55 protein-coding genes and 1 pseudogene (1 of these 56 cut by a window edge) are annotated in these 56773 nt (G+C 64.3%); 28 read left to right on the top strand and 28 right to left on the bottom strand.

Features of this window, described 5'->3' with window-relative positions; all coding sequences use genetic code 11:
* Together QK291_RS17125 and QK291_RS17120 are read right to left on the bottom strand one after the other, a co-directional pair.
* Positions 1-607, bottom strand: partial view of a hypothetical protein gene (locus QK291_RS17125; RefSeq protein ID WP_282383944.1) — the 5' portion only. Its footprint begins 80 nt before the window's first position; only the first 607 of its 687 coding nucleotides appear in the window; the start codon lies at positions 605-607; its stop codon lies beyond the left edge, outside the window.
* A 113-nt stretch (positions 608-720) separates the two neighbouring features.
* Positions 721-1275, bottom strand: coding sequence for a GNAT family N-acetyltransferase (locus QK291_RS17120; protein WP_282383943.1), 555 nt, complete (start codon positions 1273-1275; stop codon positions 721-723).
* A 226-nt stretch (positions 1276-1501) separates the two neighbouring features.
* Here QK291_RS17120 and QK291_RS17115 point away from each other — a divergent pair, with 226 nt between their 5' ends.
* The 4 genes from QK291_RS17115 (at position 1502) to QK291_RS17100 (ending at position 8012) form a co-directional block, all read left to right on the top strand.
* Complete coding sequence (locus tag QK291_RS17115; RefSeq protein WP_282383942.1) at positions 1502-2101, top strand: recombinase family protein; 600 nt, start codon at positions 1502-1504, stop codon at positions 2099-2101.
* Between the two features lie 179 nt (positions 2102-2280).
* A complete protein-coding gene (locus tag QK291_RS17110) occupies positions 2281-2559 on the top strand; it encodes a hypothetical protein (RefSeq protein ID WP_282383940.1) in 279 nt (92 codons plus the stop codon).
* Positions 2560-2768: 209 nt separating this feature from the next.
* On the top strand, positions 2769-7673 hold the full coding sequence (locus QK291_RS17105) for a helicase (protein ID WP_282383939.1): 4905 nt from the start codon (positions 2769-2771) through the stop codon (positions 7671-7673).
* 48 nt (positions 7674-7721) lie between these two features.
* Entirely contained in the window at positions 7722-8012 is a 291-nt protein-coding gene (locus tag QK291_RS17100; RefSeq protein ID WP_282383938.1) for a helix-turn-helix domain-containing protein, read from the top strand.
* A gap of 338 nt (positions 8013-8350) precedes the next feature.
* Here QK291_RS17100 and QK291_RS17095 read toward each other — a convergent pair whose 3' ends face one another.
* Entirely contained in the window at positions 8351-8650 is a 300-nt protein-coding gene (locus tag QK291_RS17095; RefSeq protein WP_282383936.1) for a hypothetical protein, read from the bottom strand.
* A 221-nt stretch (positions 8651-8871) separates the two neighbouring features.
* On the opposite strand from QK291_RS17095, the gene mobC reads away from it, so the two are divergent.
* From mobC to QK291_RS17075, 4 genes are all read left to right on the top strand, one after another.
* Positions 8872-9264, top strand: coding sequence for a plasmid mobilization relaxosome protein MobC (mobC, locus tag QK291_RS17090; RefSeq protein ID WP_282383934.1), 393 nt, complete (start codon positions 8872-8874; stop codon positions 9262-9264).
* Between the two features lie 2 nt (positions 9265-9266).
* Positions 9267-10883, top strand: a complete 1617-nt coding sequence (locus QK291_RS17085; RefSeq protein WP_282383932.1) for a relaxase/mobilization nuclease domain-containing protein — start codon at positions 9267-9269, stop codon at positions 10881-10883.
* A 29-nt stretch (positions 10884-10912) separates the two neighbouring features.
* Positions 10913-12145, top strand: coding sequence for a hypothetical protein (locus QK291_RS17080; RefSeq protein WP_282383931.1), 1233 nt, complete (start codon positions 10913-10915; stop codon positions 12143-12145).
* A 97-nt stretch (positions 12146-12242) separates the two neighbouring features.
* Positions 12243-12425 carry a hypothetical protein gene (locus QK291_RS17075; RefSeq protein WP_282383930.1) on the top strand — a complete coding sequence of 61 codons (183 nt, stop codon included), beginning with the start codon at positions 12243-12245 and terminating at the stop codon, positions 12423-12425.
* Between the two features lie 237 nt (positions 12426-12662).
* Here the strand turns inward: QK291_RS17075 and QK291_RS17070 are convergent, their stop codons facing one another.
* From QK291_RS17070 to QK291_RS17060, 3 genes are all read right to left on the bottom strand, one after another.
* Positions 12663-13118 carry a nucleoside deaminase gene (locus tag QK291_RS17070; RefSeq protein WP_282383929.1) on the bottom strand — a complete coding sequence of 152 codons (456 nt, stop codon included), beginning with the start codon at positions 13116-13118 and terminating at the stop codon, positions 12663-12665.
* A gap of 1029 nt (positions 13119-14147) precedes the next feature.
* The gene (locus QK291_RS17065) at positions 14148-14951 is read right to left on the bottom strand and encodes a creatininase (protein WP_282383927.1); all 804 of its coding nucleotides are present in this window, start codon (positions 14949-14951) and stop codon (positions 14148-14150) included.
* 139 nt (positions 14952-15090) lie between these two features.
* Positions 15091-16629 carry a cytosine permease gene (locus QK291_RS17060; RefSeq protein WP_282383925.1) on the bottom strand — a complete coding sequence of 513 codons (1539 nt, stop codon included), beginning with the start codon at positions 16627-16629 and terminating at the stop codon, positions 15091-15093.
* A gap of 105 nt (positions 16630-16734) precedes the next feature.
* Between QK291_RS17060 and QK291_RS17055 the strand changes: the two genes are divergently transcribed.
* Positions 16735-18288: a PucR family transcriptional regulator ligand-binding domain-containing protein gene (locus QK291_RS17055; protein WP_282383923.1), complete on the top strand. Its 1554-nt coding sequence runs from the start codon at positions 16735-16737 to the stop codon at positions 18286-18288.
* Positions 18289-18326: 38 nt separating this feature from the next.
* On the opposite strand, the gene QK291_RS17050 is transcribed toward QK291_RS17055, so the two are convergent.
* The 3 genes from QK291_RS17050 to QK291_RS17040 all read right to left on the bottom strand — a co-directional run bounded on the left by QK291_RS17050 (position 18327) and on the right by QK291_RS17040 (position 21922).
* Positions 18327-19148 carry an IclR family transcriptional regulator gene (locus QK291_RS17050; RefSeq protein WP_282383921.1) on the bottom strand — a complete coding sequence of 274 codons (822 nt, stop codon included), beginning with the start codon at positions 19146-19148 and terminating at the stop codon, positions 18327-18329.
* Positions 19149-19229: 81 nt separating this feature from the next.
* Complete coding sequence (locus tag QK291_RS17045) at positions 19230-20486, bottom strand: aminopeptidase P family protein (protein ID WP_282383920.1); 1257 nt, start codon at positions 20484-20486, stop codon at positions 19230-19232.
* Between the two features lie 56 nt (positions 20487-20542).
* Positions 20543-21922, bottom strand: coding sequence for an MFS transporter (locus QK291_RS17040; RefSeq protein WP_282383919.1), 1380 nt, complete (start codon positions 21920-21922; stop codon positions 20543-20545).
* Between the two features lie 228 nt (positions 21923-22150).
* Here QK291_RS17040 and glyA point away from each other — a divergent pair, with 228 nt between their 5' ends.
* The 11 genes and pseudogenes from glyA (at position 22151) to QK291_RS16985 (ending at position 33054) form a co-directional block, all read left to right on the top strand.
* A complete protein-coding gene (gene glyA / locus QK291_RS17035) occupies positions 22151-23458 on the top strand; it encodes a serine hydroxymethyltransferase (RefSeq protein ID WP_282383918.1) in 1308 nt (435 codons plus the stop codon).
* Positions 23458-24678, top strand: coding sequence for a sarcosine oxidase subunit beta family protein (locus QK291_RS17030; protein ID WP_282383917.1), 1221 nt, complete (start codon positions 23458-23460; stop codon positions 24676-24678). Before glyA ends, QK291_RS17030 begins: the two co-directional genes overlap by 1 nt.
* A 14-nt stretch (positions 24679-24692) precedes the next feature.
* Positions 24693-25115 (top strand): sarcosine oxidase subunit delta, encoded by a 423-nt coding sequence (locus QK291_RS17025; protein ID WP_282383916.1) that lies wholly within the window; start codon positions 24693-24695, stop codon positions 25113-25115.
* Positions 25112-28075 (top strand): 2Fe-2S iron-sulfur cluster-binding protein, encoded by a 2964-nt coding sequence (locus tag QK291_RS17020; RefSeq protein WP_282383915.1) that lies wholly within the window; start codon positions 25112-25114, stop codon positions 28073-28075. The genes QK291_RS17025 and QK291_RS17020 overlap by 4 nt, the downstream gene beginning before the upstream one ends.
* On the top strand, positions 28068-28703 hold the full coding sequence (locus QK291_RS17015) for a sarcosine oxidase subunit gamma family protein (RefSeq protein WP_282383914.1): 636 nt from the start codon (positions 28068-28070) through the stop codon (positions 28701-28703). The genes QK291_RS17020 and QK291_RS17015 overlap by 8 nt, the downstream gene beginning before the upstream one ends.
* On the top strand, positions 28703-30118 hold the full coding sequence (locus QK291_RS17010; RefSeq protein ID WP_282383913.1) for an L-serine ammonia-lyase: 1416 nt from the start codon (positions 28703-28705) through the stop codon (positions 30116-30118). The genes QK291_RS17015 and QK291_RS17010 overlap by 1 nt, the downstream gene beginning before the upstream one ends.
* 154 nt (positions 30119-30272) lie before the next feature.
* The gene (locus tag QK291_RS17005; RefSeq protein WP_282383912.1) at positions 30273-30758 is read left to right on the top strand and encodes a glutathione peroxidase; all 486 of its coding nucleotides are present in this window, start codon (positions 30273-30275) and stop codon (positions 30756-30758) included.
* Between the two features lie 19 nt (positions 30759-30777).
* A pseudogene (locus tag QK291_RS17000) lies at positions 30778-30951 on the top strand (L-serine ammonia-lyase, iron-sulfur-dependent, subunit alpha); the annotation flags it as partial.
* 3 nt (positions 30952-30954) lie between these two features.
* A complete protein-coding gene (purU, locus tag QK291_RS16995; protein ID WP_282383911.1) occupies positions 30955-31839 on the top strand; it encodes a formyltetrahydrofolate deformylase in 885 nt (294 codons plus the stop codon).
* 80 nt (positions 31840-31919) lie between these two features.
* On the top strand, positions 31920-32819 hold the full coding sequence (pdxS, locus tag QK291_RS16990; RefSeq protein ID WP_282383910.1) for a pyridoxal 5'-phosphate synthase lyase subunit PdxS: 900 nt from the start codon (positions 31920-31922) through the stop codon (positions 32817-32819).
* Positions 32820-32844: 25 nt separating this feature from the next.
* Positions 32845-33054 (top strand): hypothetical protein, encoded by a 210-nt coding sequence (locus QK291_RS16985; protein WP_282383909.1) that lies wholly within the window; start codon positions 32845-32847, stop codon positions 33052-33054.
* A 141-nt stretch (positions 33055-33195) separates the two neighbouring features.
* Here QK291_RS16985 and QK291_RS16980 read toward each other — a convergent pair whose 3' ends face one another.
* The 11 genes from QK291_RS16980 to QK291_RS16930 are packed head-to-tail and all read right to left on the bottom strand — an operon-like array spanning position 33196 to position 44593.
* Positions 33196-33630, bottom strand: coding sequence for a DUF4913 domain-containing protein (locus tag QK291_RS16980; RefSeq protein WP_282383907.1), 435 nt, complete (start codon positions 33628-33630; stop codon positions 33196-33198).
* 14 nt (positions 33631-33644) lie between these two features.
* Positions 33645-35417: a type IV secretory system conjugative DNA transfer family protein gene (locus tag QK291_RS16975; protein ID WP_282383905.1), complete on the bottom strand. Its 1773-nt coding sequence runs from the start codon at positions 35415-35417 to the stop codon at positions 33645-33647.
* Positions 35414-37012, bottom strand: coding sequence for an ATP/GTP-binding protein (locus QK291_RS16970; protein WP_282383903.1), 1599 nt, complete (start codon positions 37010-37012; stop codon positions 35414-35416). The genes QK291_RS16975 and QK291_RS16970 overlap by 4 nt, the downstream gene beginning before the upstream one ends.
* Positions 37012-38520: an SCO6880 family protein gene (locus tag QK291_RS16965; protein ID WP_282383902.1), complete on the bottom strand. Its 1509-nt coding sequence runs from the start codon at positions 38518-38520 to the stop codon at positions 37012-37014. The genes QK291_RS16970 and QK291_RS16965 overlap by 1 nt, the downstream gene beginning before the upstream one ends.
* A complete protein-coding gene (locus QK291_RS16960; RefSeq protein ID WP_282383901.1) occupies positions 38507-39802 on the bottom strand; it encodes a hypothetical protein in 1296 nt (431 codons plus the stop codon). The genes QK291_RS16965 and QK291_RS16960 overlap by 14 nt, the downstream gene beginning before the upstream one ends.
* Position 39803: 1 nt before the next feature.
* Entirely contained in the window at positions 39804-40559 is a 756-nt protein-coding gene (locus QK291_RS16955; RefSeq protein ID WP_282383900.1) for a hypothetical protein, read from the bottom strand.
* A gap of 27 nt (positions 40560-40586) precedes the next feature.
* On the bottom strand, positions 40587-40856 hold the full coding sequence (locus QK291_RS16950; protein WP_243182088.1) for a hypothetical protein: 270 nt from the start codon (positions 40854-40856) through the stop codon (positions 40587-40589).
* A gap of 13 nt (positions 40857-40869) precedes the next feature.
* Positions 40870-41484 carry a DUF6668 family protein gene (locus tag QK291_RS16945; protein WP_282383898.1) on the bottom strand — a complete coding sequence of 205 codons (615 nt, stop codon included), beginning with the start codon at positions 41482-41484 and terminating at the stop codon, positions 40870-40872.
* A gap of 33 nt (positions 41485-41517) precedes the next feature.
* Complete coding sequence (locus QK291_RS16940; protein ID WP_282383897.1) at positions 41518-42963, bottom strand: chromosome partitioning protein ParA; 1446 nt, start codon at positions 42961-42963, stop codon at positions 41518-41520.
* Positions 42964-43001: 38 nt separating this feature from the next.
* Positions 43002-43517 (bottom strand): hypothetical protein, encoded by a 516-nt coding sequence (locus QK291_RS16935; protein WP_282383896.1) that lies wholly within the window; start codon positions 43515-43517, stop codon positions 43002-43004.
* On the bottom strand, positions 43514-44593 hold the full coding sequence (locus QK291_RS16930) for a CHAP domain-containing protein (RefSeq protein WP_282383895.1): 1080 nt from the start codon (positions 44591-44593) through the stop codon (positions 43514-43516). The genes QK291_RS16935 and QK291_RS16930 overlap by 4 nt, the downstream gene beginning before the upstream one ends.
* A gap of 177 nt (positions 44594-44770) precedes the next feature.
* On the opposite strand from QK291_RS16930, the gene QK291_RS16925 reads away from it, so the two are divergent.
* A complete protein-coding gene (locus tag QK291_RS16925; RefSeq protein ID WP_282383893.1) occupies positions 44771-45922 on the top strand; it encodes an alpha/beta fold hydrolase in 1152 nt (383 codons plus the stop codon).
* Here the strand turns inward: QK291_RS16925 and QK291_RS16920 are convergent.
* Genes QK291_RS16920 through QK291_RS16910 form a run of 3 tightly spaced genes read right to left on the bottom strand, consistent with a single transcriptional unit; the run spans position 45919 to position 47745 of the window.
* Complete coding sequence (locus QK291_RS16920) at positions 45919-46833, bottom strand: hypothetical protein (protein WP_282383892.1); 915 nt, start codon at positions 46831-46833, stop codon at positions 45919-45921. The genes QK291_RS16925 and QK291_RS16920 overlap by 4 nt on opposite strands.
* A gap of 3 nt (positions 46834-46836) precedes the next feature.
* On the bottom strand, positions 46837-47286 hold the full coding sequence (locus QK291_RS16915; RefSeq protein WP_282383891.1) for a hypothetical protein: 450 nt from the start codon (positions 47284-47286) through the stop codon (positions 46837-46839).
* Entirely contained in the window at positions 47287-47745 is a 459-nt protein-coding gene (locus QK291_RS16910; protein ID WP_282383890.1) for a hypothetical protein, read from the bottom strand. It abuts the gene before it with no gap.
* A gap of 239 nt (positions 47746-47984) precedes the next feature.
* On the opposite strand from QK291_RS16910, the gene QK291_RS16905 reads away from it, so the two are divergent.
* The 5 genes from QK291_RS16905 to QK291_RS16885 all read left to right on the top strand — a co-directional run bounded on the left by QK291_RS16905 (position 47985) and on the right by QK291_RS16885 (position 51964).
* A complete protein-coding gene (locus QK291_RS16905; protein WP_282360739.1) occupies positions 47985-48188 on the top strand; it encodes a hypothetical protein in 204 nt (67 codons plus the stop codon).
* Between the two features lie 86 nt (positions 48189-48274).
* Positions 48275-48502, top strand: a complete 228-nt coding sequence (locus tag QK291_RS16900; protein ID WP_282383889.1) for a hypothetical protein — start codon at positions 48275-48277, stop codon at positions 48500-48502.
* Between the two features lie 375 nt (positions 48503-48877).
* On the top strand, positions 48878-50494 hold the full coding sequence (locus QK291_RS16895) for a hypothetical protein (RefSeq protein ID WP_282383888.1): 1617 nt from the start codon (positions 48878-48880) through the stop codon (positions 50492-50494).
* A gap of 1 nt (position 50495) precedes the next feature.
* A complete protein-coding gene (locus tag QK291_RS16890; protein ID WP_282383887.1) occupies positions 50496-51584 on the top strand; it encodes a ParA family protein in 1089 nt (362 codons plus the stop codon).
* Positions 51581-51964: a hypothetical protein gene (locus QK291_RS16885; RefSeq protein WP_282383885.1), complete on the top strand. Its 384-nt coding sequence runs from the start codon at positions 51581-51583 to the stop codon at positions 51962-51964. Before QK291_RS16890 ends, QK291_RS16885 begins: the two co-directional genes overlap by 4 nt.
* Before the next feature lie 85 nt (positions 51965-52049).
* Here QK291_RS16885 and QK291_RS16880 read toward each other — a convergent pair whose 3' ends face one another.
* From QK291_RS16880 to QK291_RS16860, 5 genes are all read right to left on the bottom strand, one after another.
* Positions 52050-52322, bottom strand: coding sequence for a hypothetical protein (locus QK291_RS16880; RefSeq protein ID WP_282383884.1), 273 nt, complete (start codon positions 52320-52322; stop codon positions 52050-52052).
* A 49-nt stretch (positions 52323-52371) separates the two neighbouring features.
* Positions 52372-52740, bottom strand: coding sequence for a hypothetical protein (locus tag QK291_RS16875; RefSeq protein WP_282383883.1), 369 nt, complete (start codon positions 52738-52740; stop codon positions 52372-52374).
* Positions 52741-52746: 6 nt separating this feature from the next.
* Positions 52747-53055, bottom strand: coding sequence for a hypothetical protein (locus QK291_RS16870; RefSeq protein ID WP_282383881.1), 309 nt, complete (start codon positions 53053-53055; stop codon positions 52747-52749).
* Positions 53036-53368 (bottom strand): hypothetical protein, encoded by a 333-nt coding sequence (locus QK291_RS16865; protein WP_282383879.1) that lies wholly within the window; start codon positions 53366-53368, stop codon positions 53036-53038. The genes QK291_RS16870 and QK291_RS16865 overlap by 20 nt, the downstream gene beginning before the upstream one ends.
* A 412-nt stretch (positions 53369-53780) precedes the next feature.
* Positions 53781-54431 (bottom strand): helicase associated domain-containing protein, encoded by a 651-nt coding sequence (locus QK291_RS16860; RefSeq protein WP_282383878.1) that lies wholly within the window; start codon positions 54429-54431, stop codon positions 53781-53783.
* A gap of 214 nt (positions 54432-54645) precedes the next feature.
* Here QK291_RS16860 and QK291_RS16855 point away from each other — a divergent pair, with 214 nt between their 5' ends.
* Together QK291_RS16855 and QK291_RS16850 are read left to right on the top strand one after the other, a co-directional pair.
* Positions 54646-55248 carry a DNA-binding protein gene (locus QK291_RS16855; protein ID WP_282383877.1) on the top strand — a complete coding sequence of 201 codons (603 nt, stop codon included), beginning with the start codon at positions 54646-54648 and terminating at the stop codon, positions 55246-55248.
* Positions 55249-55953: 705 nt separating this feature from the next.
* Positions 55954-56773 (top strand): IS110 family transposase (locus tag QK291_RS16850; RefSeq protein ID WP_282383876.1); only part of this gene is annotated, 820 nt, incomplete at its 3' end.

Genomic DNA, 56773 nt, shown 5'->3' with positions numbered 1-56773 from the left:
CCATTTGGGCTCCGATACCGTAGACGAACGGGTCCGTATCGACCTCTGCACCGGGCATATCGACTCCGTTGATGACGGTCCTGGCCTGGCTGTTGACCATCCGGCCGGTAACTGTGGGGGCGTGCTGGTCCCACGGGTTGCTGCCCGGCCAGAGCTCTTGCCGATATTGGTTCATGAGGATGTGGTTGACATGGTCAACCAACAGGCTTCGAACCGAAGAACGCTCGGATGGATCGCGGTGCCAGGTGGTTCGCACGGCCTCCTCAAGTTGCGGGTAACGCAGGCGCTCCACGTACTCGATCAGCCAAGGGGGCCGCGGCCATGGCGGAACTTCCTCGATCGATCTGCGTGTCTTCTCGTTGAGGTCCGCGAGGTTTACCGGGTCTGAGCGGTCATCCGGGTTTCGCCAGAGCGTATAGGTGATGCTCGCCGTCATCTCGTTGTACCCACGATCATCTTGGCCATAGGTCACACCAAGGCTGTCGGTGTCCTCCAACGATGGTTGAGGCGCGAGCCCCATCACCGGAATGGGCATCAGCTTCAGGCGCTCGGCCCATCCGGCCCGCGGGTCAGGAGCGTCTTCGGGGAGAATGCCAGCCAGTCTCATGCCTCGACTATGAATCAAACGAGGGTACCTGTAAATGGGAATGAGATTCAGGCCGCACGTGTCCCGGTAAAGGATCCTCTACCGGACGCGGGAAGGCGCTCTGAGTCGTGATGTCACCAGGGTGTCCCTCGAAGATCGATGTCGCCGTTGGGCCACTCACTTGCATCACGACTCGACGAGCAGATGAGCGTTGGCCCTCCCTGAGACACGATGACTGATTTCTGGTCCGCGCGGGACAAGCACCGTTCCGTGGCGTGCACCTGAACCCATCCAGCCGACTCGTAGAAGGGGACCACCTCATTCCGGCATCCGAGGAAACCGAAGTGGGCTTCGGCTTCATCGCGCATCGCCTTTTGAGCGTGCCGCATAGCTCGGCCGCCGAGACCAGTACCGCGAAAGCGTGGATCAACCAGCACGCCTCCCGTGCCAGCCACAAGGACCTCGTCGGCTCCTACTGAGATCACACGCCGCTGAAAGCCCACATGCGCCGCCAACACAGACCCTTGAAACGCCAGCACATGGAAATCCGCCGGAGAATAGCCGTAAGGCGCGTGCGGGTTCCACCGGCCGAAATCGCTTAAGTACTCGGAGTCGAAAAGCTTTTGCATTGCGGCAAGTTCCATCATGCCGAGGTCTTCATGCCTCTGCAGCCTCAGGGCTTCATTCATCGTTCGAACCTATCTCGTCACATCGAGAACATCGACACGATAGTCGTCCGGTAGCCGATCCCCAACGGGCGGCTGTGCAGGCGGCTTTGGACATTCTGTGCAGTTGACTTCGGAAACTCACATCTCAAGATCGGCTTCGACGGTGCTAGGCTGTGTCAGAACTCGACTGCGAAATCTACGGGGACGGTGTTGGTCAAAACTCCGCCGGACGACGGTTTTTGAATGAATGAAGGGGACTGATGTGGCTACGTTGCTTGGCTATGCCCGAGTAAGCACTACTGAGCAGTCGGTGGACCTGCAGTTGGATGCTTTGAACGCTGCCGGGTGCTTCCGGATCTGGACGGATTTTGCGTCGGGTGCGACGGCGGAACGGCCGCAGTGGCAGGACTGCTTGGATCATCTTCAGCCGGGGAACATTTTGGTGGTCAACGATTTGTCCCGGCTCGGGAGGAACACCGCCGACCTGGCCGGCATCGTGAAGACGCTGGCTGACAGGCAGGTTGGTCTCCGGTCGCTGACGGAGACCTGGCTGGACACGACCAACTCCCAGGGGTTGCTGATGTTCCACTTCTTCTCCGCTATCGCCGAGTATGAGCGGAACCGGCTGCGTGAACGGACGAAGGCCGGCCTTGCGGCGGCGAAGGCCCGCGGCCGCGTCGGCGGCCGGCCTACCAAAATGACGCCGGACAAAGCAGCCACCGCGCACCGGATGCGTGGTGAGAAGCGGACGATCAGCGCCATCGCCAAGACCATCGAGGTCAGTGAAGCCACCGTCGTGCGTGAACTCGCACGGCAGCGGAAGAGTCTGCAGGTACCGCAAGAGTAGGTGCGGCTGTTAATCCTCCGGTGCCTTCGCTAGCGTGGAGACAAACGGAGGGGGAGCGGCGCACATGGCACCGAGGAAATCTAAGAACCACATTGAGGGCCAGATGAGTCTGGAGTCCCTGTGGGCCGAACCGGAAGAGGTAATCAATGAACGAGCACGGCAGACACGCCATGGAAACCATGAAGAATCACGACCCGGAGAGCTTCGCGCAGATAGCGGACCCCGAGACACACTTTTGGACCTTGGGGGAGGAAATCCAGCAGGCAATCTGGGACCTCAGCGAACAGCTGACACCAACCAGGGGCTCGGAACCGCCGCTGGAGTACATCGGGCTGGCGAACATGGCCAAGCTCCGGGCACGCGGGATGGTGTATCAGGAGATGATCTACGACAGCCTTCCCGCGGAGCCGGAGGAGATGGAGCCGATCTACGGGGCCCAGGAGGACGAGGAGAGCTAGAGGCAGAACCCCAGCCGGAGCCGGCAGCGGTTGCCGCGGTTGGACGGTTCCGCCCAGCATCCCAGGCTGACCTTGCGCCATCGGGTCAGAAAGCCCGCTTCGCAGCAAACGTTGAAGCTATCCGCATCGTCCGGGAGCTGGAGGACCAGCAGAGGCCGGCCACCGAGGCAGAGCAGCGTTCCCTGGCGCGGTGGTCCAGCTGGGGGGCGGTGCCCCAGCTGTTCGACAAGGCCGAATGGGCGGCCGAGCGCGCCCAGCTGCAGGACGTCCTGAGCGAGCGCGAGTTCGCTGCAGCGTCGCGGACCACGACGAACGCCTATTACACCGACGCTGCCCTGGTGAAGGAAATCTGGTCAGCCGTTGACCGGCTCGGCTTCACCGGGGGAGAGGTTCTGGAACCCGGATCGGGTGCGGGAACGTTTATTGGTTTCGCCCCGGAAGGCGCCCGGATGACCGGCGTGGAGCTTGATCCGCTGACCGCCTCAATTTCCCGGGGCCTGTACCCCGACGCGACGATCCGCGGCGAGTCCTTTGCGGACACCCCGATCAAGACCAACTCCTTTGACCTTGCCGTCGGCAACGTCCCGTTCAGCAAGAACGCGCTCTACGACAAGACCCACAATGCCGAATCCCGGCATTCCATGCACAACCACTTCATCCTCAAGAGCCTGGCCGCGGTGAAACCCGGTGGCTACGTCGCCGTGCTGACCTCCAGCTTCACCCTGGACGCAACCAACCCCACTTCGAGGCGGGAGATGAGTGCCATGGCGGATCTGGTGGGAGCCGTGCGCCTGCCCACCGGAGCCCACCGCCGCGCCGCCGGCACCGAAGCACTCACTGACCTGCTGCTGCTGCGCAAGCGCGAGCCGGGCCGGGAGCCCGCCAACACGGACTGGGAAAAGGTCGGCCCCGTCATCATTGACGGCCGCAATGTGAAGATCAACAGCTACTTTGACCTGAACCCGCAGAATGTCCTGGGGCAGATCACCGTCGGGAACGGCATGTACGGCGAGGACACCGTCAGCGTCAAAGCCGACGATCTCGCCGCCCTCCCGCAGCTGCTCGCCCGGCGGCTCGACGCCGTGGTGCAGGAAGCACTGGACCGCGGCCTGAACCACGCCCCGGCCGAACCGGCCCCGGGCAAAACCCCGGCGGCACTGCTGCCGTCCACCGGACAGGAATGGGACGGCACCCTCACCGCCCAACAAGACGGAACCTTCACCGTTGCCCGTGCAGGGGAACAGATATCGTTCCCGGTACCCAAAGCGCATGCAGTCGAACTTCGTGACCTGCTGGGGCTGCGCGACGGTGCACGCGCCCTGTTGGAAATGGAAGCTTCCGACAGCGAAGACACCCCGGCGATGTCGGCTCAACGAACCGCCCTGGCTGAGCAGTACACGTCATATGCCGCTAAATATGGGCCGCTGAACCGTTTCACGGAATCTGTCCGCACGGACAAGGAAACGGGCGAGGACATCATCACCCGCCGTGTAGCACCCGCCGTGCGGATCCTGCGCCAGACGGACCCCTTCGGTACTCTGCCGCCGGCCCTGGAGAGGTTCAACGAGGAGACGAATACCGCGACACCGGCGGCTTTGCTTCAGCACCGGCAGGTGGTGGCCCGCAAACCGCTGATGGGCGCGGACACCGTTGACGAAGCCCTGGCCATCGCCCTGGACACCTACGGCGCCCCGGAGCTGGAACAGATCGCGGACCTGCTGGGCGTCACGGAAGAGGAAGCCCGCGAGCAGCTGGGCACGCTCGTGTTCGATGACCCGGAATCCGGCAAGCTCGTCACCGCCCCGGAATACCTGTCCGGGAACGTCCGGACCAAGCTCGACGCCGCCCGCGCTGCGGCGGCCGGGGACGAACGCCTGAGCGTGAACGTTACCGCGCTGGAGGAAGTCCAGCCGCCCCGGGTCGGTATGGAAGATGTCGAGGCGCGCATCGGTGCGGTCTGGATTTCCCCCGAGGAACACCAGCGCTTCGTCCAGGACATCCTGGCCGATCCTTATGCCAGCGTGAGCAGCGTTGGCAGCGGCATCTGGCGGGTCAAAGCCAACCGGGGGACGGTCCGTTCCACGAACGAGTGGGGGACGGGCCGCCGGCCCGCCCCGGACCTGCTGCAAAGCATCCTGGAACAAAAGAGTATCCAGGTCGAGGACAAGAACGAGGACGGTAAAGCCGTTGCCAACCTCGAAGAAACCGAAGCGGCCCAGGAAAAGGCCGAAGCCCTGCAGGAACGCTTCGCCGAGTGGGTCTGGGAAGACCCCGAGCGTGCCAGCCGGCTCATTGACGAATACAACCGCCGCTTCAACTCCCTGGCCCTGCGCGACTACACCAAGGAAGGCGGCCGCCTGACCCTGCCGGGGCTGGCTAAGGGCTACACTCCGCACCCGCACCAGCGCACCGCCGTGGCGCGCATCATCTCCGAACCGGCCGTGGGACTCTTCCACGAAGTCGGGGCCGGCAAGACCGGCGAAATAGTGATTGGAGCGATGGAACTCAAACGCCTGGGCATGGCCTCCAAGCCCATGGTTGTCGTCCCGAACCACATGCTGGAGCAGTTCACCCGCGAGTGGCTGGAAATGTACCCGCAGGCCCGCCTGCTCTCGGCAGGGTCTGATGACATCAAGACCAGGAGCGGGGACCTGGCCGCGCGCCGGCAGTTCGTCGCCCGCGCCGCGGCGAACGACTGGGACGGCATCATCATGACCCAGCAGGCTTTCAAGAGCATCGGCGTGAAAGCCGAAACCGTTGAGGCCTACCAGGAGTCGATCATCGCCGACGTCCGGCAGACCATCGTCAACGCCCAGGCCGAAGGCGAAGACCGGACCACGGTGAAGAAGCTTGAGACGAAGCTCCAGGCCGAAGAAGAGCGCATGAAGAAGCTCATGGACACCGCACCGGACCTTGGACTGACATTTGAGGACACCGGGGTGGACTACCTGTTCGTGGACGAAGCCCACGACTATAAGAACCTGCGCACGGTCACCAATATCAAGGGCGCAGAAATTGCCGGGTCCATCCGGGCGACCGACATGCACCTGAAGCTCGAGTACCTGCGCAGCACCCACGGGGAACGCGTCGTGACGATGGCGACCGGCACACCGATTGCCAACTCCATCACCGAAGCCCACGTCATGCAGCGCTACCTGCGCCCGGACCTGCTCCAGGCTTCGGGCGTGGAGAACTTCGACGTCTGGGGAGCGACGTTCGGGGAGACCGTCACCGCCATCGAGATGGACGCCGGGGGCCGGCTGAAGAACAAGCCGCGCTTCGCCAAATTCAAGAACGTCCCCGAGATGCTGCGGTCCTTCCACGTCTTCGCTGACGTGAAGCTCTCCGAAGACCTGACCTACCTCAAAAAGCCGGACCTCGCCCCCCGGCCCGGCGACGGGGAACGGCAGCCGGAACTGGTGCTGATCCCGCAGCCGCCCGAACTGGCCGACTACATGAAGGGCCTCGCGGACCGGCTGGATTCCCTCTCCGGCTGGGCTGAGAAGGGTGCGGACAACGCCCTGTCCGTCTACAACGACGGCCGCAAGGCCGCGCTGGACCTGCGCATGGTCGGCATCGAACCCGAATCCGGGACGAAGCTGGACCATGTTGTCGCCAAGACCCTGAAAGTCTGGGAAGAGAACCGGGAGAACGAGTACGAAACCAGTTTCGAATCCGGGATCCCTTCGGCGAACAAGGGTGCGCTGCAGATCATCTTCTGTGACCTCAGCACACCCTCGAGGAACACCGGGCCGGACGGTAAACCGGTCTGGACGGCGTACCAGCAGATCAAGGACCAGCTCGTTGCCGGAGGGATCCAGGCGGAGCAGGTCCGGTTCATCCAGGACGCACCCAAGCCCGAGCAGAAAGCCCAGCTCTTCGCCCAATGCCGTAACGGGGAAGTGGCCGTGCTGATCGGCTCCACCGCCATGATGGGAACCGGCGCCAACGTCCAGCTTCGCGCCAAAGCGATCCACCACGTCACCTGTCCCTGGCGGCCGGCTGACTTGACCCAGCGCGACGGGCGCATCGTCCGTCAACGCAACGCCAACGCGGAGGTCCACAACTTCCAGTACGCCACCGTCGGCAGTTACGACAGCGCCGCCTGGGACGGGATCCAGCGCAAGGCCACCATGATCCAGCAAGTCCTGCGCGGACGCCTCGATATCCGTGAGATCGAGGACGTTGGAGACCTGGCCCTCAACGCCGCGCAGATCAAGGCAGCGACCAGCGGCAACCCGCTGGTGATGGACAAGATCGAGGCCGACGCGGCCCGGACCAAACTCGAACGACTCAAACGCGCCCACGAGAAAGGACAGAGCACTCTCTCCTGGACCAGGGGCGCGGCCGAATCCAGCATCACCACAGCCGAAAGCAAGCTGCCCGCGCTGCAGGCGGCGCTCCCGCGCATCACCCCGACCGCGGGGGAGGCCTTCAGCGCGACCATCGACGGCAAGGGCTACACCAAACGTCCGGAGGCCGTCGCGGCCATCTCTGAATGGGTCCGTACCCACACACCGGAATACGGAAACTACCACCGCCAAAAACAGGGTTACGGCACGATGGCCACGCTCGGCGGCCACGAGCTGCAGGTCCGCAACGCGGCCGACGATTCCCGGCTCGGCTCTTACCAGGACCTCGCCGTCACCCTCAAAGACGTGCCCGCGCCACCGCTTGTCTTTACCCGCACGGAGCTGATCGAAGGAAGCGCCGGCATCATCACCCGGCTGGAGAATAAAGTATCCGGGCTTCCCGGCTACGAAGCCCAGCTGCGCCAGACCATCGCCGAAAAACAGGCGGTGCTTGCCGACGTCGAGAGCCAGGCCGGGAAACCGTTCAAGTACGAAGACAAACTCATGACCGCCCGTGCGAAGTGCGCGGAATTGAACGAAAAACTAAAGGCATCCATCGAACCTCCCAAGCCGGCGCCGGAAGCCGAAGCTTCCCCCTCCGCGGCGGAGGTGGATCCGGCCGTTGCACGACTGCGGAGACTGCAGGCCGCAAGCTTCCCGTCAGCTCCCAGAAGCACCCATCCAACGCCCACTCACCCGCAGCAGCAGGCATCATCCGGACCCGCACCACGTCACTCCCGAGACGGGGGATTCGGACGCTAAAGCAGAACCATGGACGATTCAGAAGAGCCGGAATGAGGTGGATTGAGAATGACGCAAAGGACAGAGCAAGTGAACGAGAATGCTGCGCCGACGACGGGACCCGTGTTCCCCAGGATGCTGACTCTTGAGCAGGTTCAGGAGATATTGAACGTCAAAAGTCCACTGGTCTATGCGCTCGTTCGCAGCGGTGCTCTTCCCGCCGGGCAATTTGGTGGACGCGGTGTGTGGCGGGTCCGGGAAAGTGACCTCGCGGCGTATATCGACGCGGCATTCGTGAAGACCGCTGAACGCATTGCAGCGGGACAGATCAGGGAAGACGACGACCCCACGGAAGACTAAACGCGCTGCAGAACGAACGAAGGCCGGCACCTCATGAAGGTGCCGGCCTTCACCGTATCCGCGTACCGGAATCTCCTTGTGTCCACGGCCGAAAAAGAGCCAGCCACATCCCACACTGACGCCGGAGCAGCGCGCCTAGGACCATGGGAAACGAAGCCGCTGGCGACCACACCCACGTCCAGGCTGTGCATGATCGCCGGCCCCCGGTGGTGAGCTTCAAATCCAAGGTGACCTGGCGGTTGTGTGCAGCCGGTCAGCTGGGTCCCGTCGTCCACGTGTGTGCGGGAAAAGCAGCGGAGCGATTGGGCTTTTGCCGTGCCCATGTGGGCGAGGGGTTATTACTCGGAGCCGCCAGCAACGGCAGCTGACTCAACCGTGGTCTTCCGGCCCCGTGGACGCCCGCCGGCCTTCTTGGCCGGTGCGTCCAGGCCGAAGCCGCGCAGGTCGGATTCGGTCCAGTCTGCGCGCAACGCGGTCTGGTAGTCCTTGGCGTACTTCTGTTCGGCTACGGCGAGCAGCTGGGCAGCTTCCTGGACTTCGACGCTGCTGGCAGCTGCCTGCTTGACGGCGTTGACTTTGGTGTCCCGGGCGGCGTCGATCTTGGCGGCGGCTTTGGCGGCGATGTCGTTGATATCCATACCCAAACCCTACCTGCCACCGCTGACGTCGGGAGGGAGGTTTTCTGACGTCCCCCGCTGGACGCGAAAAACCTGCAAAGCCAACCGTACGGAGCAAGCTATACACTTACACGGGTGTAAGTGGCATGCCGCGCTCGACACTGGCGGTCGAGTGCGGCACACTGGTCAGTGTGGTCCCCGGTTCCGGGGTCGCTGCGCTGGGCCTTGAAGGGATGGATTGAATGTCGGATGAGGGATTCACTCACCGTTTCAATCTGTCGCGCCGACGCCGGGAAAACACTCCCGCCGGCACCAAGAAGCGCCGTGACCTGTGGGTCACTGTGGAAGAGGAAGCCGCGCTTGTTGCAAGGGCCGAACGCGAGAAGGTGACCGTCCCCAACCTGCTGATTACCTCGGCATTGTCCGAGGCGCAGGAGACGACAACTGAACGACGGGCCGCTATCGCGGAACTGATGTCGCTGCACAATTTGCTGGCGCGTTCCTCCAACAACATCAACCAGCTCGCACGCCAGGCCAACGCCACGAGCGAGTTCCCCGCCGAGGCGCACGAAGCGTTGAAGCACATCCGCTCCGTTGCCATGCGCATCGACGAAGCCATAGACGGGCTGATGTAGAGATGATCCCGAACATCACCCGCGGTTCGCGCATGGGCGGGCTCATGGTTTACCTGGCTTCCACGGATGCCAACAAGACCAAGAACGCACACTCCGATCCGCACCTGGTAGCCGGTGACGCGGCGATCATGGCGTGGTACGACGACGGTGTCCTGGACCGTGACGATGCCCTGGCAATCGCCAAGCATCTGGACCGTCCACGCAAGGCTTATGGCGTATCGGTTCAGATCAAGGACATGCAGTGGGACGCGGCCAAGAAAGAGCGCGTCCATGTCGGATACAAGGACGCCAGCGTGTGGCACTGCTCGCTGAGCCTGCGCGCCGAAGAGGGCGCCCTGACGGATCAGCAATGGGGCGATATCGCCAATGACTTCGTGGACTCCATGGGCTTCACCGAAACCAGCGGAAAGGCCCGCTGCCGGTGGGTCGCGGTCAACCACGGCACGAGTGAGAGCGGCAACCACCACATCCACCTGGCCGTCTCCCTGGTCCGCGAAGACGGCACCAAGGCATCTACGCACGGCGACTACAAGAGGGCGCAGGAATCGTGCCGTGAGCTGGAAGTTAAGTACGGGCTGGAACAGCTCTCCACCGTGCACGCCACCCGAGGTTACGACCGGGCCGAGAAAGCCACCGCTGTCCGGGACGAGCGGGAAATGCACCGCTCGTCTTTGGCCCGGAAAGTCCGCGCCAGCGCCAGCTCCTCGGCGACCGAAGGTGAGTTCGTCCGGCGCGCGCGCGACACCGGAATGCTGGTTCGTCCGCGCTATGCGAAGAACACCACCGACGTCATCGTCGGGTACTCCGTGGCCGAACGCCCGAAGCAGGGTGAACGTCCTATCTGGTTCGGCGGCGGCACCCTCGCCTCCGACCTGAAGCTCGGTGCTTTGCGTGAAGAGTGGATGGATTCACCGCACCTGGCAACCGAGGCCGCAGCGGAGTGGAACGCAGCCGCCCGCAACAGGCGCACCGTGTCCAGGACCGGCCCCGAGAACGGAACACCCCCGGCGGAAATGTGGGTGGAATACACGCGGAACGCGACCGCACTGGTTGAGCAGCTGCGCACATTGCCCCGCGACGATCACGCCACCTGGGCGAAAGCAGCAAGGGAAGTATCCGGCGCGTTCGCGGCATGGTCCCACCGGCTCGAACCGACGCCGGGTCCGCTGGCGGCCACCGCCGCCGAACTGTCCCGCACCGCCCAGCTCCGGGCACGACGGCAGCACAGCAAGCCTGTCGCTCTGCCGTCCATTGCCGGCACTGCCATGTTGTTCATGGCCGCGTCCAGCAAAAACAAGACGGCCGCGCAATCGGCGCTCATGCTGCAGCTGGTGAACACTGCCTTCGCCATCCACGAAATGCACCAACAGTCCGGACGAACCCGTGAAGCGCAGCGGCTCCGGGCCGTCGTCACAGAGCAGCTGAAGCCGTTCGCGGCCACCATGCCCCGCCCGGTCTCCGTCGGTGCCCCGGAACAGGCAGCGGCAACGAACTCCGTAGAACTTGGACTGCGCGGCATGGCGCCCATCCGTCCAGGGTCGGCGGTACCGAGCACACCAACGCCGGCCAGGACCCGCCAGCACGCGGGCCGTGATTCCGGCCCCGTACTGGACCGATAACGACCACCACCAACTGCAAGGGGAGCACGATGAGTGAATCAGACGGAATGGACGAATTTCTGGACGGCGGAATGCGGCAGTCCCTGATGATCGCGTCCCGCATTGCCGAGACGCTGGCCCGTCGCCGGCAGGAATCCCAACGGCAGCAGGAACACCAGGATGCCCAGGCAGCGCACGAAGCGCAGGCCCGCCTCGCGGCAGACCGCAGCGCGGCACACGCGGCGCTGGCACCGGTAGAGAAGGACCAATGGTGGGACAAGGCCCAGCCCCACGACATCGCCACGGCACACGCCGTCGCTGAAGGCTGGAAAGACTACGACCCGACCGCCCTCGCGGCCTCGGAAAAGATCCGTCAGGAAGTCCTCACCCGCTACGGCATCGACACCCGCGATGCCGGCAAGGATGCCGGATATCTGGAATCAGATATCCAGAATGCCGCCACGGACAAGGCCCGGCAGGACGCATTGGAACGCAGCCAGGAAGAGACACGCACGGCGGCGGCGGAACACGAGAAAGCCATGGGATTGTTCGCCGCCGCCCGCGCCGAAGAACTCCGCGCCCAGGCCGCGACACTGGCCCCGGAAATGGAACGCCACCAGGTGCCAGTCGAATACCTTGCCAACCCCGAGCTGGCCCAAGCGCTGCAGACCGCCCACACTGCGAAGACCCCTGCAGCAGTGGCGGCCGCGGACGCCACCGTGCAGGAACGCCTGTTCCTCATCGGCAAGGACGGCATCAACGGTCCCGACATCGACCAGCTGCGTAAAGAGACCACCTCGAACGTCAACGGCGCCGGCGACGCGCACTTCGAGGATCCGGAGTTCGTGCAAGCAGCCAAGAGCATGCACGAGGCCAGGCTTCTGGCCGCGGCCGGTGTCAAGAGCGAACAGTGGGAGTACCTGGACCAGCGGTACGAACTAGCCGAGAAAGAACTCTTCGCTCGGATGGAAAGCGTCGGCCGCGAGGTCGAAAACTGCGTCACCGGTAACGACAGCAACCGGCTCCAAGACCAGGGCCTGAAAACGGCGACCACGTCGGCAACCGACTACGGGTCAGCGGAACGCCAAGAAGCTTTCGCCGCATCCCTTGCCGGAACAGGAGCGACCGAAACCCAAGTCCGGGGACGCGCCGCTGCCGAGCGCAGCGAAGGCACACACCCCCGCGCAGCTGTCACCATGGGTAAGGGCGCAGCCAAGGCCAAGAAGACCCGCACAGGGGCAGCAGTGGGCGCAGACAGGACCAAGAGCGGCCCCACCCGCTAACCCCGTCCCTGTCGTTGCAACGGTGGTAGAGAAGAATCGGCAGTTGAAGCCGGGCCCCGCGGGGAAGACGGCCGAGCAGGCGCACTATATTCGGCTCATGAAGCAAGGATTCAATAATTCTGAAGCCTTCCGGGTCGTCGCAGTGGGGCGGAAGGCCGGCTCGTACTGGCGCAACGGCCGCACGGCCCGGGATCCGCTGACCGGACGGGTTTGCAGCTATGCGGCCGTGACCGTGGTGCGGGCGCAGTCGGCGGTCATCTCTCCCCTGTACTTGTCCTAGGAGGAGCGGATCACCATTGCCGACTGGCTCCGCGCCGGAGAGAGCCTGCGCTCGATAGCCGCCGGGCTGGGCACGGCACGTCGATGGTGTCAGCCGGGAACTGCGCCGGAAGCGGAACCCTGCGGGACAATACCGCCCGCACTACGCACAGGAGAAGGCCCGGGCCCGGCGTCAGCGACCATGGCCTGGCACTGGCCGTATCTGACCCATTTCACCGGTGCCCACTTTGTGCGTGGGCTATTCGGCGATGTCCTCGGCCCATATTTCAGGGTGTTCGCCCTGGAAGGTGCGCATCATCTCGACGCATCGGACATCATTCAACACCACCACTTCGACGCCACGTGAGCGCAGAAGATCGAATTCGCCGGGGAAAGTCATGGCCTCGCCCACCACTACGCGCGGAATCTTGAACTGGATGATGGTCCCGGTACACATCGCACACGGTGCCAGGGTGGTATACAGGGTCGTGTCACGGTAGCTTTTCTGGCGTCCGGCGGCCCGCAGCGCAGACATCTCGCCGTGGGCTATTGGATCACCATGCTGGACGCGCTCGTTGTGGCCGCTGGCAATCACTTCCCCGCCGCGGGCCAAGGCAGCGCCGATCGGGATGCCGCCCTCTCGGAGACTCTTTTGGGCGGCCTCGTAGGCAGCTTCGAAGACCGGGTCTGTGACGGTTCGTTCAGTTTCGGACATGAGTGCAGTCTAAGTCGCGCGCGTCGAAGAATTTTTGGCGGCCTCTGACGGCTTGACATCGAGGCTATGTTGAACAAGGGCTTCCTAAATGGCTCCGATTCAGATGTCCCAGCGCATGTTACAAGCAAAAACCAACACCGTCGGCCGGCCCGTATCGGGAACGCGAACCGCCAATGTGAACGCCTGGAGCAGCGATTGTTTACTTGGCGGCGAGATAGGAGCCTGAAGAATTCACTTGCTAGGGCAAACTCGGCACGGACGAGGGCGAACACGGGGTTCCGAAACCCTCAAAAGAGGTACCGGTTGGCCATTCGCCCATATGGCTCACATAGGAACCAGTGCCGCGATGAGCACCAAGGCCACACCAAGCGCACCTACGACTCCTGCAAGTGCAAGTCTCCCCCGGCGACCGGGCAGGTCACTTCTTATGCCCTTTCGTTGTTCAAGCGTCAGCAGGAAGGCTGACGCAGGGACAAGCACCAGGCCTGTAACCATAAACGTTGCCTGGATCGTAGTCATTGGCTTTCTGCCTTCAGCACCTAAGCGGATGTTAGCTGCGACTCTATATCTGGGACGGGTCGTTTTGTGTGACCAATGGATTTCAAAAGATCCACCGCGTGGAAGTAGCTGACCACCCACAGCCGATTGCCCGAATGGGACCTAGATCTCTGCTCCGGTTCGCCTGTGGACAGTTTTTTCCTCTGGGCGCAGCATGGTCGGGGTACACCCTGCGCCAGTGTCGGGGAATTCGGGAACAGCAATGCGGCGGCGCGGGTGCAGGGCATCCAGCGGTGCCTGGTCGAAACCGGGCCGGCTGTGCCGCGCCCCCGCCGACTCTCTGTCGGTGTACATGTCATCACGCCGGAATGCGGCGGCCAGCAGATACTCGACCTGCCTGTCTCCATCCTGGCCTTTTGGTCTGTACCCTCACTTAGTCGGTGCGCGAAGTAGCCTGACACGAAGGCGCCGCGGGAAAGTCTCCCCGCGGCGCCTTCGTCTCATTGGGTGAATCGCGTGCCCTTTGGGTCCCTAGGCCGGAACAACCGCAGGCGCGGGTTCATGGAGCAGTTCACTTCCCAGATCGACGGCCAGATCCCGGACAACCTGTCCGTACAGCAGGCCGCCCTTGGCTGCGCTGGAGCCAGCAGCGGAGGAGAGGCAGCCGGTGGCGGGTGTCCGTTCCGGAACCACCGGGAGCCTGTCGAAGCGCGGGAGGACCGCAGCGGGACCGTCGACCAGGCGGTCCATGGCTACCCGAGCCGGTTCGAGGTGGAGCATGAGCGAGGTTTCCAGGACCCCGCCGTGCTCGATGTCCCAGCCCGGGAAGCCGCCGGGATAAACCTCCTTCAGCGTTTGCTCGCTAACGAAGTCCCAGTAGGAGAGCAGCAGGCCGCTCTGCTCTGCCCCCGGCTTGATGCCCAGATCCTCAAGGGCCAGGTCGATTCCCTCGTACAGGAACTGGTAGTTCTCGAAGTGGCCGTTGATGAAGACCACGTGCCGGACGCCTTGGTTGAGGAAGGACTTGACCAGGTTGCGGGCCACGCCGATCAGGGTGGCGCCATCCAGACTGACGGTGCCAGGGAGGTGGTTGCCGCCACCGGACTTCTGCTGCGACTTGTATCCGTAGGCGATCGGCTGGGCAACGAGTGCACCCAGCCGCCGGGCGACACCCTCCGCGAAGTGGGATGAAAGGATGGTGTCCGTCCCGAGCGGAAGGTGGGGGCCGTGCTGTTCCAGGGACCCGACGGGAATGAGGACGATTGCCTCTCCGGATGCCAAGGCTTCGCGGTAAGCGAAAGCATCCAGGTCTTCCAGAAATACTGACTTGTCCATGCTGGTGGTGCTCCTCGCTAAGTGCCGTGTGCAACGTGGCGGATGACGCCCTCACCGGATGTCAGGCGCTGATGATGTTGTGGGCCGGGCCGAAGGGGAATCCGGTGGTGTTTTCGGCACCACCGGGGTGAGCTCTTGGTCAGAGACCGGCGGGGCGAGCGGACACGGCGGGAAGGTTGGCCGTCCCCGTGGCGGATGCCTCGGGGGCGGATTGGGGGTCGCTGCGGAAGTGCAGGTAGCGGCGGTGGTAGCGCGGTCCGAGGATGGCGTAGGTTGCGGCGCTGGTCAGGCCGCCGGCGAGCCAGGAGAGGTCCCAGCCGCCGAGGGCGACGGCGATGGGTCCCTGCATGGCCGGTACTAGTCCGTACATGAACAGCCAGGTGGCGAAGATTCCGAGGAGCAGGGAGGCGATGCCTGCGGGGTTCACGGCCGGGAGGCGCTTGGTGCCGACGGCGTCGAACAGCCGGGTGGGGTCGCCGGGCCAGCGCTTGTCAAGCCAGAAGTAGTGGACCAGCATGACCCCGCCCCAGGCGGCAACCCAGGCCACGAGTCCGATGAGCCAGGCATCCAGGACGGAGGCGAAGTCCTCCTGGAAGATGAAGAAGACGACGGCGGCGAGTGAGAAGACGCCGACGAAGAGGTTGAGTTTGCGGCGGCTGATGGTGATGTCGAGGGCCTGCGTCGCGACGGAGAAGGTGTAGATGTTCAGGATGTTGGTGGCGATGGGGCCATGCAGGACCATCAGCAGGACCGGGAGAGCCATGACGCCGAAGTTCTGGACGATGAGTTTGCCGGGGTCGATCTCACCGCTGTTGGTGGCCAGGCTGGCGCCCAGGATGCCGAGCCAGACGACCGGGATGAACTGCCCCAGCACAGAGGCCAGGTAAAGCTTGCGCTTGGGTACTTCGGTGCTGACGAAGCGGGAGTAGTCGGCGGCGTAGGTGAACCAGGTTATGCCCCAGCCGATGCCGATGGCCGTCATGACTGCGCTCATTGCGGCGATGCGTTCGGAGCCTTCGAGGATGTTGCCGGCGGGGCCGGCGTAGGTCCAGTTGATCTTCATCCCGAACCAGGCAACGGCGGACATCACGGTGAGGATGATGATGGTGGGAGGGACTGTCCACTTTTCGAACGCCGCGATGGCCTTGTAGCCGAACCAGGCAATGGCGACCTGCGCGGCCATGATGGTGGTGGCGACGCCGATCTTCCAGGCGTAGTTCTTTGCATCCGGATCAACCCAGCCGAGGGTGCCGAACAGTGCCATCACCAGGTCCAGGATGATCCATGTATTGACAGCGCACCAGCCGATGACCAGGAGGGCCTGGATGGCTGCCGGAAGGTAGTTTCCGCGGCGGCCGAAGGCGGCCCGGGCCAGGACCATGCCGGTGGCCCCGGTTTTCTGGCCCAGCAGGACAAAGCAGCCGAAGAGCAGCATGCCGATCAAGTTCCCCAGAACCAGAACGGTGACGGTGTCGGCGAATCCGAGGCCGAGGTGGATGCCGAGGGCGCCGAGCACCCAGTTGATCGGGGCGAGGTTGGCGCCCGCCCAGATCCAGAACTGACCGGAGACCTTCCGGGTCCGCTGGGATTCGGGAATGGGCTGGAGCCAGGCCTCGTGGTCTATGTGGTCCTCGTTGACCACTGGACCGGTGGGCACCGCTGGGGATTGTTCACGCATTGGAGCCTCCGTGAGAGTTTTAGGTCCTTTAAGGTTATGTGGCGCGCACCACATAACCTACATAGAATGTGTCTAGATAATGCTTGTTCTATGCGACGGAGCGTCATGCCAATACGTCTTCAGGATGTCCTGAACCACCCGACGCTGCGCGTCGCTGACCCCGTCATCCGGGCCGCGGCCGGCACCGCGGCCGGCACCCAGCTCCGCTGGATCCACTCCAGCGAAATTTTGGACATTGCCCCCCTTCTTGACGGCGGGGAGCTGCTGCTGACGGGAGGCGAGGCGTTGGCTCACGTCTCCGAGGAACGGCAGATCATGTACGTCCGCCAGCTGGCAGAGCGGGGCGTGGCCGCGCTGGCGATCGAAACCGGCGTCACGCTCCCCTCGCTCCCGTCCGCGATGGTGTCGGCCGCCGAGGCAGCCGGTCTCCCCCTGATCGAACTCCGCAAAGTGGTGCCGTTTGTTGGTGTGATGCAGGCCATCAACTCAAAACTGGTCAGCGAGTCGGTGGCCCAGTTGCGGCGGGCGGACGAGGCGAGCCACGCGATGGCCGTCGAACTGGCGCACGGCGGCAACCTGGACCGGATTCTGGCGGTGCTCGCCGGCATCATCAATTCCGAAGTGACGTTAGTGTCCCTCGCGGGCGCAACGCTCGCCAGCGCGTCGCCGGGCGTCGCCGGCGAAGAGTCAGACGATGAAATTGCCGGCTCAGTTCCCGCCGGCCAGGTTCACGCCCGTCTGATCCACATTGACGTGCCGGTGCGCGGCATCCCTGCGGCGCATCTGGTGCTCCGGGTCCCGGCGCACGGGGACGAAAACCTTGCCCGCACTGCCGGAAAACGCTCGGTGGATATCCTGGCCCTGGCAATGCTGCAACGGATGTCGCCCGGCCTCCGTGAGGTTGCGGGAGCTGCCCTGATCCGCGCGGTTGATTCCGGCAGCCAGCCGTGGCGGCTGCAGCAGTTGGCCTCGGCAGCCGGCATCCCGGCGTCCGTTCCGCTGGTAGCCATGGTGGTCCGGTCAGATACCTCTCAGCAGTTGCGGACGTCGGTAGAGCAGTTGCTGGCCCGGGCGGCGCACGCCCACGCCACTTACGTCGACAACGCCGAGCTGCTCGCGGTGGCGAACCTTGGCGGCGGCAATCCGGACGAGAGCCGGCAAAAGCTTATAGCCGGTCTGTTGGAGCTCCCGGCCCTGGCCAGAACGCTCGCGGCTGTCGGCCCCTGGGTGGCCGGAGTTTCGGATGCTCCCTGGTCGCTGTCCGAGGCCAAACTCACCCTGGAATTGGCCGCTTCCCGGGAACAGTCCCGTTCCGAAACTGGCGGTGCGCACCATCCCGTCGTTGACGCGGAGGCGTTCGCCGTGGAGCGGCTCGCCGTTCAATCGCTGGACCCCTATCAACGACGGAATTTTGTGCGCCAGCAGCTGGGGTCGCTCCTGGACCATGATGCACGCCGCAATTCGCGGCTGCGCGAGACTCTGGAGACGTGGCTGGATTGCGGCTGCAACACCGCCCAGGCGGCGAGGGAGTTGCATCTGGAACGTCAGTCGATGCACCAGAGGCTGCGGCGGATCTTCGAGCTCTGCGGCGGGGATCCCCGGGAAACGGGACGGCTGGCGGCCTTGCATTTAGCCACCCGGCTCGCACCGCTCGTCTGAGGAGTAACCATTGAGCCTCGCCGCAGCCCGGGCTGCCCTCAGCCCTGGGTTCGGTTGGCGAGTTCCGGGTTTCCGCCCAGCCGGGTGGTGACGTGGTGCGCAGCGGCGGCGCAGGACTCGCCCAGGCTTTGCAAACGTTCGCGGGAAACGCGGAACCGCGGGGCCGGAATGAGGACCGCGGCCACGATGTCGCCGCGGTGGTCATAAACCGGCGCGGCCACGCCCACTTCGTCGATGGAAGATTCACCGTAGTTAATGGCCCAGCCCCGGCGGGCCACATCGCCGAGTTTGATCTGGTAGCCGTCCAGGCTGGCATCATCCAGCCCCGGGTAGGTGATGGTTCCGCTGCGGAGCAGGGCGCGGACACGCTCGGTCGGTTCGGCGGAGAGGAACACCTGGACGGAGGCGCTCATGGCGTCCTGGTACCGGGCTCCCAGCGGGGTGGTGTGTTTGATCTGGTGATGGCTGGCGATCTGTTCCACGCACATCGATTCCGTGCCGTTCCAGACCATCAGGGCGCTGGTTTCGCCGGTTTGTTCGGTGAGTTCGCGCAGGACCGGGTAGGCCACGCGCCGTTCCTCCAGTTCCGCCAGCAGCGGGCCGGCGACGGCGATCAGCCCCAGGCCCAATCGGAAACGGCGGGTTTCCGGGTCCCGTTCCACCAGATGTTCCTGTTCGAAGGTGGCCAGGATCCGGGAAACCGTGCTCTTGTGCAGGCCTACCCGATTGGCAATCTCAGTGACACCGAGCAGCGGTTCATCGGCGGTGAAAGACCGCAGTACGGCGATGGCGTTGACGATGACGGAGGTGCCCTTGGTGTCGCCGTTTCCGTTGGTGTCAGGGGATTCTTCTGGACTCATGGTGGTTCCCATCATTCCGTACGAGGGACGAAAGCGGCGCCACGTGGGACGTGGCGCCGCTTCTTCGTGGATCAGGGGTGGTTAGGCGCCCACGATGTTGTATTCCGGACCGAACGGGAACTTCGTGATGTTCTCCGCCCCGTCCTCGCCGACCACCAGGATGTCGTGCTCACGGTAGCCGCCGGCGCCGGGCTGCCCGTCCAGGACGGTGATCATCGGTTCCATGGAGACCACCATGCCCGGTTCCAGCACGGTGTCGATGTCCTCGCGGAGCTCCAGACCGGCTTCACGGCCGTAGTAGTGGCTGAGCACGCCGAAGGAGTGTCCGTAGCCGAACGTCCGGTTGGCCAACAGGCCGTGGCCCACGTAGATCTCGTTCAGCTCGGCGGCGATGTCCTTGCAGACCGCGCCGGGCTTGATCAGTTCGAGGCCGCGCTGGTGGACTTCGACGTTGATGTTCCAGAGCTCCAGGGAGCGGGCGTCGGGTTCGCCGTAGAAAAGGGTGCGCTCCAGGGCGGTGTAGTAGCCGGAGGTCATGGGGAAGCAGTTCAGCGACAGGATGTCGTGTTCCTGGATCTTGCGGGTGGTGGCCCAGTTGTGGGCGCCGTCGGTGTTGATGCCGGACTGGAACCAGACCCAGGTGTCCCGGATTTCCGAGTCCGGGAAGGTCCGGGCGATTTCGTGGACCATGGCTTCGGTGCCGATCAGGGCGACCTCGTATTCGGTGATCCCGGCGGTGATGGCGTTGCGGATGGCCTCGCCGCCCAGGTCGCCGATGCGGGCTCCGTGCTTGATGACCTCGATTTCCTCGGCTGATTTGATCATCCGCTGGCGCATGGCGGCCTGGGCGACGTCCACGAGGGTGGCGGAGTCGAAGGCTGCCTGGATTTTGTTGCGGTTGTCCAGCGGGAGTGAATCATCTTCGACGCCGATCCGGCGCGGGTTGATGCCGCGGGTGCGGAGCGCCTCCTGGATGGCGAAGATGTAGTTGTCGCGGCGCCAGTCCGTGTAGACCACGTTGTCACCATAGCTGCGGCGCCAGGGCATGCCGGCGTCGATGTTGGCCGTGACGGTCACGGTGTCGTCCTTGGTGACCACCATGGCGTAGGAGCGGCCGAAATAGGTGAACAGGAAGTCGGAGTAGTACTTGATGGAGTGGTAGCTGGTCAGGACGACGGCGTCCAGGTTCTTCTCGTCCATGATGCGGCGCAGGCCGGACAGCCGGCGCTCGAACTCGGCGTTGGAAAAGGTCAGCTTTTCCTTCTGTCCGTTGTGCAGGACTTTCAGTCGCTCCAGTTCGGAAATCGACGAGGCGTTCGCAGAGGTGGTGCTGGTCATGGTGGTGCCTTTCTTCGGTGCTGTTCTTTTCGTGTGGGAAGTTGGAGTGGATTGGTTTATTCGTGGGTCAGTGGTTCTTTGCTGGTTTCACGGGAGAGTGCGACGGCGATCAGGGAGATGACTGCGGCCGCGACCAGGTAGAAGGCTGGAGCCAGGTCGTTGCCTGTGGCGGCGATCAGGAGCGTGGCCATGAAGGGTGCGGTTCCGCCGAAGAGCGCGTTCGAGAGGTTGAAGCTGACCGCGAACCCGCTGTAGCGAACACGTGTGGGGAACATTTCTGCCAGGAAGCTGGGGAGCGTGCCGTCATTGAGGGTGAGCATGGCGCCCAGCAGGATCTGGACGAGGACGATGACCAGGAAGCTTCCGGTTCCCAGCAGGGCGAAGGCCGGAACGGTCAGCAGGATGAAGCTGATGGATGCGGCGATGAGCACCTTCTTGCGGCCGTAGCGGTCCGAGAGCATTCCGGTCAGGAAAATGAACCCGATGTACGTCAGCAGCGCGATGGTGGTTGCGAGGAAGGATTCGGTTGCCCCGAGGCCAAGCTCGGAGGACAGGTAGGTCGGCATGTAGCTGAGGATCACGTAGAATCCGACGGCGTTGAGCAGCACTGCTCCGACAGCCTTCAGCAGCAGCCGCCAATGGTTGCGGAAGAGGCCGAAGACGGGGGCCTTGATGGTCTGGTCCTCTGCTGCGAGCTCGCGGAATACTGGGGTGTCTTCGAGCTTGGTGCGGATGTAGCGTCCGATCAGGCCCATCGGGGCAGCGAGCAGGAACGGCAGACGCCATCCCCAGCTTTGCATTGCGTCGGCGCTGAGCAGGGTGGTCAGGAGACCCGCGAGCAGGGAGCCGAGCAGCAGGCCTGCGGCGGTACTGGCGGGCACGACTGCCGCGTACAGGCCGCGCTTGTTGGCCGGAGCGTACTCCACCAGGAACGCGGACGCGCCGGCATATTCCCCGGAGGCGGAGAAGCCCTGGGCGACGCGGATGATCAGGAGCAAGATCGGAGCCCAGATGCCGATCGTGTCGTAGCCGGGTATCAGGGCTATGCAGAAGGTCGCTCCGGACATGATCAAGATGGAAAGTGACAGAGCCGTCCGCCGCCCGACCCGGTCGCCGATGTGGCCCCACACGAAGCCTCCGAGAGGCCGAACCAGGAACGAGATCGCGAACAGGGCGAACGTCAGCAGAAGTCCGGTCTTCGGGTCGGACTCTGGGAAAAAGACTGCCGCGATTGTGACGGCCAGGTAGCCGTACACGGCGTAGTCGAACCACTCGACAAAGTTGCCGATGAAGCTGGCAGCAACCACTCGCCGTCGAGTGTCTCTGCTGACTTCAGGGCTTCCGCCCGGGCCGGATATGCCGGACACCACGGTGCGGGAATCAGCGTAGGTGCTGTGCGCGGTTGCCCCTGCCGTTGGATTTTGTTCGTTACTCATATGTCCACCAATGAAAATTTGGGGTTGCATTGAACGCAACGCTGTTGCATCAGAGTATGCGTGAGCTAAAGCACAGTCAAGGGTATTTTGTACGCAGCGACAGAAATCTGCTTACAGGAACCTACGGAAGAAAAGTGATTGACGCAACACCTCCTACGATCTAAGGTTGCATTCAACGCAACACTGTTGCATTTGTCTATCTGTTTCCTTGAACCGAAAGAGGCCGTCATGACGGGCACCCTGAATGAACCCCTGGCCAGCGTCGACGCCGACGTTGCCCGGGCCATTGACCGCGAGCTGGACCGCCAGCAGTCCACGCTCGAGATGATCGCGTCCGAGAATTTCGCCCCTGCCTCGGTCATGGAGGCGCAGGGCTCGGTCCTGACGAACAAGTACGCCGAGGGTTACCCGGGCAAGCGCTACTATGGCGGCTGCGAGCACGTTGACGTGATCGAACAGCTCGCGATCGACCGGATCAAGGCCCTGTTCGGCGCGGAGGCTGCGAACGTTCAGCCCCATTCGGGTGCGCAGGCCAACGCGGCCGCCATGTTTGCGCTGCTGGAACCGGGCGACACGATCATGGGGCTCTCGCTGGCGCACGGCGGGCACCTGACCCACGGGATGCGCATCAACTTCTCCGGCAAGCTCTACAACGTCGTCCCCTACCATGTGCGCGAATCGGACATGACCGTGGACATGGCCGAAGTCGAGGCCCTGGCCCTCGAGCACCGCCCCAAAATGATCGTGGCCGGCTGGTCCGCGTACACGCGCCAGCTCGATTTTGCGGAGTTCCGCCGGATCTCCGACGCCGTCGGGGCGTACCTGATGGTGGACATGGCCCACTTCGCCGGCCTGGTCGCCGCCGGACTGCACCCGAATCCGGTGCCCTTTGCCGACGTCGTCACCACCACCACGCACAAGACCCTCGGCGGCCCGCGCGGCGGCGTGATCCTAAGCCGTGAGTCTCTGGCGCGCAAGATTAACTCCGCCGTTTTTCCCGGCCAGCAGGGCGGGCCGCTGGAACACGTCATCGCCGCCAAGGCGGTGTCGTTCAAGATCGCCGCAAGCGATGAGTTCAAGGACCGGCAGCAGCGCACCCTGGAAGGGGCCAAGATCCTGGCCGAGCGCCTGCTCGCACCGGACGTCGCCGAATATGGGATCTCCGTCGTGGGCGGCGGCACCGACGTGCACCTGGTCCTGGTGGACCTGCGCAACTCGGCGCTGGACGGGCAGCAGGGCGAGGACCGCCTGCACCGCATCGGCATCACCGTGAACCGCAACGCCGTCCCGTTCGACCCTCGCCCGCCGATGGTCTCCTCCGGGCTGCGGATCGGCACCCCGGCCTTGGCCACGCGCGGCTTCGGCCCGGCCGAATTCACCGAGGTTGCCGACATCATCGCCGAGGCCATTAAGGGCGAGCTCAGCGACGAGTCGGCTGTGCTGCTCCGCGACCGGGTCGCGGTCCTTGCCGAGAAATTTCCGCTTTACCCGAATCTTTCCGGAACTGCCGGAACCGCCCCGAACGGAGTTGCATAATGAGCACTGAACAGCTTCCGGAGCACCCGGAATTCCTCTGGCGCAACCCGGAGCCCAAGTCCTCCTACGACGCGGTGATTGTGGGCGGCGGCGGGCACGGTCTCGCCACCGCCTACTACCTGGCCAAGAACCACGGGATGACCAACATCGCCGTCCTGGAAAAGGGCTGGCTCGCCGGCGGCAACATGGCCCGGAACACCACGATCATCCGCTCCAACTACCTCTGGGACGAGAGCGCGGCGATCTACGAGCACGCCCTCAAGCTCTGGGAGATCCTGCCGGAGGAACTCGAGTACGACTTCCTGTTCAGCCAGCGCGGCGTGATGAACCTCGCCCACACCCTGGGCGATGTGCGCGAGAGCATGCGCCGGGTCGGGGCGAACCAGCTCAACGGCGTGGACGCCGAGTGGCTGGACCCGCAGCAGGTCAAGGAACTCTGCCCCATCCTGAACATCAACGACAACATCCGCTACCCGGTCATGGGCGCCACGTACCAGCCCCGCGCCGGCATCGCCAAGCACGACCACGTGGCCTGGGCGTTCGCCCGCAAATGCGATGAACTAGGCGTGGACATCATCCAGAACTGCGAAGTCACAGGCTTCCTGAAGGATGGCAACCGCGTGGTGGGTGTCAAAACCAACCGCGGCACCATCCACACCGAAAAGGTCGGTCTCTGCGCGGCCGGACACAGCTCCGTCCTCGCGGAAATGGCCGGCTTCCGGCTGCCCATCCAGTCCCACCCGCTTCAGGCACTGGTGTCCGAACTCCACGAGCCCGTCCACCCGACCGTGGTCATGTCCAACCACGTCCACGTCTACGTCTCCCAGGCACACAAGGGCGAACTCGTGATGGGCGCCGGCGTCGACTCCTACAACGGCTACGGCCAGCGCGGATCCTTCCACGTGATCGAGCACCAGATGGCAGCCGCCGTCGAACTCTTCCCGATTTTCGCCCGGGCCCATGTGCTCCGGACCTGGGGCGGGATCGTGGACACCACCCTGGACGCCTCCCCGATCGTCGGCACCACCCCGGTGGAGAACATGTTCGTCAACTGCGGCTGGGGTACCGGCGGCTTCAAGGGCACCCCGGCGGCCGGGCTGACGTTCGCGCACACCATCGCCACCGGTACCCCGCACACCCTCAACAAAGCCTTTGCCCTGGAGCGCTTCGAAACCGGCGCCCTGATCGATGAACACGGCGCCGCCGCCGTGGCCCACTAGAAAGAGGTACGGACATGCTCCTCATTTCATGCCCCAACTGCGGCCCCCGGGACGAGACCGAATTCCACTACGGCGGCCAGGCCCACGTCCCGTACCCGGAGAACCCGAACGCCCTGAATGACAAGGAATGGGCCCAGTTCCTGTTCTACCGCGACAACACCAAAGGCATTTTCGCCGAACGCTGGCTGCACAGCACCGGCTGCCGCCAGTGGTTCAACATGCTGCGCGACACGCTCACCTACGACATCCAGGCCATCTACCCGATGGGCACGCCCCGGCCCGATGTGACGGTCCCGGCCGCCGCCGAATCCGGCACTGCCAGCACCGCTGCTGACAGCACCACAACCGGGGACTCCGCGCCCAGCATCTCAGCTTCCAGCATCGCCCCGGCCGCAACACCCGCCAGCGCCACCGCCCCGAAGGGAGCAACCAAGTGACTTCCCAGAACGCCCGCCTCGCCGCCGGCGGACGAATCGACCGCACCATCTCCTGGCGTTTCACCGTGGACGGCGAGGAATTCACGGGCCACCCCGGCGACACCCTCGCCTCGGCCCTGATCGCGAACGGCCGGATCGCCGCCGGCAACTCCCTCTACGAGGACCGGGCCCGGGGCATCATGTCGGCAGGCGTGGAGGAATCCAACGCGATGGTCAAGATCGCGCCACGCTTCCCCGGCGACGTGGCCGAGTCCATGCTTCCCGCCACCACGGTCACCCTGGTGGACGGCCTAAAGGCAGAACTCCTCAACGGCCTGGGCAAGCTGGACCCGGAGGAGGACCGCGCCGAGTACGACAAGAAGTACGTTCACACCGACGTCCTGGTGATCGGTGGCGGCCCCGCCGGCCTCGCCGCAGCCCGCGAGGCGGTCCGCACCGGCGCCCGCGTGATCCTCATGGACGACCAGCCCGAACTGGGCGGATCCCTTCTTTCCGGCTCCACCGCACCTGAGCTGGCTGAGATCATCGAAGGCAAGCCGGCCCTGGAATGGGTAGCGGATGTGGAAGCGGAACTCGTCTCGGGGGCCGAAAGCACCGTCCTGAACAGGACATCCGCCTTCGGCGCCTACGACGCCAACTACGTCATCGCCGTCCAGAGCCGCACCGACCACCTCTCCAGCCCGGCCGCCCCCGGCGTTTCCCGGCAGCGGATCTGGCACGTGCGCGCCAACCAGGTGGTGGTTGCCCAAGGCGCCCACGAACGCCCGCTGGTCTTCGAGAACAACGACCGCCCCGGCATCATGCTCGCCTCGGCCGTCCGCAGCTATCTCAACCGCTACGCCGTCGCGGCCGGGCAGCGCGTTGTCATCAGCACCACCAATGACAGCGCCTACGCCCTGGCTGCAGACCTGCAGGCCGCCGGCGTCAAGGTCGCCGCCATCGTCGACGCCCGTGCCAAGCTCACGGACGTTGCTGCGGCCGCCGTCGAAGCAGGCACCCGGGTGCTGATCGGCAGCGCCGTTGCCAACACCACCGCCTCGGACTCCGGCGACGGCCGGCTCAACGCCGTCACCGTCCGCAGCATCAACGAAGACGGCGATCTCACCTCCGGCGTCGAAGAGGTCCCCTGCGATCTGCTGGCCGTTTCCGGTGGCTGGAGCCCGCTCGTCCACCTCCACTCCCAGCGGCAGGGCAAGCTGCGTTGGGACGACGAGCTCGCCGCTTTCGTGCCGAGCACCGTGGTCCCGAACCAGCAGACCATCGGCTCCGGCCGGGGCAGCTTCGAACTCGCGGAGTGCGTGGCCGAGGGCATCTCAGCCGGAGCATCGGCAGCCGCCGCCGCAGGCTTCAGCCCTGAAAATGCTGGCGCAGTCGTCGATCCGCTGGTCTTTTCGGAACCGAAAGCCTCCGCCCCGACCCGGCAGCTGTGGCTGGTCCCGGGCCAGGAAGGCACGCCGGATGACTGGCACCACCACTTCGTGGACTTCCAGCGTGACCAGTCTGTAGCCGACGTGCTGCGTTCCACCGGAGCCGGCATGCGGTCCGTGGAACACATCAAGCGCTACACCTCGATCAGCACCGCCAACGACCAGGGCAAGACCTCCGGCGTCAACGCGATCGGCGTCATCGCCGCCGCGCTCCGCCAGGCAGGGGAAGCATCGCGCGGAATCGGCGACATCGGCACCACCACCTACCGGGCACCGTTCACCCCGGTGGCGTTCGCGGCTCTCGCCGGACGCCAGCGCGGTGAACTGTTCGACCCCGCCCGCGTCACCTCCATCCACCCGTGGCACGTCGCCCAGGGTGCCCTGTTCGAGGACGTCGGGCAGTGGAAGCGCCCCTGGTACTACCCGCAGGCCGGGGAGGACATGGACGCCGCAGTGCTGCGCGAATGCGCTGCCGTCCGCGACTCCGTAGGCTTTATGGACGCCACCACGCTGGGCAAGATCGAAATCCGCGGCAAGGACGCCGGGGAGTTCCTCAACCGGATCTACACCAACGCGTTCAAGAAGCTCGCCCCGGGTTCCGCCCGCTACGGCGTGATGTGCATGGCAGACGGCATGATTTTCGACGACGGCGTGACCCTGCGCCTCGACGAGGATCGCTACTTCATGACAACCACCACCGGCGGCGCCGCGAAGGTCCTCGACTGGCTGGAGGAATGGCTGCAGACCGAATGGCCGGACCTGGACGTGCACTGCACCTCGGTGACCGAACAGTGGTCCACCATCGCCGTCGTCGGACCCAAATCCCGGGCCGTCGTGGCGAAGCTGGCTCCTGAACTGGCGGCCAACGGCGGCCTGGACGCCGAGGCGTTCCCGTTCATGACGTTCAAGGAAACCACCCTCGCCTCCGGCGTCCGGGCCCGGATCTGCCGGATCTCGTTCTCCGGCGAACTGGCCTACGAAATCAACATCCCATCCTGGTACGGGCTGAACACCTGGGAAGCCGTGGCCGCGGCCGGCGCGGAGTTCAACATCACCCCGTACGGCACCGAAACCATGCACGTCCTGCGCGCGGAGAAGGGCTACCCGATCGTCGGGCAGGACACCGACGGGACCGTCACCCCGCAGGATGCCGGCATGGAGTGGGTGGTCTCCAAGGTCAAGGACTTCATCGGCAAGCGCTCCTACACTCGGAAGGATGCCGCCCGCACCGACCGGAAGCACCTGGTCAGCGTCCTTCCTGTGGACGGCACGATCCGGCTCCCCGAAGGCACCCAGCTTGTGGAGCAGGGCATCACCGTCAACCCCGCCTACGGTCCGGTCCCCATGCAGGGATTCGTGACCTCGAGCTACCACAGCGCCGCCCTGGGCAGGTCGTTTGCCCTGGCCCTGATCAAGAACGGCCGCAACCGCATCGGTGAGACCCTCGTGGCTGCCGTCGGCGACCAGCTGGTGGACGTTGTTGTCTCAGAAACCGTACTTTTTGACTCTGAAGGGACCCGCAAAGATGGCTAATACAGCAGCACTGACAGGCATCAATGGACTCCGGGACATTCGCCGCAGCCCCGCCTACCACCTGACCGAAGCGCTGGCGGCCGGCTCCGTCCCGGGCAAGGTGGTCCTCAACGAAGGTCCGTTCCAGACGATGGCCGGAGTTCGCGTGGACCCCCGTTCCGAGGCCGGATCACGGATCGCAGCCGTGACCGGCGGGCTGCCGGCACACTGCGGCGAAGTGACCGGCACGGACAGCATCAGCGTCCTCTGGCTCGGACCGTCCGAGTTCATGGCAGTGGCACCGGAAGCTGCCCACGATTCCCTGGGCGGCAACCTCATCGGCTCCCTCATGGAAGCACTTGGCGACGCCCCGGGCCAGGTGGTGGACCTCTCCGCCAACCGCACCACGTTCGAGCTCTCAGGCCCGCGCGCCCGGGCCGTCCTGGAAAAAGGCTGCGCCCTGGACCTGCACCCCCGCAGCTTCACCCCGGGAACGGCGCTGACCACCGAAGTCGGCAACATCCCCGTGGTGCTGCAGAAGACCGCAGAGAACAGCTTCCGGCTCTTCCCCCGGGCCTCGTTCGCGGAGTTCCTGGGCCGCTGGCTTCTTGACGCGATGCGCGAGTACGCGTCCCCCGAGGTCCCCTGATGGCGCTCAGCGTCCTGGACCTGTTTTCTGTTGGCATCGGGCCGTCCTCCTCCCACACGGTCGGCCCGATGCGGGCAGCCAAACGGTTCGCCGACGGACTCAAGAGCGACGGACAGCTGAGCGCCACCACGAGGGTCCAGGCCGAACTTTTCGGCTCCCTCGGTGCCACCGGCCGGGGCCACGGCTCTGACAAGGCCGTGGTCCTGGGCCTCCAGGGCCAGGACCCGGACACGGTGGACACCGCCACCGCGGACGACCAGGTCGCCGCCGCCGCCCTCGACGCCGAAATCCGGATCGGCGGGGAACACAGGGTGGACTTCAACTGGGACGAGGACGTGGTGCTGCACCGCCGCAAATCCCTCCCGGCCCACCCCAACGGCATGACCTTCCGCGCCCTGGACCACACCGGTACGGTCCTCAGCGAACGGAGCTATTACTCCATCGGGGGCGGATTCGTCGTCGACGGCACCGCCCAGGGCGCTGACCAGGTCGTGGCCGACGACACGGTGCTGCCCTACCCCTTCACGACAGGCGACGAACTCCTGGAAATCTGCGCCCGCGAGAACATGTCCATCGCCGACGTGATGCTCGCCAACGAACTCACTTGGCGCAGCGAAGCCGAACTCCGGGACAGGCTCCTGGCCCTGTGGGCGGTCATGCGCCAGTGCGTCGAGAACGGCTGCGCCGCCGAGGGAATCCTGCCCGGCGGGCTGAACGTCAAACGCCGTGCCCCGGCATTGTTCCGGACGCTGGCAGCATTCGCCGTCAACGCCGAAGCCGAAGCGAGGAATTCGTCCCCGGTCCAGGTGCCCGCGGACCCGCTGCTCGCCATGGAATGGGTGAACCTGTTCGCCCTCGCCGTCAACGAGGAAAACGCCGCAGGCGGGCGGATCGTCACCGCCCCCACCAACGGCGCCGCTGGGATCGTGCCGGCCGTCCTGCACTACTACGTCAAGTTCGTCCCCGGAGCCAACGACGACGGCGTCATCCGCTTCCTGCTCACAGCCGCCGCCGTCGGAATCCTGTTCAAGATCAACGCCTCCATCTCCGGCGCGGAGGTCGGCTGCCAGGGGGAAGTCGGCTCGGCCTGCTCCATGGCCGCAGCCGGACTGTGCGAAGTCCTGGGCGGCACCCCGGAACAGGTGGAAAACGCCGCCGAAGTCGGGATCGAGCACAACCTCGGCCTGACCTGCGACCCCGTCGGCGGTCTGGTGCAGATCCCCTGCATCGAACGCAACGCCATCGCCAGCGTCAAGGCCATCAACGCCGCCCGCCTGTGCCTTCACGGCGACGGCAGCCACAAAGTGTCGCTGGACAAAGCCATCAAAACCATGCGCGAAACAGGAGCGGACATGAAAACCAAGTACAAGGAAACCTCCCGCGGAGGCCTCGCCGTGAACGTCATCGAATGTTGAGCCATGATGGCCACTTAGTCGGGATCCCGCCGCGGCAAGGGGCAGGCGTTCGGCGTGCAGGGAACCATGCAGTTCCACGTGCGGTGGTGCCAAACGAGCGGCGGCGCCGTTTCCGGGATGCCGCTTCGGATCAACAACTTTGCGAGGATGCCTCATGACCGCTCTGCACTCCATTCCCCTTACCCTTATCGACGGAACGGACGCTGACTTCGGCCGCTTCAAGGGGGAGGTGGTACTGGTGGTGAACGTCGCGTCCCATTGCGGACACACGCCGCAGTACGCAGGACTAGAGGCGCTGCACAACAAGTTCCGGGAGCAGGGATTCGCGGTGCTGGGGATCCCGTGCCATCAGTTTGCCGGGCAGGAGCCGGGGGCCGACGCCGAGATCGCCGAGTTCTGCGAACGCAACTTCGGTGTGACGTTCCCGATGACTGCCAAGGCAGACGTCCATGGCGAAGACCAGCACCCGCTCTACGCGGAACTAACCAAGTTCAGAAATCCCGATCTTCCGGAGCAGGTGCAGTGGAATTTCGAGAAGTTTCTAGTGAACCGCGACGGTGGGGTTGTAGCGCGCTTTGCCTCGACGATGGCTCCTGAATCACCCGAAGTCATTGGCGCCGTGCAGGGGGCCCTCGCATGACACGGATTGACTCCGCACCATCGCCAGTGTGAAGGCCATCAACGCCGCCGACCTGTGCCTGCAGGGGTACGGCAGCCACAAAGTATCGCTGGACAAAGCGATCAAGACCATGCGTGAGACAGGAGCGGACATGAAGACCAAGTACAAGGAAACCTCCCGCGGAGGCCTGGCCGTGAACGTGATCGAGTGCTGACCCGTGGATACCTTGAATAGCACGGCCGCTGACTTCGTTCTGACCCTCGATTGCCCGGAGACCCGGGGAATCGTGCACGCTGTGTCCGGATTCCTGCTGGAAGAGGGCTGCGACATCCTGGAGAGCAAGCAATTCGATTCCCAGGACGACGGCCATTTCTTCATGCGGCTCCACTTTGCCTCGTCCGGGGACTCCCCCGGCGGGCCGGCCACCCTCGAATCGCTCCGGGAGGCTTTCGGTCCCGTGGCCGAAAGATTTGGTATGCAGTGGCACCTGCGGGCCGCGGGGACGAAATGCCGGGTCCTGATCATGGTGTCCAAATTCGAGCACTGCCTCAACGACTTGCTGTTCCGCGCCCGCATCGGCGAGCTGCCCATCGATATTGTCGGGGTCGTCTCGAACCATCCGGACCACCGCGGGATCGTGGAATGGCACGGCATCCCCTTCTTCCACGTGCCCGTCACGGCAGACACCAAGCCGGCGGCCGAGGAGAGCCTGATGGAACTCGTCGACCGGTTGGATGTCGAACTCGTGGTTCTGGCGCGTTACATGCAGGTCCTCAGCGACGATCTCACCCGCCGCCTGGACGGCCGGGCCATCAACATCCACCACTCCTTCCTGCCCAGCTTCAAGGGCGCCAAGCCCTACCATCAGGCACACGCCCGCGGCGTGAAGACCGTCGGCGCCACCGCCCACTACGTCAACGCGGAGCTCGACGAGGGCCCGATCATCTCCCAGCAGGTGGTGGAGGTAGACCACACCTACACCGCCGAGGACCTCGTCGCCGCCGGACGGGACACCGAGCGCAAAGCACTCTCCAACGCCGTCCGCTGGCACTGCGAGGGACGCGTCTTCCTCCAGGGCAACCGGACCGTCGTCCTGAAATAGCTACGCGTCCACCGGCACGTCGGTCGATAGCCGTCTCATGCTGGCTTCTGTCACCACCACAACAACGAAAGAGACATCCAGTGAATCAGCCACTTCCCCGGGTTACGGGCAGCAACCGAGTCAAGCGCGGCATGGCGGAGATGCTCAAGGGCGGCGTCATCATGGACGTCGTCAACGTCGAGCAGGCCCTCATTGCCGAGGATGCCGGAGCCGTTGCAGTCATGGCGCTGGAACGCGTTCCGGCCGACATCCGCGCCCAGGGCGGCGTGTCCCGCATGTCCGATCCGGACATGATTGAGGCGATCATCGGCGCAGTGTCCATCCCGGTCATGGCGAAGGTCCGGATCGGCCACTTCGTCGAAGCCCAGGTCATCCAGACCCTCGGCGTGGACTACATCGACGAGTCCGAGGTCCTCACCCCGGCCGACTACGCGAACCACATCGACAAGTGGAACTTCAAGGTTCCCTTCGTCTGCGGCGCCACCAACCTCGGCGAGGCCCTGCGCCGCATCAACGAGGGCGCGGCCATGATCCGATCCAAGGGTGAAGCCGGCACCGGCGACGTCTCCAACGCCACCACCCACATGCGCCAGATCCGTTCGGAAATCAAGAAGCTTGCCGGCATGGCCGAGGACGAGCTCTACGTCGCCGCCAAGGAACTGCAGGCCCCGTACGAACTGGTCAAGGAAGTGGCCGCCGCTGGCAAGCTTCCGGTGGTGCTGTTCACCGCCGGCGGCATCGCCACGCCGGCCGATGCCGCGATGATGATGCAGCTCGGCGCCGACGGCGTCTTCGTCGGCTCCGGTATCTTCAAGTCCGGCAACCCGGCCCAGCGCGCTGCCGCCGTCGTCAGAGCAACCGCGTACTTCGATGACCCGGACGAGATCGCCAAGGCCTCCCGCAGCCTGGGCGAGGCCATGGTCGGCATCAACGTCGAAGAAATCCCGGCCCCGCACCGCCTCGCCGAACGCGGCTGGTGACAGCAACACTCTGAAAGGAACGAACTTGATCATCCGTCATGACGACTGGTCCCACCTGATCGGTGCAACAGTGGAAATCCGGCGCCAAGGACACACCGTCCGCACAGGTCGCGTTGACCACGCCACAAAAGACTCCAACATCCTCTGGCTTGCCCAGGAAGGCAACAACCCGCGGAAAATGATCGACAAAGCCCAAGGCTACGAGGCATGGGCCGTCTCCGCGGTTCCTCGCTGACCTCGGGGATTCTCCGTAATCTTCGTTGTGTCCGTCGCTCGCCAAATCGCCATGAGACTCAGGTGTCACACAGCGGGTGCCAGAAAACCAGAATCGGAACCGGCGCGCTTTTTTGGCGGTACGCCGTGGACAGTCCTACTTCTAGTTGTAGAGCCTCACGTCAGGGAACCAGCCAGCTGGTGCCATCCTTGGTTCCAGATGGTCGGGGTCGCGGTGTTCTTTCATGTCGCAGTTGTAGAACGGGCCCTGTGGGTTCAGCAGGACACCCATGTGGTGGTCCGCGTGATCACGCCACCAAACGCTCATCCCCGTGGCCGGGTCGAGGCGCAGGTGCTCCCAGGAACGCCACAAGGCCGCAACGCGCGAGACGGCTTCGGGGTGGAAATACCACTCGATGCACCACTTCGCGGTCTTACCAGTGACACTGCGGACGAATGTCGGCAGCAGCTGCTCGTGGAGGAACTCTTCAGCCGTGCCGTAGACGAGCTCCGGTGTGTTCTCCGGCTTGCCGTCCTCGCTTGCGCCGGGGTTGGGGGCGGGGGTGTCCGTATCGAACAGTCCGAAATCATCTGCCATGGCTGATTGCTTCCTTACCCGGTGACCCAGGGATTAGCGACCGGGGCGGCGGGCACCGGGACGGGCTCCGGTTCCTCCGGGCGGGGGCTGTACTTCTTCATGGAGGCTTCCACCGCGTCTTTGTGCCGGCCGGTGTACCAGGGCATGGTGCGGACCAGTGTGGCGGGTGCGCCGGAGGCGAGGACGACGGCGCGGCCGCGGTCCAGTTCCGCGAGGTTGGAGACGTCGAAGATGCGTTCCTTGCCTTCCTGGCGGGAGCGGCTGGAGCCGGACTTTCCGGAGGAGACGGAGACGTTGGTGTAGCTGTAGTCCCCGATCAGGTCCGAGAGCGCCCGGAGGAAGCCTTCTTCAGCGACGCCGCCGCCGTAGACCTTGACGTTCGCGGCCGACCAGATCTTCCGCATGTTCGCCTCGCCCCACAGTTCGACGCCCTGGGACCACGACTGCAGGATGCCCATGACGATCAGGCCCTTGGACCCATAGTGGCTGAACTGATCCGGCAGGGCCGCCCAGCGGACGACGTTGGCCAACTCATCGAGGGCGAACAGCGCAGGCTTGGGCAGACGGCCGCCGCTGCGTTCGGCCCGTTCCTCCATCGCCTCGGCGATCGCCACCGTCAACGCTGTGGTGAGCGGGGAAGCGGAGCCGGCCCCTTCCTTGGAGAGGATGTAGATCGTCTCCTGGGAGGCAGCGAAAGCGTGCGGGTTGAACTGCCGGCGGGCATCCGTGGCCACCGTCGCGCCGCCCATCGGGGCCACCCAGCGCAGCGTGTTCCTGGACTTGAGGCACTGGATCATCTTCTCGGCGGTGCCGAAGATACCGTCGCGCTGTTTGTCGGCGAGTTCCAGCGTGGACTCCAGACCCTTGTATTGGAGCTCGTAGTCATTCTCTTTCAGGATGTTGATGGGTTCCCGGTTTACCTGCTCGGTCACCCACAGGTAAACCTGCGTGATGGGAAGCCCACCGAGCGCGGCCGCGAGGAAGTACGAGGAGAGAATGTCCTCGGCTTTAGGGTCGAAGTAGGCATCCGGATTGGAACCCGGGACCCGTGAACCGACTGAAAAGTGCTGCGTGAGCTTGTACGCCTTCTCTTCGTCGGTGACGTAGGACAGCGGGTTCCACCACCATTGCGCTTCCTCCTGCGCGATCTTCTGCGGATCGAACACCCACACCGGGCCCGTGGCCTCGCGGACCCCACGGGTGCCGTCCACCACGTCACGCTTGTTCGACGTGGAGACCACGGCGCCGGGTGCGTCCAGGATGGCAGGCATGACCCGTGAGGTCGACTTACCGGTACGGGGACCCCAGATATCGAGGCTGAGGTCTTCCCAGGACTGAATGAACGTCTGGCCGGTGGAGACCACCTTGCCCACCACGATGCCCGGAGCGTCCGTCACGCCCAGCCGATCCGCCGTCGCTTTCGCGCCCTTCTCGGAGAACGCAGCCAAGGACTTACCCCGCCCCAGGTACCGGGCGGCCTTGTCGACGCGGGCACGCCTGGATGCACCCTTCTTCCAGGCCAGCAGCACGACGATGGCCAGGACCAGGACCACACCGGCCATGACGGCGGCCGCGACGGTGGACTGGACAGGCCACGGCACCCGGCCCTTGACCAGCCCGGAGATCAGATCAATGGGATGTTTGGGCGGCGCGTCGATGCCGGCCATCCAGGATCCCAGGTGGACGGCCGCGTAGGTCCCGCCGCCGACGACGACAATGAAACCAATGGCCATCCAGACCAGCAGGGCATCGCCGAGGCCCATTCCCTTACGGTTAGGTGCACTCACAGCCTGCCTCCCTCAAGGGGTAGGTCAGGGGTCATTGGCTCGAGGAGGGTTTCCGGGATCTCTCTCCATTTCCCCTCGGTGTCGTTGACCCCGTACGGGCCTTGCTCCAAAGATGTCAGTCCCACCAGGACGGGGATCCCGGGCCGGCCACCGACCTTGATCAGGAACTTCCCCCGTCCGGGAGGTTCGACGTCGAGCCCGCGGGAGTCCCACGCGGGCGGGTCCTGCCAGGAAATGAGCTTCTGCTGCTCTTGGCGGGACAGCGGAATGGCCGAGGTCAGCAACGGCATTTCGGAGGCCGGTAGGCCGCCGCAGATCACCATGCCGGAGCGTTCCACGAAGCCGCGGGCTTTCATCCGGTCCTCTTCTGCCGGCAGTGCCAGCAGGTCGGACATGGTGTGGGAAATCATGATCTGCCCGACACCCACGGAGCGGTTCAAACGGGTCAGGGCGTCCACCCGGTCCACCATGCCTTTACCGGCGCGCAGCGCCCGCCACAGCTCATCCAGGACCACGAAGTAGTTCCGGCGCGGTTCCAGTCCGGCGTCCGCGAGGGCGTTGGCGACATTGACCGTGCCGAAACCGTAGGACCAGCACGCGAGCAGAATTGCTGCTTGGAGGTCGGTTTCGGTCTCGTCAATGCTGGAGACATCGAAGACCACGGCGCGGTCGCGCATCATGGGGTTGGTGGTGTGGCGGGAGAAGATTTCTCCGAGCTTCCCGCCTCCGGTCAGGCCCAGCAGGGTTGCTTCCAGCGCCCGGGTTTCCTGCAGGTAGACGTTCATGTCGCCGCGGTCCAGTGCAACTTGGCGCAGCTCATCGGGTGCGGAGATGATCACGTCCAGCAGGTCTTTCAGGACCGGAACGCCGTCGAACCGGTCATCGAGGACCCGCAAGGCCCGGTCCAGGATCGTCTGTTCCTGATCGGTGGGCGGGTTGTTCCGGCTGATCGTGATCAGCGAGACAACCATGGTCAGGCGCCGGCCGTGCGCGTCGGCTCGGACCCGGGCGGCGTCCTCATGGTGGCCGCTGTCCTCGAGCAACTGCGCCGCTTCGACGGCCTGGCCGGGATCGAGGATGTTCAGGTAGCCGACACCGCGGCCGAGCCTGATGACCTGCCCGCCGAGCGCCTGGACCGCTTTGACGTGCTCGCCTTTCAAATCCCCCAGGATCAGGGGGTGGACGCCCTGAGCGGAGAGACCGATGAACATCCGACGCACCACGGTGGACTTCCCCAGCCCCGGCTTGCCCAAGATGAACGCCGACGGATTGGAAATCAGCCGTGCCCGCTGGAACCAGCTGATCGGGTCACAGCAGACCGTGGCCTGCGTTTCCTCGTGGCGGCCGAGCGGGACGCCGATCATGGGCGAGGACGCCCCAGAGGAAAACGGCCACAGCCCGCAAACCTGAACCGTGGTTCCCCGGTATTCCTTCACGGACGGAACGAGCTGGGCCATCCCGCCGCCGCGTCCGGTCCAGCCCCGGGCAGAGGGCCCGGGCTGACGCTGTTCCTTCACAGCCTTCTTCTTCGGCGCAGCCTTGACCGGCGCTGTGACCTTTTTGGCGGGGCGGGTGAAGAGTTTCATGCGGGCCATTACAGGGCATCCTTAATCTCGGACGGCAGCATGCTGTGCTTGGGCAACACCAGCCCCAGCGGCAGCGATGCCGCGAACGCAGTGTCCTGGGCACCGAAGGCGCGGCGCAGCAGCACCCGGGCAGTACCCGAGGTCTGTTCCACGGCCGCGACGGCATCGGGGAGGCGTTCCTTATCGGTCACGGTGGCCGTGACGACCATGCCGAAGTTCACCAGCCCGGCGCCCTGGGCTTCCTCCTGCGCGGTCTGCACGGCGGAGCGGGCGTCGACCAGGGCCCGGGCGGACGGGCGGTTTCCGGAGGTGATGCGGACGTTGGCGTTGTTCTGGTCCCGCTCCACCACGGCCGCGGCACGGGCCGAATCCATCGGGCGGTACAGCAGCGAGATCCGCTTGCGGTCAATGTCCCCGTGCGGGGCCAGCAGCCGGGACAGGACCGAGGAGTTCACCGAACCGCGCGGGGCACCTGTCATGGTCCAGGAAACTGAGAACGCGCTGTCGTGCCGGTAGTCATCCCAGCTCGCCTGCGTCGCGGAGGGTCCAACTTCGCCCCAGGTCAGGGACACCGGGGAGCCGGCGGCGTGCGCTTGATCAATGATCAGGGCGGCGGGCGGATCGTAGGCGATCCGGACGACCTCGCAGAGTTCCTGCGCGGACATCGGACGGGCGATCCCGGCGCCGGTGGACTGCAGCCGGGCCGAAAGGCCGGGGATCCGGGACGAGAGGTCCCGGGCCACATCTTCAGGTGTGCGCTTCTTCGATCCGGTCCGCAGGGAGGCGTTGAAGGACAGGGATACCCAGGCCCGGACCGTGGCCGAACCTTCCGGATACGTGTCGACGACCTCGTTGAGCACGTTCTTGGCAAAATCCGGGGCGTTCGGGTCGATGTTCATGGTGACCTCATTGCGGAGCCGGTAGCCGGAATCCGGTGCGGTCTCGACCGTTACGGCGGCGGCGTCCAGGCCCGCTTCGTCTCCTAGGCCGGCGATCCAGCCGCCCCAGTTCGCCACCCAGGCATCGACCTGTTCCGGGTCCACCAGGGACGCGCCGTCGGGTTCGGTGGAGAAGATCACGGTGTAGTGGCTGGTGGAAGGCACATGCAGCAGGGCGAACGGGCGCTTGTAGGAGTCGGTGAATTCGTACAGGGTGGACTTCGCGGCGAGGCCGGGCAGCTGGTACATGCCCCAGGCCGTCACGCCGAGGGGGCCGGATCGGTAGAGGTTCGTTCCGGAGGACTTGGAGAGACGGAAGCTCATCCGTGTTCCGAAACGGTCAACAACGGACTGGCCGTGCTTGTCCTTGACCGTCAGCAACAGGGCACTGGCCCCGGCCACGGCCAGGACCCCCAGGCCCGGGAGCAGGCCCCAGATCGCGAAGCTGATGATGCCCAGCAACAACCCGGCCATGACAATGCCGGTGCCGATCGCGCCGAGATTACCCAGCCCGGCAGAGCGCGGGACGCGCCAGTTGCCGTAGGACGGTTCCTTGTATTCGGTATTAATTGCTGCCACTGGGGCCCTCCCCGGTTGAATCCTGCGCGGTCTGTTGTGCGGCCCGGGAAACCCTGGACGCTGCTTGTGCTCCTACGGCGACGGCCATGCCGGCCGGGCCGGCGGCTGACGCTGCACCCGAGGCGGCGCCTGCGCTGCCTGCGGCTGCTCCTGCTCCTGCTCCTGCTCCTGCGCCGGTAGTGCCTGCTGCGCCGGCTGTGGCGGCGCTGGTGGCCCCGCCCGGACCGGTCGCCCCGGGTGTCGGCTGGCCGCCATTGCCCCGGGGTCCGGTTGTTCCAGCGCTGCCCTTCGGAGATGAGCCTGACTGGTTGTTTTGTGTACTGGCCGGTGTCGGGGATGCATTGCCTTTACCGCTTCCGCTGCGGCCCATGGATACGGCACCCGTGGCCATGGCCCCCACGGCGGCTCCTGCCCCTGCCCCCCCGCCGGAGGCGACGGCACCGACCATCGGCGTGACGAACCGCATCAGCGCCGGCAAAGCGAACAGAGCGACGATCATCAACGTGAAACCCGTGATGGACGTGATCAACGAATCCTTCCCGCTGTTGCTACCCATGAGCAGGAATGCGACCGAATAGACGATGGCTGCGGCAGGTTTGTAGAGGATGAACGCGATAGTCCAGCCAACTGCTTTCTGGAACCACTGCCGCCCCATCTCGGTGTTGGTGAAGGCCGCGGTGGTAGGCAGGATGCCCGCCAGAATCACCAGCATGCCGCTGCGGACCACCATCAAAACGACCTGGACGAGGGAGGCAATCAGACCGATCAACCCCAGAACGATGAGGATAAAAACCCCGACACCCGATTGATTGGCCAGCACGAGAATTTTCATGGATTCGGCAAAGCCCTTGCCGTCCGTGGAACGCTTGATGATCTCGGCCGAGAAAGCATCCGCGGCGATCACCAGGATCGAGATGACCCCCAGGCCAAGCCCCGTGACCAGACCCAGCGTGATCAGGGACCGGAGCAGATCCTTGAGAGGTGCTCCGCGTTGTTCCCAGATCATCCGGATGCCACCGAGAATGACCGCGAGGACAGCCAGCGTCAGAGTCCAGACCATCAATTCGCTGTTCACCACGGAGACGACGGGACTCGGCGTCGCACCGTCAGAGCTGGCCAGGTTCACCGTGGGCATGGACACCCAGAAAGTCGACAGAGTCGTCACCATCTGGCTCATGCCCTCCATGATCGACTTCGCCAGGTTTGTTATGGCGTCGTCAACTGCTCCGGCTGCGATGTTCCCCGCGACGCACGTCAGCTCCCCCCATTTGCACTCAGCCATCTCAGACGCCTGACCAGAGAATGAAACCGCTGAGGTCGCTGAGCTGGGAGACGCCGCTGAAAGTTACCCCGTCGTCAGCCGGCTTCACTTTCCAGTCACCGTCCATCCAACGCATCGACAGGATCGTATGGACAAGGACTCCTTTGTTTGTCTCAAAAGCTAGGTCCACATTGGCCTCCGAGGCCGTGTAGGACTTGATGGAGAAGCCCTTGACCTGAATGGTTGTGTCGGATCCACTGGAGGCACTCGAGCTCGCGGCCTCCTTCATAGCAGCGTCGCGTCCCTTGCCCGGAACGAGGAGCTTGTCCGCCAGCTTCACCTCAAGTTGCGGCGAACCCGCCGAGCCCAGTGCGCCAACGTTCATGGCGGAATAGAGCGCCCCGGCCGGTGAATGCGCAAAGCAAGACCGGAATCCGTCTGAGTCGGTCTGTCCCGGGCCGGAAGTCTTGGGGTCGGTGGGTACGGCCATTTTTCCAACGAGTTCCCACTTGGACTTCGGCGCTGTTCCCAGGGCTGTCTCGGTGCTTGACGGCAGCCCGCAGATGCTTTTTCCCGCCGCGTCTGCTGACTTTGTCGGTGTTGCGGAGACGCTGTCCGGCGATGCAGCGGGGGCCGGCTGGGCGTTGTCCTGTCCCTTGGGGAGCAGGAAGATGACGACGGCTGCTGCAATCAGCGCGACCACCAGCGCGGCAGCAATGATGAAACCGGGTTTGGTGAACGGATTGCTTTCGGTGGTGCTCTCTGTTGACTGGCTCATGGTGAACCTCCCGTTGTTGGTGCTGGTTTAGACGAAGGCGCGGACGATGCCGGAGGCACCGGTGATGATGATGCAGCCCATCAGGACCCAGCCGAGCTTGCCGATGGCCTGAGCGCCCTCGCCGCGCTGGAGCTGGATGACCATGCCGATGCCGACGATGATCACGCCCAGGACACCGAGGACCAGGCCGATGCCGGAGGCCCAGTTCAGGATCGTGAGGAGGCCACCCGCCTGTGCCGGGACAACGGGAGTCGGGTTGGGGATGACGCTTGTTGCAAGTACGGAGAAGGAGTTCATGGTGAGAGACCTTTCAGTTGGTGATGCCGGGTGTGGAGGCGGTAGCCAGGGCGGCTAAGTCAGTGATGAAGCGTTGGTATTCGCGGGCCGGCGGCAGGGTGGTGGAGTCTCCGTGCCGCCAGGCCTCGACCCAGGGCAGGGTCCAGGACCGGGGGGCTCCCCCGCCGACGATGGCGGCGAAGTCCCGCAAGGGTTTGGGACTCTTCCCCGGTGCGTCCGCCAGAACGGCGAGGCCGAGCAGATCAAGGTCCGGTGCCGCGCCTGATGCCCACTGGGTCAGGGCGCTTTGTGCAGCTGTCAGGCCGCGCATGTCTGCACGGCAAACCAGCAGCACCCGCGGCTTGCTGCCGTCCTGGAGGACAGGCCAGCAGTGACCGGTCGCCCGTGCCCCGCCGATCAGGTCAGCGATGCGGCTTTCACCGGATCCACCGTGGGCGCCGGCGACCCACAGCGCTGCGGAGCCGGCGACGGTGCGGCGGGCCAGACGGTCTGCGGCGTCCGGTTCGACCATTCCCTTCAGAGGTCCACTGAGCACGGCCTCCGGCGGCACATGCGCCTCAGGAGCTGCCGTCTCCGCGCCGTCCGTCGGAGCCGGGTGGGTGATCCAGGGGTTCAGGGACTGTTGCATGGGTGCCTCCTTTCAGAGTCCGTGGTGGGTGGTTTAGAAGCCGGCGGCGACGGCGGCCGCGGCCGCCAGCCATGCCCGCTGGGTGGCGGGCTGGAGGGCTTCATAGCGGATGGGTCCGTTGACCAGGGCCGGATCGTAAGGAATCCGGACGACCGCGCGGACGAACGGGGCGAAGCCGTCAGCGATCCGCTGGGCCTCGTCCTTGGCCCGCTTCAGTGCCTCGCCGCTCATGCTGCGCTTGGCGTCGGTGGACTCCGAGACGATGACAACGGCGTTGCGGGCCAGCTCCGCGTCATGTCCTCCCCGGGATTCCAGGGTCTGCAGCGTCAAACGTGCGGCTTCTGCGCGATCCTCGATGGCGGTAACCGGGACCACGAGCTGGTTCGTGTGGTCGATCATCCGCCGCCAGTTCGCGGCCCGGGCCGTGTTGCCCGAATCCATCACCACAAGCCGGTAATAGCGGGTGAGGACCTGGTGGGCGATGTCGACTTCCTCGGCGGTGACTTCGTGGTCGCCTTCTTCGTTTTCATCCGAGCGCAGGACATCGAACTTGTCCGCGGTCTGGTGGTGGACGAACTTGGCGATCTCGGCCGCGTTCGTGGACGGGGAGAGCAGTTCGGTGGAGGCGTCGATCAGGTCCAGGACGCTGCGGTCGTGGGCGCCCTTTTCCGTCCGCCATCCGAGGGTGCCCTGGGATTCGTTGTTGTCCCACGCGACCGTGGCAGCGCCGCTGTAGCGGGCAAGGACGGCCGAAAGCATCACCACGGTGGGAGTCTTGTTCGCCCCGCCCTTGCGGTTGACCACCGCAATGGTCCGGGGGCCGGGCCAGTGCTGGCTGACCATGCGGACGTCCTCACGTTCGCTGAGTTCTTCCTCGGAGGGATCCATCCGCAGTCCCAGGCGCGTCAGTGTTCCGCGCCAGCCCTGTGTGGCAGGTTCGAGGAACGGGGCGCTGACCAGGAACGAGGTTTCCTTCAGGCTGCGCCGGGTCGGTGCTGCTTCCTCAACAACGGCACCTGTCTGCGGTTCCGGGGTGGCCGTCGCGGGGGCGGGCGGCCACGGCTGGGCGTCCACCGAGGCGACAGAGGCAGGAGCTGGCGCGGTCTCTTCCGGATCGGGTGCGGGTGCGGGGACGGTCTCAATGATGGCCGGCGCTGCGGTCGCGGGTGTGGTTTCGGGGACTTCTGCCCGGCGTCGGGCCGGAGCGGGCTCGTAGGAGACGGATTCGATCTTGTTGTCCGGGTGGACGATGAGTTCGCCGTGGCCTTCGGGGTCCTCGATGCGGACCCGGACGGGGCGCTGGAGGGTCTGGGCTTCGCCGACGACGAGGGCCAGGGCGTTGTTGCGGAGTTCCTGCACGGAGTCTCCGGCCGGGACGACGCGGGAGTTGCCTGCGACGATGACCTCGGCGGTGCCGTTGTCCCGGACGATGGCGCGGATGTTGGGAAAGGCCATGACTTCTGTTGGTGTGGTGCCCATGAGCTTCTTCCTTACGTGTGTGGGGGTGGACGTGGCGGTTAGGAGGCGGGCGGGGTGAGTCGGTTGACCTTCCAGGGGGCGTCCTTGCCGGTGCGGAGCAGCTGCACCGTGTAGGTCCCGGCGTTGGTGGGGACCGCTGCCATGACGCCGAAGCCGTTGGCTTCATCGACGCTGAGGGTGGCGGTCCCGGTTACGCGGCTTGCCGGGATGTTGGCCGGGTCCACTGCCGAATAGTCGGCTGTGGCCTGCGGGGTCAGCCAGCGGGCCAGGTCATTGGCCCACTGCTTGTCCGCCACCGTGGGGCGGGCGAAGTCCGCCATTGCCTTCCCGGCGACTTCCACGGCGTTGTCCTTGCTGGCCTGATCCCAGGTGATGCCGATCGTGGCCGGGACGGTTCCCCCTGGCGCCTGGGGTCCGCTGTTGGCGCTCAATGAGACCGGCGCGGACGCTGCGGGCTGGCTGGTTGATGCCGTCGGTGCCGGCGTCGTGTTCGCCACCGGTGCGCAGGACACGCAGAGCAGCGCCACGGCGAGCAGGGTCAGGGGCTTTTTCACTTCTTCTCCTCTTGGGTGGGCAGGTACAGGAAAGCGGAGGGGACAGTGTTGGCCACTGTCCGGGTGTAGTAGCTGTGGTCCGCCGGGGCCGGGTTGCCGTTGTAGCCCTCTTCGACATAGGTCCCGTTGTCCTTGACCTCTTTGACCACCGCGACGTGGCCGAAGCTCGGGTCCGCTCCCCCGGCGCCGGGTGCGTACCAGACAACGGCGCCGACCCGGGGTGTGTTGCCGGAGTCCCAGCCCTTGGCATCCCAGCCGGCCTTCCACGCCAGGGCCGAGCCGAGGCCCTGACCGTCGGGACGGAAGGTGCCGTTGAGGAACTTGAACGGAGCTTTCGTTGAACCCATCTGCTGGTTGACCCGCCAGAGGGCGAAGTCCACGCACTCGCGGTAGTACATGCCGAGAGGTGAGGTGCTGGCCGAGTTTGCGCCGACCTGCAACCAGGTCGGGGAGTTCTTCCACGGGTAGTCATCCCCCGCGCCGGACTGTCCCGGGATGGCGCAGTCGCTGCCCTGCAGGGAGAACTTCGAGTCCGAGAGCGCCTGAACGAGCTTCACTGCCTCGGGCCAGTACTTCTGGTAGTGGTACGGGTCGGCGTTGCGCTGGACCCTGTTCCCGGCAATGGTCGGTTCCAACAGCTCCCAGCCGGCCACGCCCTTCAGGGCCTTGATGAAGTTCGTCGCGCTCTTGGTGGGGTCCATGCGGTCTGCGTAGGAACCCCACGCGCCGTTGTCCCGCTGCTGAAACAAACCCCGCGAGTCCGGGCCGGCCCCGTCGCCGGTATCCAACACCCGCAACCCCGACTCCCCCAGGGCCACCATCACGCTGATCATCTGCCCTTTCACGGACAGGTCCAGTGCCTTACCGGCACCCATGATCGCCGCGGCGTTCTTCAACTGCTCCTCGGTGTAGCCCTCGACCTTGGCGTCATCATCGATGACAACAGAGACGGCCGGACCGCAGGTGGCGGCAGCTGGCTTCGCGGGGGCGAGAAGCAGAAGCATGGAGAAGATCAGTCCGAAGAACAGCCCGGGGATGGCAATGATGGCCACTAGGCCAAGCGATGTGCGCTGCATTAGATTCGCCCCTCCCCCTTGGACGTCGACTGGCTCAACCAAAAGATTACACGCCTGTAGTGAACATGTACAACGCCTGTAGTGGGCATGAATTGTTCAGATATGAAGGATTCAGGCGACGTTACGATGATTGAGTGCCGTTCCTCTTCCTGGTTCGGCGCTGGAGGGTGAGACCTAATGCTGACGACACGGCGCGGCCTGGCCTGCCTCGCGTTCCTTGTACCGGCGGCCGCACTATCTGGATTCGCGGTTGTCATGGCCCGCAAGATCGTTAAACGGGGACCAAAGGACTACCGTCGTGCCGAACTGACAGATGATGGCCGTAGAGTCCGCATCGACTTGGACGACTACACCAAAGCCCCGGGCGACTTTGGCGTGTTCGACCCCGCGACAGAGAAGTACACGAGAGTCGGCGAGGTCACGCTGATTAATGAGGATCAAAAGTACGTAGAACGGCGGATTGATCCTCTTGGGTCCGCGCCGGGACGTCTGGGGCCAATCGTCGATTGGACTCCGGACGTGTTTTTCGAGCCCTCTGCTGTCGGCGGACGGTTCGAAGAGGTGGACGTCCCCACCGCGTACGGTGCGGCGCCTGCATGGCTATTTGAAGCTGAGAACACGGACGTATGGGTGATCCATATCCATGGCAGCTGGACCGACCGCTCGATCATGTTCCGGGACGTCCACGCATTCAGTTCTTTAGGATTCACCTCCTTGGTCCCCACATTTCGCAGCGACCCGGAGGTCAGCCCACCACAGGCCGAATCGAGCCACCTTGGGCAAACGGAGTGGCGTGATGTGGAAAGCGCTGTGTCCTACGCCGTCGCTCGTGGAGCCAGACGCATCATCCTCTCCGGCTGGTCAATGGGTGGGACCATTGCGCTGCTGACAGCGGAGCGCAGCGCCCATCGGGACCGGATCGCCGGAGTCGTCCTGGTAGGGCCGGTCACGAGCTGGCGCAAGACCATCACGGCGGGGGCGGTGCGGGCTGGCGTGCCGGCGATTGGTGCCGGCCTTGTCATGTGCCTGTTGCAGGCTCCCCCGTTCGCGAGGATGCTCGGGTTGGAGGAACCGATCGATTTCGATGCACTTGAATGGGTCGATGTACCTAACCGGGTGGCAGTCCCGACGCTGGTCCTGCACTCCTACACAGATCAAGAGGTTCCCTGGGAGATCTCAGCGGCGTTCCAACGCGCGAATCCTGACACCGTCACCCTGATTCCCGTACCTGAGGCGCATCATACCCAGGAGTGGAATGCCTCGCCTTGTACCTTCTCCAACGAACTGACTGCTTGGGTCAGCAAGACGATTTTGGCTGAGCAGGGCTAGGTCTGTGCGTCTAGCTTGGCCTCAATTTTGCTGATTCTGCCCTCAACGGACTCCGGGAACATCGTCGTGTTCCCCCGCTGGTAGTTGTGCAGAACGATGAGGCTTTTGTAGACCCCGTTTTCGAGCGTTTCATTGAAAAGGTCCCACGCCGGACTGACTCGGGATTGATCTGCATTTACCCGGACCCTCAACGCCGTAAGCCAGAGTGCATCGATCATCCAGAGCCGCAATTTCGGGAGCTGCTTGGACAGGAATAGAATCAGCCACCCCGCCGCCGTCACCGAGAGTCCTACATAGAAAAGGCGGTCAAACCAGGATCCGATCGCTTGGGCGAAGGCATCCCAGGGTGAGAAATGGAACAGCACCACGTACATAATGTGGCACGAACAAGCCGCCGCAACCACGAGCAGGCCCGCTGAGAATGTTGCATACGGGCCCCGCGCCTTGTGCCGAAGCATGTAGATGATCCTGAGCACGGTGAACAACAACGCGAGCATGTACGTGCCGCTGTACGTGGAAGTTGCGAGCTGGTCCATGCGGGTATCAATGAAGTCCGCAGATGTTGGAGCTTTGTCCTTAATCAGGGCGAAGCTGACAACCATGATGGGAATACTCAGCAACGGGGCGTAGTAGGTCCATCTGACAATGGGTACGTTCGCTAAACGCCGCACGCTGTCGTTGAAGAAGAAGATCGCCAGCAGCGCGAAGATGGCTTGAAGCAGGTTCGTCACGTTGATGCCACCGAGGTAGCTGTCGATGACCTCTAGCGGTGTAACCGTCCCCAGGACATAGAGCGCCGTCAGACCGAACATCGATGCCAGCCACGACGCCCGGGATTCCGCCACCTTCACCACCGAGGGGATCCGAAGGAGGCACAGGGCACTCAGGAGCGCAAAGAGCAAAAGTTTCATGGTCTAGCTGAGGAAAGGATCAGGATCGGACGAGCCGCGTCCACGGGTCTTCTTCGACATCTCGAAAGCGAAATCCTCCACCCACCGTTCGACAGGATGATTCGGAACGGACCGGCAGGTAACGCTAATCGCGTCCGCGGTTTCCCTCAGCATCTCTTCAGAGAGATCCGGCAGAGCCAAGGAAATCCGAAAGCTCTCCAAGTAGATGTGTCCGAGCTCGTGATAGATGCAGTGAAGTTTGTATTGCCGCGACTTCTGCGGGGGGAAATAGACGTTGATGCGATCTTCAAATTCGGCTTTGAAGGCTGTCAGCGCACCCCAGGACTCCTTGTACTCGATCAGATTGATCGGCTTCTCACAGATCACGGTCAAGCGGTCGACAACTTCCTTCATCGATGTCGTGCCGTCTCCGCATAACTCCCGAACCTTTTCCGGGACCGGCGGGAGAGCCATTCACTCGTCGTCTTTCTTGTCGTCTTTCATCGATGCATCGATGATCCTGGTGATCGTCCTCAGTGTTTCTGGCGAGGTGGCCCCCAGGTTTCTCGCGGCAAAGTTCTTCACCTTGAGCTTCCGCATCTGCACAAGGAATTCCATGCGCGCTTCTACCTCGGGAGGAGTCTCGCTGTTGAGATCACACAGATAACTGGGTGGTACGGCAAAAACGAACTCTGCTATGCCCTTCAGCAGTTCTTGATCCGTCACCAGGCTGCCAGTGCCATTGATCAAGTAGGACCACCGTGTCCGCGACAGGTGGATTCCGTGGGCGGAAAGTGCTTCTTCGACATGAGGGTAAGTGAGCGCAGTGTTGTTATCTGCCTCCCAGATATCCACCAGGATGCCCATGCGCTCCGCTAGCCGCTCTTTCTTCTGTTGCTGCGTAAGAAACACGCTGCGGCCCCCATTTGCCATCTATACAGCTCCTTAGCCAAGCTCAGCCACTTGTGTAGGCCGGCCACACAGGGCGGGCGGGCAGCTGACACAAGAGATATTACCCGATGCCTACCGCAGGGTGCAGGCAGTGAGTTGTGCATGTGCGGAGCATGTATGTAGTCTTTCGTTGGCTTGGTCATTTTGAAGGAGCACTAGGCGCCACCGCGACAGGACCTGTAGACCTACAGGTTCTCTTAACCCGGAGTGAGGGTGACGACATGGAGGAATACCGCCCACCCAAACTGATCGGTAAGAAGGCACCCCTGAACTGCCTTGTGCTCCCAGATCAGCATTACACCGCCTGGAAGGCGATGCAGCGGTACAACATGTCCTTCGGTGAGTATGTGGGCGCTTTGATAGACCGCGCGGAAGGGCGTCCCAACAAGCTTGATGGGATGCAACGAGGGGGCATCGGCAATTGAAGAGTCTTAGGACACCAAAAAACCAAAGAGCGACACGCCGCGATGACCTGCGCGGTTTCGTTTATCAAAACCGCTTAGATGGCACTATGGCAATTCAGAAGCTTGCTCAAGGGGGCCGCCCGTCAAAGGGACCGCGGCACACGTTCGTGGTGAAGCCCGATCTTGCACGGGCCGAGAAACTGCGAGCAATCATGGAGATTCTTAGTACGAACGCAGTCGACTACCTGACTCCGCTGGTTGCCGCCCACATAGATTCCATCAACCTTGATGAACTGCGCAACCAGGAGATTTTGCCTATACCAAAGGCCAGTTAAGGACTGAAGGCCCGCACTAGGCGGGCCTTCAAAAAGTATGCGTTCAGATCCTCTTCTTGGCGGATCAGCGATCTGAACTTATCCAAGCTCCCCGCGAGGGGCGCTCCATTCGCTATACCCCGAGAGGACTAGCTGTTGTCTATGGTACCTGTCGCGGCCATGCCGTCAATAACTGACGCACCCCCATCCGCGTGTCAAGTCACGCCGGCCATGGCGTGGAACCTGGCCCCGCTGATCGCAGGCGCCCCGACGTATCGCATGGGACGTTGGATAAAAGGTCGGTTTCAGTACCCCCGGCCGCTAAACCCGCCCCGGATCACCGCTTCCGTGCCAAGGCAGCCGGCGGCCGTTCCCATTCACGGAGCAGATGGCTCCGTGGCGACTCTCTGCCTTGACCTTGACACTTCCAAGGCGCTGCAAGGCGTCGTCGATGACGATGCCCGACGCCTCGGAGACCTTCTGGAAAGCTGCGGTGTCCGCTACATCGAGGACTACTCCCCCAGTGGCGGACGCCACCTCTACATTCCCCTGGCCGAGCGCATGGAAGCACCAGCGGCTCGTGAGATGGTCGAAGCCCTCGCACGGATAGCAGCCAGCCTTGACCCCAGCCCGCACCAGAACGTCACGGACGGCTGTATTCGGGTCCCGGGAAGTGCCCACAAACGCGGTGGCCACCAGATACTCGTCACGCCCCTGAACGAGGCATACGACGTGCTGCGCCGCCGCAACCCTGTCCACGCTGTCGCGGCCCTCCGACACCATCTGGCACCGGAGCTCAAACGTGAACGCGAGCTAAAGGCCCGCGCCGCCAAGATGGCAGTACAGGCGACGGCGACTGGTGTTAGTCCGGTTCCCTTTGGCGGGAGCCAGTCCCCCCTGCGCCTGGCGGCCCGAACCGGCCTGTACGACACCGCCCGGTACGCCAGCCCGTCAGAGGCCCGCATGGCGGTACTGAACCACTTCGCATCCTGTGGCTGGACCCTGGACCAGGTCCGCCTAGAGCTGGGAGGCCAGTTCCCCGGCCTCGCAGCCCTCTACACCGACACCGACCGGCAGGAACGCCTCCTCGATAAAGAGTGGGCCGAGGCCTGCCGCTGGATCCAAAAACCGGGAACCCCGGCAATGGGCAGAAGGAATGCCCATATTAACGACACAAGCCTCCCACTACCCACAGGGGGGGCCAGTAGAACCGGCAGCAGAGCTGCCGCACACCAGCTCGTAAATGATCTTGAAAATGTCCTGTACGCAGTCCTTGACCACAGATTCAAAGAACGCGGCCGCGAAGGCCTCAGCCTGCGCCTGCTGCTGCGCGCAGTGCTCGGCTACATGCGAACCATGGAAACTGACGTGCTGGATGTAGGTTGCCGTACCTTCGCCACCGCGCTGGGCAAGCACCACGGCACCATCTCCAGGTTGCTCCCGATGCTCGAACAAGCCTCAGACGGCATCCTGACCAAAATTGCCGATGCACGCGGCCGCAACGCAGACACCTACGTGATCCAACTCCCCCAGCACTTTGAACAACTTGCCCGGGAACTCTCCTGGCGCAGCGGGAAGATCCATGGCATCCGCCCTGTATTCCGTGCCCTGGGCGACGTCGCTGCCCTCGTCTACGAATCCATCGAACGCGGACGCCTCTCCCCCACCACGGCAGCAATCGTCCGGTCCACAGGACTCAGCCGTACAGCCGTTGAAACAGCTCTGGCCGCCATGAGCAGCTACAACATGATCGAACGCCGGCACGGGCAATGGAACATCATGGCCGGGACCAACCTGACAGCCCTGGCCCGGCGGCTCGGTGCACTTGACGACGCCGCAGAGCAGATCAGTACCCACCGAAAGCAACGCGCAGCCTGGCACGCATGGCTGGATAGGAACCTCGCGCCCGAACTGGCGGAACACGAAGTGGACGAACCTGACTCTGATCTCTACTGGATCCCGCCCTCGGAACACGAAGTCGACTTGATCGGGACGCTGTGGCGAGCTGCCTGACTTGCCGCCCAATGACAGTAAAGCCTTCATTGACTGCAATGCCAGCATTGCAAGTAAAGACTTCAATACAGTCAAAGACAGTATTGAAGGCAAAGACTGCAAAGACTGCAAAGACTTCAAAAACAGTATTGACAGTATTGACTGCATTTGCACTAAGGTGGGAAACATGACAGCTACAACAGCGTTCGACCGGACAGGCATGGACCGTATCTGCGGCTTCGTCAACGGCAAGGGCGGAGTACTCAAGACGACCCTGACGGCGAATGTGGGTGCTCTGCTCGCAGTGTCCGGGTGGAAGGTCCTGCTCGTAGATATGGACCCGCAGGGAAACCTGGGTCTAGATCTTGGTTACAGGCACGGCACCCTGGACGACGACGGCAGCGCCCTTGCTCAAAGCCTGATGTTCGGGACTCGCCTGGCGCCACTCAAAGACATCCGTCCTAATCTAGACGTCGTTCCCGGGGGAGCAGAGCTTGACCAAGCAGCTGCCGGCCTTATCGCGCAAAGCAGCAAGGATGGAAGCAAGGCAAAGTTAGCTCTTGCCCGTTCGCTTGCACCGATCGCGGCCGAATACGACATCATCTTCATCGACTGCCCGCCCGGGAACGAACCCCTGCAGGTTGCAGCCCTCGGTGCGGCCTCGTACGTAGTGGTACCAACCAAGACGGACAAAGCTGGCCGCGAAGGACTCATCGGCGTCGCCAAGCGCCTGGATACGGTCATTGACGTCAACCCGAACCTGGACCTACTCGGCGTCATCATCACTGCCACATCTTCGACCGCCACCAACGTTCACCGGACGACGCGGGATGCCATTGCAGAGACCTTCGGCACGGATGCCGTGCTATTCAACGGAATGGTGCGGCACGCGGAAGCTCCGGCCCAGGCAGCCCGCGATAGGGGAGTGCTGGTCCATGAGCTTGAAGAACAAGTCAAGGCTGCCCCCAAATGGTACGAGGTGCTGAAGGGTACAGCCGAAGCCGGCCAGAGCCAGCCTCGGTCGGCCGCCAACGTGGCTGAAGACCTTTACCAGATCACCAATGAACTCGTTGTCCGCCTGGAAGCAGCCGAGGAAAGGAACGCATCATGACTGAAAGCAACCGCAAACCCATCGGCCTGCCGCCCCGTCGGAATGCTGACAACCTCGCCGTGCAGAACCTGATGAAAGCAAACAGGGACTCAGGGACCACCGGCAGCGACTCACCTGCGGCCTCTCCGACGTCTCGTCCTAACCCGCTGCCGGACACTGCCTCGAAACAGATCACGTTCTACATGGCCGCGGATGACCTAAAGCGCGCAAAGGCGGCCTACACCGGAACGAGCGGCCAGGAGATGGACCGGAGCTGGTCCGACTTTATTTCCCGTGCAGTCCTCATGGAAGTGGAACGACGCGAACGCCTCTACAACGAAGGCAGCCAGTATCAAGGAGGGGCGGGGAACCTTGCCCCAGGGCGGAAAATTCAGCTTTGACTGTAATGCAGTCTTTGACAGTAATGCCGTCAACTGGGCCTTAGAAAGCCTAGGAGGGCCAGACAGCGAGCTCTTCTAGCCGAGCCTAAAAGCCCTCCAGCGCCTCGACTTCCGCGGTGTCAAGCAGGCCTGCGGCGTCTGCCCCGGTGGCCCGGGCCAGGTCGTCCAGGGACTTGAAGTGGATCCGGGCGAGGGTGATGGCCACCAGTTCGAGGTACGCGGTGCCGTTGCGCTGTTCGAGGCCGTCGAGGTAGTTCCGCATGCGCCCTTCCAGGGTGCCGGGTCCTTCGGATTCTTTTGCGGCGAGCCGCGTTAGCGTCAGGGCTGCCAGGTCCGGGTTGTCGTAGATGAGTCCCATGGACCCACGCTACGCACCCCATTGGTCCCGTCAAGGGCCGGCGTTAGCGTCAGAGGTAGGCTTCCAGTGCCCGGAGCAGGGGCGCGGGGTCCTTCTTTAGGTGATCTACCGGCCGGGTCCCCGCCAGGGCCCGGGACGGGGTGATCATCCAGAGGGTGAAGTAGTTGTGCGGGATGTCCAGCTCCATGGCTCTGCGGAAGAGCGCCGTGACGGTCGGCTGGAGCTGCCCGCCGGGGAGGAACTGGAAGCCCGGGCAGAAGGTCCCGTCGTCAACGAAGACGCGAACCAGCTGGCGCATGACCGGCTCCGGGTCTTCCATGAGTTCGGAGAGCCGGCGGTGCACCTGCGCAAGGGTCGGCAGCGTGAACTCGGTCCGGATCCCGGCCCAGGTCTGATCGCTGATCGTCTGAGGGGTCACCGGGGCCTAGTCACTGATGCTTTCCAGCAGCCACTGGGTGGAGAGCGGTTCCCGGCGCAGCGTGAACGTTCGCAGCGCTGAGTTGGATCCCAGACGGACCTGCAATTGCCAATACTCGATGCTCACCAGGTCGCCGCTGCCGACGGCCGCGGTACGCCGGGTGTTCCACCAGGCGTCCCGGGTGAACCAGTGCACCGGGTCGGCGGCCACGGCCCAGATGCGGCCCTCGTGCCGGACGGCCAGGGGAGTGCCGGCGGCGGTGAATCGGACGTTGACCTCAACGTCCAGGGTTGTTTCATTCGCTACTGCTGTCACGGTTTACGCGCTCTCCCAAGTTTCTAGTCATCATTTCTTCCCGGCGGGTAACCGCTGAACTCCACACCCAGGTCCGGTAGGTCAACGGCCCGTCCTTCCAGGTCACTTCCACGGCTTTGGACGTCCAGGCGTACACCTCGCCGTCTACCAGCTCGGCGCAGTTCGGAAACCTGATCCACGCCTTCACCGGGATCCCGGGGAACCCGTTCTTGGACGGGAAGTGCTCGAAATCCAGCTCTTCCACCGTCAGCCCAATCGGGCCGGCCCGCCTCGCGTACTGCCGCTGCAGTTCGTAGGCTTGTTCGGGTCCCATATCACAACCTTAGAACATATATACGAACCAACACGCCAAAGAAAAACGCGAACCCGTCGAATTGCATCAGATGCAGGATTCACGCAGAACCCATTATGGGTTGCGGCTGTGACAATCAACGACCCACGCCCGCCCGGGCCGTCGACGGGCCGGGTTGCACGCCAGTGGGGACAGCTTTGAGCTGTGCGGAGGGCTCCACCTGACCCCAATGGGCACAACCCGGCCAAGCGGTGCGCTGTATGGAGGGGATGTCGGGGGGCGGACCTTTGGCTTGGGTATGAGGAAGCCTCCGCGCGAATCATGGACTCAAGCGTGGAGGCTTCCGGTTCTCCAAGCTGGGGGGACTGGAGAACCAAAAGCAATTCTACTGGCCACCTTGGCCCTCACGCTGCTGAGAAACGGGAGCTTCCGGTCACACCCGGGGGCGGCGGCCCCGCGTCCTGCCGGTCTGCCACCCGGGCACGGCGGCGTCCAGAAGCGCGGCCTTTTCAGGGGCGAGGTCGCCGCGCCGGTGTTTGTGCCGCTGGGTGTGGATCCACACCCCAAGAGCATGTTCCTGCTCTGAGGCGTAGTCGTGGTGGCGGGGCCAGTCGTTGCCCTGGGCGCGGAAGTCCACCAGCTGGGCGAATCTGTCATGCCATCTGCCCTCGTCCGCGGCTGTCCTCGGGTTCCCTTTCCACCCGGGGACCCGGGCGAGGCCGTCACGGTAGGCCGGGTCCAAGGTGCCGTCGGCTGCTTCGCGCCGGCGCTCCGAGAGCCACCGCGCCATCGACCGCTCACCCTTATCCTCGGAGCGGTCACGGGGGAGCCGGCCCCCGGCCGTGATCCAGGTGATGATCTCCTCCATGCGGGCAAGGGCTGTGGGGGAGGGGCAGGCTTTGGTCACGGCGGCGGCGTGGTGTGCGGCCTCGAGTCCCGGGTCCTGGCGGCGGGCGATGACCAGGTGATACCCGACGGTGGCCGGTTCGGCGCGCACGAGGTCAGCGATGCGGGCCCGGCTCAGTCCGAGCCGGTACATCATCACCCATTCCGCGTCCGGAGCGCGCCGTACCCGCCTGTCCATGATGGGGCCCATCCTGCCACGACCACCCCGCCAGGCAGGCCGGTGACGTGGCGGCCACCGCCGCGGTGCCAGCCGGGCGCCCGACGACCCCCGGGGCTCCTGGCGGGGAGCGGGGAGGGCCGCGGGGCCTGGGCATTCGGCGGCGGTATTGCCATAAAGTAGTAGGAGTAGTAGTTTTGTTACTACTACTCCTACTATTCTTGAGGTTGTCGCCGTGGCGTTGAGTGTGAAAGACCGTGTGTTTGCTGCTGCGGAGCAGATCAGTGCCGAGCGCCGGCCTACCGTCTCGACGGTGCGGGCGGCTGCGGGTGTGAGCAACGCCGACGCCACCCGTTACCTGAAGGAGTGGGTCGAGGAGAAGCAGGCCGCGGGAGGCCGTCTCGCCGCGACGCCGGCAGCGGTGCTGGAACAGGCCGCGCGCCTGGCCGGGGCCTGCTGGGCCGAAGCGTCCACTGTGGCGGATGAGCGGCACGCCGCTGCGGAAGCCGTCTGGGCGCAGGAGAAGAAGGATCTGGGACTGGAGATCTCCGAACTCGTCGCGGACCTGGACAAGGTCACCGCCGAGAAAGACGCCGCCGTCACCGAACTCACCGCCCGGGTCACCGCAATGGATACCCAGGCCGCGGCGATCCAGGCGCAGCTGGAGCAGGCCCGCGCGGCCGAGCAGCAGGCCAGCAACACCGCAGCCGACGCGGCGGCCAGGGTGGCCGCGGCCGAGGCCCGGGCCGAGACCCTGCAAAAGGCCCACGACGCGCTCCTGCAGCGCATCGTGCCGGAAACCCCGGACAAGAACGGCCAGGGCCGAGCGAGCCAGTAGCGGAACCCCGGGCGTTGAGCTGGCGGGAGAGCCCCTACCCGAGATCCCGGACCATTCGAGGCCCTTCCTCACCACCTACCGCGCCCTCTCCAAGACCCGGCGCAGCCACAACACCTAAGCCGGTCCGGCCGGGCCTGCCCACCAGGTAGGCCCCGGCCACGTGCCGGCCTTTCCTCATGTCCGCGCTTGTTCGGAAATCTTGCGCCACAACACGAATGCCGCCTGGGCATTCAGGACCCGCGGAGACTCCAACCCGGCACCGTGCGGCGCACGGTGTGGGCGTCCGGAACGCGGTGGTCGATCACCCATGGCCTCACCCTCCCCAGCAGGAAGGGCATGCTCGCAGGGCTCGCACCCCTTCGGGCGTCCGCTGCGCGGCCGGCTGTTGGGTCCAGTGCCTCCGTCGCAGGGCTCCGACCCGCCCTGGCCCCTCTCTTACGTCTTCGACGTTTTTTGGTTGCTGTCCTTATGGTGTTGACGGGTGGTTCCGTGGCCGTTGTAGGGTCGTGGCTACCCGGGGGAGGCGGGTATGGCTTTGTTGCTGTGGCCGGACGATTCACGTCGTGACGGCTCCGAAGGATTGGCCGCCCGCCGCCCCGCGATGACCCGACCGCTGATTGAGAGACGCGACTTGAATCGCCGGATAAGGACACGACGGCGCGGTTATCTGCTGGGTTCCACCCGTACGACAGACTGGAGGTTGTTTTGGCGAAATTGTGGGCCGGTATTGATGCCGGCAAAGCCCATCATCACTGCGTCGTGATCGACGCCGACGGAAGCCGTCTGCTCTCGCAGAAGATCCCCAATGACGAACCGGCCCTGCTGGAGCTCATCGCCAACGTCCTGAAACTGGCGGACGGGGACGAGGTCATCTGGGCGACCGACCTGAACCACGGCGGCCCGGCGCTGTTGATCGCGATTCTCGTCGCCCATGGCCAGGACATCCTCTACATCCCCGGCCGGATCGTCCACCACGCCTCCAAGCTCTACCGCGGCGAGGGCAAAACGGACGCGAAAGACGCCGCCGTGATCGCAGACCAGGCCAGGATGCGCAAAGACCTCCAGCCACTGCGGGCAGGGGATGAGATCAGTACCGGGCTGCGGCTCCTCACCGCCCGGCGGGCCGACAAATCCGCGGACCGGGTCCGGGCGATCAACCGCCTGCAGGCCCAGCTGCTCGAATACTTCCCGGCACTGGAGCGGGCCTTTGACTACAGCCGGTCCAAAGCCGCCCTGCTGTTGCTGACCAAACACAGGACCCCGGACGGGATCCGTCGCACCGGACAGGCCAGGCTGCACGCCTGGCTGAAGAAACACGGCGCCCGCTCCTCCGCTGCGGTCGCCCAGGCTGCCGTCGACGCCGCGAAATCCCAGCACACCACCGTCCCGGCCCAGCACCTCGGGGAAGTGATCGTCGCGGCCCTCGCACAGGAAATCACCACCCTGAACCAAGAACTGTCCGAGCTGGACTGGGCTGCTGCGGGGATTTCGGACAGCGGAATTAGTGGATTCTTCTACGCTGCCA

It is taken from the genome of Arthrobacter sp. AL12, assembly GCF_029960645.1.
In the GTDB taxonomy this organism is placed as follows: Bacteria; Actinomycetota; Actinomycetes; order Actinomycetales; family Micrococcaceae; genus Arthrobacter.
Note: the sequence above shows the minus strand (reverse complement) of the source record. Positions and strands in the feature narration are given on the sequence as shown.

What these genes read in the sequence shown, in the direction of transcription:
- QK291_RS16950 (WP_243182088.1), bottom strand. Translation starts at nt 40,856, where the DNA reads ATGAACTCCTTCTCCGTACTTGCAACAAGCGTCATCCCCAACCCGACT.
- QK291_RS17045 (WP_282383920.1), bottom strand. Translation starts at nt 20,486, where the DNA reads ATGACCAGCACCACCTCTGCGAACGCCTCGTCGATTTCCGAACTGGAG.
- QK291_RS17075 (WP_282383930.1), top strand. Translation starts at nt 12,243, where the DNA reads ATGAAGCAAGGATTCAATAATTCTGAAGCCTTCCGGGTCGTCGCAGTG.
- QK291_RS16900 (WP_282383889.1), top strand. Translation starts at nt 48,275, where the DNA reads ATGGCAATTCAGAAGCTTGCTCAAGGGGGCCGCCCGTCAAAGGGACCG.
- QK291_RS17120 (WP_282383943.1), bottom strand. Translation starts at nt 1,275, where the DNA reads ATGAATGAAGCCCTGAGGCTGCAGAGGCATGAAGACCTCGGCATGATG.
- QK291_RS17060 (WP_282383925.1), bottom strand. Translation starts at nt 16,629, where the DNA reads ATGCGTGAACAATCCCCAGCGGTGCCCACCGGTCCAGTGGTCAACGAG.
- QK291_RS17025 (WP_282383916.1), top strand. Translation starts at nt 24,693, where the DNA reads ATGCTCCTCATTTCATGCCCCAACTGCGGCCCCCGGGACGAGACCGAA.
- QK291_RS16930 (WP_282383895.1), bottom strand. Translation starts at nt 44,593, where the DNA reads ATGCAGCGCACATCGCTTGGCCTAGTGGCCATCATTGCCATCCCCGGG.
- QK291_RS17095 (WP_282383936.1), bottom strand. Translation starts at nt 8,650, where the DNA reads ATGGATATCAACGACATCGCCGCCAAAGCCGCCGCCAAGATCGACGCC.
- QK291_RS16885 (WP_282383885.1), top strand. Translation starts at nt 51,581, where the DNA reads ATGACTGAAAGCAACCGCAAACCCATCGGCCTGCCGCCCCGTCGGAAT.
- QK291_RS16955 (WP_282383900.1), bottom strand. Translation starts at nt 40,559, where the DNA reads ATGAGCCAGTCAACAGAGAGCACCACCGAAAGCAATCCGTTCACCAAA.
- QK291_RS16905 (WP_282360739.1), top strand. Translation starts at nt 47,985, where the DNA reads ATGGAGGAATACCGCCCACCCAAACTGATCGGTAAGAAGGCACCCCTG.
- QK291_RS17010 (WP_282383913.1), top strand. Translation starts at nt 28,703, where the DNA reads ATGGCGCTCAGCGTCCTGGACCTGTTTTCTGTTGGCATCGGGCCGTCC.
- QK291_RS17110 (WP_282383940.1), top strand. Translation starts at nt 2,281, where the DNA reads ATGAAGAATCACGACCCGGAGAGCTTCGCGCAGATAGCGGACCCCGAG.
- QK291_RS17015 (WP_282383914.1), top strand. Translation starts at nt 28,068, where the DNA reads ATGGCTAATACAGCAGCACTGACAGGCATCAATGGACTCCGGGACATT.
- QK291_RS17030 (WP_282383917.1), top strand. Translation starts at nt 23,458, where the DNA reads ATGAGCACTGAACAGCTTCCGGAGCACCCGGAATTCCTCTGGCGCAAC.
- QK291_RS17065 (WP_282383927.1), bottom strand. Translation starts at nt 14,951, where the DNA reads ATGGACAAGTCAGTATTTCTGGAAGACCTGGATGCTTTCGCTTACCGC.
- QK291_RS17085 (WP_282383932.1), top strand. Translation starts at nt 9,267, where the DNA reads ATGATCCCGAACATCACCCGCGGTTCGCGCATGGGCGGGCTCATGGTT.
- QK291_RS16960 (WP_282383901.1), bottom strand. Translation starts at nt 39,802, where the DNA reads ATGGCTGAGTGCAAATGGGGGGAGCTGACGTGCGTCGCGGGGAACATC.
- QK291_RS17080 (WP_282383931.1), top strand. Translation starts at nt 10,913, where the DNA reads ATGAGTGAATCAGACGGAATGGACGAATTTCTGGACGGCGGAATGCGG.
- QK291_RS16915 (WP_282383891.1), bottom strand. Translation starts at nt 47,286, where the DNA reads ATGGCTCTCCCGCCGGTCCCGGAAAAGGTTCGGGAGTTATGCGGAGAC.
- glyA (WP_282383918.1), top strand. Translation starts at nt 22,151, where the DNA reads ATGACGGGCACCCTGAATGAACCCCTGGCCAGCGTCGACGCCGACGTT.
- QK291_RS17055 (WP_282383923.1), top strand. Translation starts at nt 16,735, where the DNA reads ATGCCAATACGTCTTCAGGATGTCCTGAACCACCCGACGCTGCGCGTC.
- QK291_RS16970 (WP_282383903.1), bottom strand. Translation starts at nt 37,012, where the DNA reads ATGGCCCGCATGAAACTCTTCACCCGCCCCGCCAAAAAGGTCACAGCG.
- QK291_RS16860 (WP_282383878.1), bottom strand. Translation starts at nt 54,431, where the DNA reads ATGGACAGGCGGGTACGGCGCGCTCCGGACGCGGAATGGGTGATGATG.
- QK291_RS16865 (WP_282383879.1), bottom strand. Translation starts at nt 53,368, where the DNA reads ATGGGACCCGAACAAGCCTACGAACTGCAGCGGCAGTACGCGAGGCGG.
- QK291_RS17050 (WP_282383921.1), bottom strand. Translation starts at nt 19,148, where the DNA reads ATGAGTCCAGAAGAATCCCCTGACACCAACGGAAACGGCGACACCAAG.
- QK291_RS17100 (WP_282383938.1), top strand. Translation starts at nt 7,722, where the DNA reads ATGACGCAAAGGACAGAGCAAGTGAACGAGAATGCTGCGCCGACGACG.
- mobC (WP_282383934.1), top strand. Translation starts at nt 8,872, where the DNA reads ATGTCGGATGAGGGATTCACTCACCGTTTCAATCTGTCGCGCCGACGC.
- QK291_RS16880 (WP_282383884.1), bottom strand. Translation starts at nt 52,322, where the DNA reads ATGGGACTCATCTACGACAACCCGGACCTGGCAGCCCTGACGCTAACG.
- QK291_RS17005 (WP_282383912.1), top strand. Translation starts at nt 30,273, where the DNA reads ATGACCGCTCTGCACTCCATTCCCCTTACCCTTATCGACGGAACGGAC.
- QK291_RS16910 (WP_282383890.1), bottom strand. Translation starts at nt 47,745, where the DNA reads ATGGCAAATGGGGGCCGCAGCGTGTTTCTTACGCAGCAACAGAAGAAA.
- QK291_RS16945 (WP_282383898.1), bottom strand. Translation starts at nt 41,484, where the DNA reads ATGCAACAGTCCCTGAACCCCTGGATCACCCACCCGGCTCCGACGGAC.
- QK291_RS17115 (WP_282383942.1), top strand. Translation starts at nt 1,502, where the DNA reads ATGAAGGGGACTGATGTGGCTACGTTGCTTGGCTATGCCCGAGTAAGC.
- QK291_RS16980 (WP_282383907.1), bottom strand. Translation starts at nt 33,630, where the DNA reads ATGGCAGATGATTTCGGACTGTTCGATACGGACACCCCCGCCCCCAAC.
- QK291_RS17070 (WP_282383929.1), bottom strand. Translation starts at nt 13,118, where the DNA reads ATGTCCGAAACTGAACGAACCGTCACAGACCCGGTCTTCGAAGCTGCC.
- QK291_RS16925 (WP_282383893.1), top strand. Translation starts at nt 44,771, where the DNA reads ATGCTGACGACACGGCGCGGCCTGGCCTGCCTCGCGTTCCTTGTACCG.
- QK291_RS16920 (WP_282383892.1), bottom strand. Translation starts at nt 46,833, where the DNA reads ATGAAACTTTTGCTCTTTGCGCTCCTGAGTGCCCTGTGCCTCCTTCGG.
- QK291_RS16940 (WP_282383897.1), bottom strand. Translation starts at nt 42,963, where the DNA reads ATGGGCACCACACCAACAGAAGTCATGGCCTTTCCCAACATCCGCGCC.
- QK291_RS17040 (WP_282383919.1), bottom strand. Translation starts at nt 21,922, where the DNA reads ATGAGTAACGAACAAAATCCAACGGCAGGGGCAACCGCGCACAGCACC.